General features: G+C 49.1%; 36 protein-coding genes (1 of these 36 running past the window's edge). 28 read left to right on the top strand and 8 right to left on the bottom strand.

Features of this window, described 5'->3' with window-relative positions; all coding sequences use genetic code 11:
• Positions 1–127: 127 nt before the first annotated feature.
• Positions 128–985, bottom strand: a complete 858-nt coding sequence (locus GWG06_RS27640; RefSeq protein ID WP_160717623.1) for an N-acyl homoserine lactonase family protein — start codon at positions 983–985, stop codon at positions 128–130.
• Positions 986–1,110: 125 nt separating this feature from the next.
• Between GWG06_RS27640 and GWG06_RS27635 the strand changes: the two genes are divergently transcribed.
• The 5 genes from GWG06_RS27635 to GWG06_RS27615 all read left to right on the top strand — a co-directional run bounded on the left by GWG06_RS27635 (position 1,111) and on the right by GWG06_RS27615 (position 9,233).
• Positions 1,111–1,794 (top strand): response regulator transcription factor, encoded by a 684-nt coding sequence (locus GWG06_RS27635; RefSeq protein WP_127043005.1) that lies wholly within the window; start codon positions 1,111–1,113, stop codon positions 1,792–1,794.
• Positions 1,791–3,104 (top strand): sensor histidine kinase, encoded by a 1,314-nt coding sequence (locus tag GWG06_RS27630; RefSeq protein WP_160717622.1) that lies wholly within the window; start codon positions 1,791–1,793, stop codon positions 3,102–3,104. Before GWG06_RS27635 ends, GWG06_RS27630 begins: the two co-directional genes overlap by 4 nt.
• Before the next feature lie 205 nt (positions 3,105–3,309).
• Positions 3,310–4,704, top strand: coding sequence for a TolC family protein (locus GWG06_RS27625; protein WP_127043008.1), 1,395 nt, complete (start codon positions 3,310–3,312; stop codon positions 4,702–4,704).
• 45 nt (positions 4,705–4,749) lie between these two features.
• Complete coding sequence (locus GWG06_RS27620) at positions 4,750–8,022, top strand: efflux RND transporter permease subunit (RefSeq protein WP_160717621.1); 3,273 nt, start codon at positions 4,750–4,752, stop codon at positions 8,020–8,022.
• Between the two features lie 50 nt (positions 8,023–8,072).
• A complete protein-coding gene (locus GWG06_RS27615; protein ID WP_160717620.1) occupies positions 8,073–9,233 on the top strand; it encodes an efflux RND transporter periplasmic adaptor subunit in 1,161 nt (386 codons plus the stop codon).
• Between the two features lie 75 nt (positions 9,234–9,308).
• On the opposite strand, the gene GWG06_RS27610 is transcribed toward GWG06_RS27615, so the two are convergent.
• Together GWG06_RS27610 and GWG06_RS27605 are read right to left on the bottom strand one after the other, a co-directional pair.
• Positions 9,309–11,696 carry an ABC transporter permease gene (locus GWG06_RS27610; protein ID WP_160717619.1) on the bottom strand — a complete coding sequence of 796 codons (2,388 nt, stop codon included), beginning with the start codon at positions 11,694–11,696 and terminating at the stop codon, positions 9,309–9,311.
• 483 nt (positions 11,697–12,179) lie between these two features.
• Positions 12,180–13,154, bottom strand: coding sequence for a hypothetical protein (locus GWG06_RS27605; protein ID WP_160717618.1), 975 nt, complete (start codon positions 13,152–13,154; stop codon positions 12,180–12,182).
• A gap of 361 nt (positions 13,155–13,515) precedes the next feature.
• Here GWG06_RS27605 and GWG06_RS27600 point away from each other — a divergent pair, with 361 nt between their 5' ends.
• Positions 13,516–14,202 (top strand): DUF481 domain-containing protein, encoded by a 687-nt coding sequence (locus GWG06_RS27600; protein WP_235938567.1) that lies wholly within the window; start codon positions 13,516–13,518, stop codon positions 14,200–14,202.
• A 105-nt stretch (positions 14,203–14,307) separates the two neighbouring features.
• Here GWG06_RS27600 and GWG06_RS27595 read toward each other — a convergent pair whose 3' ends face one another.
• Positions 14,308–14,652, bottom strand: coding sequence for a YegP family protein (locus GWG06_RS27595; protein WP_127043019.1), 345 nt, complete (start codon positions 14,650–14,652; stop codon positions 14,308–14,310).
• 168 nt (positions 14,653–14,820) lie between these two features.
• Between GWG06_RS27595 and GWG06_RS27590 the strand changes: the two genes are divergently transcribed.
• The 11 genes from GWG06_RS27590 (at position 14,821) to GWG06_RS27540 (ending at position 28,889) form a co-directional block, all read left to right on the top strand.
• Positions 14,821–15,357: a YceI family protein gene (locus tag GWG06_RS27590; RefSeq protein WP_160717617.1), complete on the top strand. Its 537-nt coding sequence runs from the start codon at positions 14,821–14,823 to the stop codon at positions 15,355–15,357.
• A 2-nt stretch (positions 15,358–15,359) separates the two neighbouring features.
• On the top strand, positions 15,360–15,773 hold the full coding sequence (locus GWG06_RS27585; RefSeq protein ID WP_160717616.1) for a hypothetical protein: 414 nt from the start codon (positions 15,360–15,362) through the stop codon (positions 15,771–15,773).
• 105 nt (positions 15,774–15,878) lie between these two features.
• Positions 15,879–16,304: a hypothetical protein gene (locus GWG06_RS27580; RefSeq protein WP_160717614.1), complete on the top strand. Its 426-nt coding sequence runs from the start codon at positions 15,879–15,881 to the stop codon at positions 16,302–16,304.
• Between the two features lie 227 nt (positions 16,305–16,531).
• Positions 16,532–21,562, top strand: coding sequence for a DUF4132 domain-containing protein (locus GWG06_RS27575; RefSeq protein ID WP_160717612.1), 5,031 nt, complete (start codon positions 16,532–16,534; stop codon positions 21,560–21,562).
• Positions 21,563–21,572: 10 nt separating this feature from the next.
• On the top strand, positions 21,573–22,148 hold the full coding sequence (locus tag GWG06_RS27570) for a hypothetical protein (RefSeq protein ID WP_160717610.1): 576 nt from the start codon (positions 21,573–21,575) through the stop codon (positions 22,146–22,148).
• 117 nt (positions 22,149–22,265) lie between these two features.
• The gene (locus GWG06_RS27565) at positions 22,266–22,775 is read left to right on the top strand and encodes a GNAT family N-acetyltransferase (RefSeq protein ID WP_160717608.1); all 510 of its coding nucleotides are present in this window, start codon (positions 22,266–22,268) and stop codon (positions 22,773–22,775) included.
• A 1-nt stretch (position 22,776) separates the two neighbouring features.
• Positions 22,777–23,376, top strand: a complete 600-nt coding sequence (locus GWG06_RS27560) for a pseudouridine synthase (RefSeq protein WP_127035869.1) — start codon at positions 22,777–22,779, stop codon at positions 23,374–23,376.
• Positions 23,377–23,468: 92 nt separating this feature from the next.
• Complete coding sequence (locus GWG06_RS27555; RefSeq protein ID WP_160717606.1) at positions 23,469–25,766, top strand: family 20 glycosylhydrolase; 2,298 nt, start codon at positions 23,469–23,471, stop codon at positions 25,764–25,766.
• A gap of 86 nt (positions 25,767–25,852) precedes the next feature.
• Complete coding sequence (locus GWG06_RS27550; protein ID WP_160717604.1) at positions 25,853–27,142, top strand: hypothetical protein; 1,290 nt, start codon at positions 25,853–25,855, stop codon at positions 27,140–27,142.
• A 355-nt stretch (positions 27,143–27,497) separates the two neighbouring features.
• Complete coding sequence (locus GWG06_RS27545) at positions 27,498–28,247, top strand: peptidase associated/transthyretin-like domain-containing protein (protein WP_127035863.1); 750 nt, start codon at positions 27,498–27,500, stop codon at positions 28,245–28,247.
• Between the two features lie 51 nt (positions 28,248–28,298).
• A complete protein-coding gene (locus GWG06_RS27540; protein WP_160717602.1) occupies positions 28,299–28,889 on the top strand; it encodes a hypothetical protein in 591 nt (196 codons plus the stop codon).
• Positions 28,890–28,892: 3 nt separating this feature from the next.
• On the opposite strand, the gene GWG06_RS27535 is transcribed toward GWG06_RS27540, so the two are convergent.
• Positions 28,893–29,768, bottom strand: coding sequence for an AraC family transcriptional regulator (locus GWG06_RS27535; protein WP_127035859.1), 876 nt, complete (start codon positions 29,766–29,768; stop codon positions 28,893–28,895).
• Positions 29,769–29,921: 153 nt separating this feature from the next.
• Between GWG06_RS27535 and GWG06_RS27530 the strand changes: the two genes are divergently transcribed.
• Genes GWG06_RS27530 through GWG06_RS27515 form a run of 4 tightly spaced genes read left to right on the top strand, consistent with a single transcriptional unit; the run spans position 29,922 to position 34,650 of the window.
• Positions 29,922–30,848, top strand: a complete 927-nt coding sequence (locus tag GWG06_RS27530; RefSeq protein WP_173962702.1) for a dihydrodipicolinate synthase family protein — start codon at positions 29,922–29,924, stop codon at positions 30,846–30,848.
• 9 nt (positions 30,849–30,857) lie between these two features.
• On the top strand, positions 30,858–32,324 hold the full coding sequence (locus GWG06_RS27525; protein WP_160717600.1) for an aldehyde dehydrogenase (NADP(+)): 1,467 nt from the start codon (positions 30,858–30,860) through the stop codon (positions 32,322–32,324).
• 49 nt (positions 32,325–32,373) lie between these two features.
• Positions 32,374–33,381 carry a 4-hydroxyproline epimerase gene (locus GWG06_RS27520; RefSeq protein ID WP_160717598.1) on the top strand — a complete coding sequence of 336 codons (1,008 nt, stop codon included), beginning with the start codon at positions 32,374–32,376 and terminating at the stop codon, positions 33,379–33,381.
• A 24-nt stretch (positions 33,382–33,405) separates the two neighbouring features.
• Positions 33,406–34,650 (top strand): NAD(P)/FAD-dependent oxidoreductase, encoded by a 1,245-nt coding sequence (locus GWG06_RS27515; RefSeq protein ID WP_160717596.1) that lies wholly within the window; start codon positions 33,406–33,408, stop codon positions 34,648–34,650.
• Between the two features lie 175 nt (positions 34,651–34,825).
• Here the strand turns inward: GWG06_RS27515 and GWG06_RS27510 are convergent, their stop codons facing one another.
• The 3 genes from GWG06_RS27510 to GWG06_RS27500 all read right to left on the bottom strand — a co-directional run bounded on the left by GWG06_RS27510 (position 34,826) and on the right by GWG06_RS27500 (position 37,751).
• A complete protein-coding gene (locus tag GWG06_RS27510) occupies positions 34,826–36,313 on the bottom strand; it encodes a calcineurin-like phosphoesterase C-terminal domain-containing protein (RefSeq protein ID WP_160717594.1) in 1,488 nt (495 codons plus the stop codon).
• A gap of 159 nt (positions 36,314–36,472) precedes the next feature.
• Positions 36,473–36,775, bottom strand: coding sequence for a DUF1905 domain-containing protein (locus GWG06_RS27505; protein WP_160717592.1), 303 nt, complete (start codon positions 36,773–36,775; stop codon positions 36,473–36,475).
• A 160-nt stretch (positions 36,776–36,935) separates the two neighbouring features.
• The gene (locus tag GWG06_RS27500) at positions 36,936–37,751 is read right to left on the bottom strand and encodes a CHRD domain-containing protein (RefSeq protein WP_160717590.1); all 816 of its coding nucleotides are present in this window, start codon (positions 37,749–37,751) and stop codon (positions 36,936–36,938) included.
• A 242-nt stretch (positions 37,752–37,993) separates the two neighbouring features.
• Between GWG06_RS27500 and GWG06_RS27495 the strand changes: the two genes are divergently transcribed.
• The 7 genes from GWG06_RS27495 to GWG06_RS27465 form a co-directional block, all read left to right on the top strand.
• A complete protein-coding gene (locus GWG06_RS27495; protein ID WP_160717588.1) occupies positions 37,994–39,118 on the top strand; it encodes a transglutaminase-like domain-containing protein in 1,125 nt (374 codons plus the stop codon).
• 43 nt (positions 39,119–39,161) lie between these two features.
• Positions 39,162–39,893, top strand: a complete 732-nt coding sequence (locus GWG06_RS27490; RefSeq protein ID WP_160717586.1) for a class I SAM-dependent methyltransferase — start codon at positions 39,162–39,164, stop codon at positions 39,891–39,893.
• Between the two features lie 484 nt (positions 39,894–40,377).
• Complete coding sequence (locus GWG06_RS27485; RefSeq protein ID WP_127035841.1) at positions 40,378–40,980, top strand: Pvc16 family protein; 603 nt, start codon at positions 40,378–40,380, stop codon at positions 40,978–40,980.
• 9 nt (positions 40,981–40,989) lie between these two features.
• Positions 40,990–42,225 carry a hypothetical protein gene (locus GWG06_RS27480; protein ID WP_160717584.1) on the top strand — a complete coding sequence of 412 codons (1,236 nt, stop codon included), beginning with the start codon at positions 40,990–40,992 and terminating at the stop codon, positions 42,223–42,225.
• A gap of 11 nt (positions 42,226–42,236) precedes the next feature.
• A complete protein-coding gene (locus GWG06_RS30635) occupies positions 42,237–44,765 on the top strand; it encodes a phage tail sheath family protein (RefSeq protein ID WP_235938563.1) in 2,529 nt (842 codons plus the stop codon).
• A 38-nt stretch (positions 44,766–44,803) separates the two neighbouring features.
• Positions 44,804–45,238, top strand: coding sequence for a phage tail protein (locus tag GWG06_RS27470; protein ID WP_127035836.1), 435 nt, complete (start codon positions 44,804–44,806; stop codon positions 45,236–45,238).
• A gap of 6 nt (positions 45,239–45,244) precedes the next feature.
• A protein-coding gene (locus GWG06_RS27465) for a phage tail protein (RefSeq protein ID WP_127035834.1) crosses the window boundary here: on the top strand, positions 45,245–45,436 show its beginning. The gene runs 270 nt beyond the window's last position; the window shows 192 of its 462 coding nt (coding positions 1–192); its start codon is at positions 45,245–45,247; its stop codon lies off the right edge, out of view.

Raw genomic sequence — 45,436 nt, 5'->3', positions numbered from 1 at the left:
TTGCGAATTACGAATGTAAAAGCGAAGAGCTAAACGTAGATTAAAGGTGATATACAATAGTTATCTCTTTTAATCTACGTTTAGCTCTTCGCTTTTACATTCGTAATTCGCAATTCGTAATTCGTAATTATTTTATCCTTATGGTGTTCTCCGATATCTTCTCAAATCTGTCGTACATGGCGCCGTCGTGGCCGGGTAAAATGAACCTGGGGTCTGCGACCATTGTTTTCATACGTTTGATGGCGGCTACCTGGCCGGCCTGATCGAAGGTGCCGTAGGTGGGAGCGGGGAGGTTTTTTTCCAGGCTGTTATAGATCCAGATGTTATCGGAGGCAATGATAACGGCATCTTTGCCGGAGCCTATGCGTACATATTGTGATTCGTAGGTATGTCTGGCGCCGGTGAATACTGTAATGCCGGGCAGTATGGTTTTATTGTCTCCGTCGATGAAGGCAAGCCGGTTGCTGGTTGTCAGCTGCTGCAGTGCCTGTACATCTTCGCGGGTAAAGCCGGTATGGCTGGAATCTTTGGATTGCCAGGCATCGTTGGCGAAGTAGTGATAATCTTTCTGCTGGATCCATACTTTGGCGCGGGGGAAGAAGGTAACGCCGTTGATATGATCCCAGTGCGGATGTGTGATGATGATGTCGGTAATTTCTTCCGGTCTGATGCCCAGCTGCAGCAGGGCGGAGTCGGGGCGGATGATGTAGCTGACACTCAGCTCGGCGGCTTCTTTCAGGCCGTTTCTGAAGCCGGCGTCTACCAGGTATTTCTCTCCGTTGCTGCCTTTAAGGAGCCAGAAGGAGAAAACGCCGGATACACTGTCTTTGGACGCCGGGTCCTGCGACCACATGGCTACAGGTGTTTTATAGGCCATTGCGCCTATACGAAGGGCATAAATCTGAAAGTCAGGTGCTTTTTGTGCAGGTGCTTTGCCGGAAATGGCCATCAGGGCCAGAAGGATAAGAATCAGGTTTTTTTTCATATGGGTTTTAAATTTCCTGTCGGGTTGTCATCTGTCAAAATAACTATATATTTTAATCATTTTAAGCAGATGTTTGTTATTTAACTTCAAATTTATTTCAAAATTCAGCTTTACATTAGCCCCGTATGAAAGTATTAGTAGTTGAAGATAGCAGGGAAATAGCCAGCAGCGTGCATGATTTTCTGATCCGGGAAGGTTATATCTGTGAGCTGGCTTTTACGTTTGATGAGGCACAGGAAAAATTGCTGCTGTTCTCCTATGATTGCATCCTGCTGGATATTATGCTGCCTGACGGTAACGGACTGGAGTTGCTGAAACTTATCAGGGACAAGGATATTCAGAGCGGGGTGCTGATTATCTCCGCCAAGGATGCGATGGATGATAAAATCAAGGGGCTGGAAGGTGGCGGCGATGATTATATTACCAAACCATTCCATCTGCCGGAACTGCATGCCCGTCTGCGCGCCATTTACCGCCGTAAAAAGTTATCGGGCAACAATATCATCACCTTTAATGAAATTACCCTGAATACCGATACGCTGGAGGCTTCCATTCATGATACTGTCCTGGATATCACCCGGAAGGAGTTTGATCTGCTGCTGTACCTGGTGGTGAATAAAAACAGGGTATTGTCCAGACAGTCCATCGCTACACATTTGTGGGGCGACTATACTGATAATTTAGCTAATTTTGACTTTGTATATCAGCATATCAAGAATCTGCGTAAAAAAATCAGTGCGGCCAACGGGGCGGATTATATTGATACGGTGTACGGACTTGGCTATAAATTCAATTCTTCCAAAGTATGAAGCTGGTTGACAAATTCACCTTGTGGTTTATTGGTGTGGTATTGATTACAACGCCTATCACTTCTTATATCTGTTTTTATAACATGGAAAAGAAGATTGATGAGGCCGAAATAGCGCGGCTGAAGGGAATCAACACCATGGCAGCTACCCGCCTGCAGAACGGGCAGCCGGCCGGCGTGCCCACGGCTGAACAACCGACAACGGTAACAGAGCTGGCAGTCATGCCGGCAGACAGCCTGCTGATTACCAAAGTGGGACTCCGCGATGGCAATAAAAAACTGGATGAATGCCGCATCACGGTTTCTTCTTTCTATACTATTCATAATAAGCACTACCAGGTATCCACCATCAGCCACGTGCCTGCTTCCTCGCAGGTGCTGAGTGCCATCATGGATACGGTTATCTGGAAACTGCTGCTCATCGCCGTTTTTGTGGCGCTTACTGCCAGACTGCTATCCAGGCGCATACTTTATTGCCTGCGGCTCACCATGGAGCAGATCCATCATTTTAACCTGAAGGAAAAAATAGCATTTCCCAAAACCAATACCCAGGAGTTCAAAGAGCTGAATAATTTTTTACAGAAGATGACCGACCGGGCAGTTGATGAATATACTGCCGTGAAAGAATTCAGTGAAAACGCTTCTCACGAGCTGCAGACACCACTGGCCATCCTGCGTAACAAGCTGGAACTGCTCAGTGAAACCAATATTGAAGAAAATCAGGCCGCCCTCATCAGCGATATGCAGAATGCCGTTGAAAAACTTTCCAAAATAAACAGGTCGCTCACCCTGTTGTCGAAACTGGAGAACAACGAATTTACCGTTTCGGAAGACATCCGTTTCTGTAAAGTGGCGAAAGATGTGCTGGCAGCCTATGAAGACAGAATTGACATGAAACAGATATCTGTAAAAACAGATATAGATAAGAATATCCGGCTCAGAATTCACCCTGCGCTGGCAGACATGCTGATGAATAACCTGCTGGGCAATGCCATCCGGCACAATGTACAGAACGGTCGCATTGAAGTAGTGCTGACCCATAAAAAGCTGGTGGTGATGAATACCGGTCTTGCTCCGGAAATACCTACAGAAGAGCTTTTTGAACGCTTTAAGAAAAGTAATCAATGCAGTGAAAGCGTAGGACTGGGCCTCTCCATCGTCAAGCAGATCTGCGAAGTATGCGATTTCAACGTCTCCTACGTATACCATTCTCCCATGCACATCCTGCAGGTAGATTTCCAGCCCTCCAAAGTCAGACAGGAACCTCCTGCCAGGGCACAGGATAATTTGACACCCTCGCTTGCTATTTAATTATTTGAGATTTGGTTATTTGAGATTTGTATCTCATCAAAGCTGCCATCAGACCGACTGGAGGATGTAATGATGAGATACAAATCTTAAATAACCAAATCTCAAATAACCAAATAGTCCCTTCTTCAAATTTGCTTCAAAAAGATGAATTCATTTTGTAGGTGGAATTACAACTTTAGTGACCATGCTGCAAAATTATCCTTTCATGTCCGGATGTAAATACTGGTTTATCCTTTTACTTATTATCTGTGCTGACATACACGGTGCTCAGGCACAACAGACCCTTACGCTGAAGGAGGCCATCCGTACGGCGGTTAACAACTATGGTACTATCCGGGCGAAATCCAGCTATGCAGAAGCTGCTAAAAACAGTGTGGTGCAGGCTAAGCGGGATTATCTGCCTAATCTGAATATTTCAGCCCAGCAGGATTATGGGACTATCAACGGACAGAATGGTCCGCTGTATGGTTTCGGTGGACTGGCGGCAGCCTCTTCCGGGGCACCGTTACCGGATCAGAACTGGAACGCGGCATTCGGCGGATTGTACCTCACCAATATTAACTGGGATTTTTTCGCTTTCGGGCGCGCGAAGGAGAAAATAAAAACGGCTCAGGCAGTTGCTGCCAGGGATACAAAAGACTGGCAACAGGAAATCTTTCAGCAGGAAGTAAAGGTAGCAGCTGCTTATCTTAATCTGGTGGCCGCGCAGAAACTGACGCTGTCTTATCAGAAAAACCTGAACCGGGCGGATACTTTCCGCAAAGTGGTAGTAACGCGGGTAAAGAATGGCCTCAGCGCCGGTGTAGACTCTGCACAGGCCAATGCAGAAGTCTCCGGTGCAAGAATTGCACTCACCCGCGCCGTTGACTTTGAACAGCAGCAATCCAACCTGCTGGCGCAGCTGATGGGCATTCCGGCGCAGCCCTTTTCGCTTGACACCTTCTTTGTTTCCCGCGTGCCGGCATTGTTCAGCGATACGATCCCACTGGATAATCATCCGGTGCTGCAGTGGTATAAAAGCCGTATAGCCGTCAGCGATGAACAGGCAAAATATGCCAGAACCCTGATGTATCCTGCCTTTTCATTGGTAGGGGTACTGCAGGCAAGAGGTTCCGGATTTGAGCCGTCCTACGGGCCTGGTAATCTCAATGCCTTCTCCCATGATTACTGGAATGGCATCAAACCTACGCGTACCAACTATCTGATAGGGGTCGGCGTTACCTGGAATCTGGCGCAGCCGTTGCGTATCTCCCGGCAGGTGAAGTCGCAGCAACAGATCAGCAAAGGATTACAGGCGGAATATGAACTGGCTGACCAGCAGCTGAAAGCGCAACTGCAGCTGTCTGACACCAAAATTACCAATGCACTCAGCAATTACAACGAAGTGCCCTTCCAGGTGAAAGCTGCTTCCGATGCGTTTCTGCAGAAATCAGTATTGTACCGCAACGGTCTTACCAACCTGGTAGATGTAACGCAGGCGTTGTATACGCTTATCAGAGCGGAAACAGACCGCGATATCGCCTATAGCAACGTATGGCAGGCACTGCTGCTGAAAGCCTCTGCTACCGGCGATTTCTCCCTCTTTGAAAAAGAATTGTAGCCCGGTGAATAACAACAGACTAATTGACATTATTAAATACATGGTATGAATCTTATCCGTTTCGCGCTTCGTAAACCTATCACCATCCTGGTAATTGTTGCCGGATTATTCTTCTTTGGTATCAAAGCCGTTACTACCATCAAGATAGACATCTTCCCCAAGCTGGATATGCCGGTGATCTATCTTTCCCATCCGTTTGGCGGATATACTTCCACTCAGATGGAATCTTTTTTCGGTAAGCAGTATATCAACATATTACTGTTTGTGAATGGCGTGAAAAGTGTGGAAACGAAAAATATACAGGGGCTTACGCTGATTAAGATCAACTTTTACCCCGGTACCAATATGGCGCAGGCAGCCGCTGAAGTGAGCGCCTTCTCCAACCGTATCCAGGCGATATTTCCACCCGGTTCCAACCCGCCGTTTATCATACGCTTCGATGCATCTACGCTGCCCGTGGGGCAACTGGTGCTGAGCAGTGATAAGCGCAGCAATAACGAACTGCTGGATATGGCCAACGTATATGTACGTTCTTCCTTTACCTCTATTCCCGGCCTGGTAGGCTCCACGCCGTTTGGCGGTAATATCCGTACCGTAGTGGTTAAGGCGGATCCTGAGCTGCTGCGCTCCCATAACCTGACGCCGGATCAGCTGGTAGAAGCCCTGCGTTTCAATAACCAGACAGCGCCTTCCGGTAACGTGCGTATCGGGAATAAGAACTATATCACGCCGGCTAACACTACTATCAAGGGAATTAAGGATTTTGAAGATATTCCGTTGTTCAAGAACGGGGTACAGAACCTTTACCTCCGCGACGTAGCTACGGTAGAAGATGCGGCTGATGTTACCACCAGCTATGCCCTCATCAACGGCAAACGTTCTGTATATATTGATATTGCGAAAGCGGCAGATGCTTCTACCTGGGAGGTAGTGCAGAACCTGAAAAAAGCGCTGCCCAGGATACAGGCGCAGCTGCCGGATGATGTAAAGCTGAGCTATGAGTTTGACCAGTCTACCTATGTGATTAACTCTGTAAAAAGCCTGCTTACGGAAGGCGCTATCGGCGCTATTCTTACGGGGCTGATGGTACTGCTGTTCCTCGGCGATGCGCGTGGTGCGCTGATCGTGATTCTCACCATTCCTGCTTCTATCATCTCCGGTATCCTGTTCCTGAGTTTATTCGGACAAACGATCAACATCATGACGCTGAGCGGACTGGCGCTGGCTATCGGTATTCTGGTGGATGAAAGTACAGTGACGATTGAAAATATACATCAGCACCTGGATCTCGGCAAACCTAAAGCCCTGGCTATCTGGGATGCGTGTAAGGAAATAGCCTTCCCTAAATTGCTGATCCTGTTCTGTATCCTGGCGGTATTTGCGCCGGCATTCACCATGGGCGGCATTCCTGGCTCCCTGTTCCTGCCGCTGGCACTGGCAATAGGTTTCAGCATGATTGTATCCTACTTCCTGGCACAGACATTTGTACCGGTTATGGCCAACTGGATCATGAAAGTGAAACACCACAAAACAAAAGATGGTAAAAACCTGAGCGATGCAGAAGAATTTGAACTTGCCGGCCTGAATGCCTCCGGAGAAGGCGATACCTGGGAACAGAAGAAGGCGCTGGTAGAGCGTGCGGACAGTAACCGGGACGGAAAAATCAGCCGCTTCGAAAGGGTGAGGGGCCGCTACCTGCGCTTCATCGACAGGATGATGCCTTACCGTAAAGTAATCGTATCCGTTTATCTCATCGCAGTATGCGCTATTGTGGCATGGCAGATGAACCTCATCGGGCGCGACGTACTGCCCAAAGTAAACGGCAGCCAGTTCCAGCTACGCCTGCGTGAACCGGATGGCACCCGCATTGAAGTAACGGAAAAGAAAACCATCGAGCTGATAAATGCAGTGAACGATATCGTCGGAAAAGAAAATGTATCTATTACCTCCGCCTTTGTGGGGCTGCACCCGCAACTGTTCTCCACAGCGCCGATCTTCCTCTGGATGGCCGGCCCGCATGAAGCTGTACTGCAGGTAGCCCTGAAAGAAGAGTACCATACCAACCTCGATGAACTGAAAGATAAAATCAGGGAACGCGCACAGCGGATCGATACCAGTATGACGCTCTCCTTTGAACCAATTGAGCTGACAGATAAGATCCTGAGCCAGGGTTCCCCGACACCGATAGAGGTAAGATTTTCTGGCAGAAATAAAAAAATCAATGAAGAATATGCACTGAAGATGATAGCGCAGCTGAAGAAGATTCCTTATCTGAGAGATGTGCAGCTGGGACAATCTATCAAATATCCTGCGCTGAACATTAATATCGACAGGGTGCGCGCTGCACAGCTCGGCGTGGATGTGGGCGATATATCCCGCTCGCTGATTGCCAGTACATCTTCCTCCCGTCTGACGGAAAAAAATATCTGGGTGGATGAAAAAGCCGGGCTGAGCTATAACGTACAGGTACAGGTACCGGAGAATAAAATCACTTCCCAGAACGACATTGGTGAAATACCTTTGCTGAAGAATGCTACCAGGCCTATTCTCAGTGATGTGGCCACCATTACGCCGGAAACTACTTACGGAGAGAATGACAACCTCGGTGCACTGCCCATACTAACGGTAACGGCTAACCTGAATAATAAAGATCTCGGAGAAGCCTCCAAAGATGTGCAGGCAGCGATTAACTCGCTGGGAGAACTGCCCCGTGGGCTGAACGTGGACCTGATAGGGCTGAGCAGCACACTGATTGATACGCTGGGCAGTTTGCAGAGCGGGCTGCTGGTAGCGGTTGTAGTGATCTTCCTGATGCTGGCGGCTAACTTCCAGTCATTTAAAGTATCCGCTATTGTACTGGCTACTGTACCGGCGGTATTGCTGGGGTCCTTGTCTCTGCTGATGATGACAGGTTCCACCCTGAACCTGCAGTCCTATATGGGTATGATTATGTCGGTAGGCGTATCTATCTCGAATGCGGTATTACTGATTACCAATGCCGAGCAGATCAGGAAACATAACGGTAATGCGCTGGTGTCTGCAAAAGAGGCTTCCGCGCTGCGTATGCGCCCTATCGCGATGACGGCGTTAGCCATGGTGGTAGGTATGATTCCGATGGCCAGCGGGCTGGGAGAGGCAGGAGATCAGTCTTCGCCGCTGGGCCGCGCCGTAATCGGCGGACTGGTAGCTTCCACTTTTGCTGCACTGTTTATATTACCGCTGGCATTTGCATGGGGACAGGGAAAAGCTACTACACAGAGTGTTTCACTGGATCCGGAAGATGAAGAAAGTACACATTATTTTCCCCTGAAAGCGTAAAAGAAAGTCTGACAATTACCATGAGAATAACAGGAAATAAAAATCATTTTATGAAACCAGCATCCAACATCGCGCGCTTGTTTTTATCAGTGGCTGCTTCTGCAGTGCTGTTACAGAGCTGTGGCACCTCCAATGCAAAAGCAGAGAAGGAGAAAAAAGAAGGCGCTGCCGAGGCCGCCCCGCCTGCGCTGGAAGCCTTTGCCATTCAAAAAGGACAGCTGTCCTCCTCGATTAAAATACCTGGTGAACTGGTGGCCTTTCAGCGGGTAGACCTGTACGCCAAAGTCAGCAGCTTCGTGAGAAAGTTATATGTGGATGTCGGCAGCGAAGTGACCGCCGGCCAGCTGCTGGTAACCATGGAAGCACCTGAACTGAACTCGCAGTTGTCAGGTGCGGAATCACGGCTCAAATCACAGGAAGCGGTATATCTTTCCAGTAAGGCAACATATGACCGCCTGCTGGAAACCAGCAAAACGCCGGGTACTGTTTCGCAGAATGACCTGGACATCGCTTTCGCCAAACAGAAATCTGATCTCGCCCAGCTGGATGCAGCCAAAGCGGCTTACCGGGAGATTGGAGATACCCGCAACTACCTGGAAATACGCGCTCCTTTCAGTGGTGTTATCAGCCGGAGAAATGTGAGCGCCGGCGCCTATGTAGGCCCCGCCGGTAAAGGTTCTGATATGCCTATCTTCACCCTGCAGGAACAGAAGAAATTACGTCTGGTAGTAAGTATTCCGGAAGCATATAACAGCTACCTGCATCAGAACAGCGAGGTGAACTTTACCACGAAATCCATGCTCAACCAGGTTTTTACTGCTAGGGTTAGCAGGCTGTCGGGCGCGCTGGACGAGCGTTTACGATCCCAGAGCATTGAGATGGATGTACTTAATAATGATAAAAAATTATTGCCTGGTATGGTGGCAGAAGTATCCATTCCGCTCACCGGCAGCAATGTCAGTACTTTCGTGGTGCCATCCAAAGCTATCCTGAATTCCACCACCGGCGTATTCCTTCTCAGGATTAAGGATAAGAAGGTAGAGTGGATACCGGTGAAAACAGGCCGTAAGGTGGAAGATCAGACCGAAGTATTCGGTGACCTGAACCCGGATGATCTCATCGTGAAAACAGCCAGTGAAGAAGTGAGAGACGGGTCGGCCGCAGCACATGTGAAAACAGTACCGGCTACTGCTGCGGTGGTATCGAAATAATCATGCATACAATAAATAGAAAAAGGGACAAGGTCGTCTGGCCTGTCCCTTTATTTGTTTATAAACGTACTTATATTAATCTGCTTTGAGGCTGGTAACCGGATTCATCAGGGCGGCGCGCAGGCTCTGGTAGCCTACCGTGATAACCGCTACGGCGGCGATAATTATAATAGAGAGTGCAAATATGGCCGGTCCCAGCTGAATATGATACTTGAAGTCCTGCAGCCACGTATGCATCAGCCACCAGGCCAGCGGAGCCGCCAGCAGGAAGGCGATGAGGATCAGCTGCGCAAATTCCTTCCCGAATATCCAGAGAATACCACTGATACTGCTGCCCAGTACTTTTCTTATACCGATCTCTTTTGTTTTTTGCGCTACCATGTAGGATACCAGTCCGTACAGTCCCAGGCATCCGATAAAAATGGCAATGAATGAACAGGTCATAATGAACTTCAGCATAGTGGATTCTGTATCATAGAATTCGGCGATGGATTCATCGAGGAACTGGTATTCAAACAATTGCTCCGGGTACATGGCGCTCCATTTTTTTTCCAGCTCCGGTACTACTTTTACCAGGTTCTTCATATTTATTTTAACGGCATAATCGGTGTACTGATCTGCCTGATTGGTAATCATCACGGAGCTGATGGCTTCATGAAAGGAACGGTCATAGAAATCTTTCACCACGCCAACAATCATGACCTTGTTCACATCATAGGTAATTTGCCTGCCGATAGCTTCTTCCGGGGATGACAACTGCAGGCGGCGCAGCATGGTTTCGTTAATCAGCGCCTGGTTATTGCTGTCAGCCGCAAACATATTGCGTCCTGCAAGCAGCTGCAGGCCAAAGGTCGGCGCAAAGGATTCATCTGCGGATTTAACGCTTACCTTGAAGATCTCTTCCTCGCTGCGGGTATCAAATTTTACGGTGGTATTCCATATCTGCGGTGCGGCAGGTGCGGCATAGCACATGGACACATTTTTCACGCCGGGGAGGGCAGCCAGTTCTTTCCGGAGCGTCTGTGCCTTGCTGTTATCATAAAAATTGGAGCCCATCCCTATCATCACCACAGCGTCTTTATCAAAACCAAGATCAGAGTGGCTGGCGTATTTAATCTGCCGGGTGATAACGATCATCGCAATAATCAGTACCAGGGAAACCGAGAACTGCAATACGATGAGTGTGCGACGGGGAGCAAAGCTGCTGTGGCTGGCGGACAGCTTCCCTTTAAGCGCTGTAACCGGCTTGAACCCGGACAGGATAAGACCAGGCCAGGAGCCCGACAGGAAAGTGACGAGAAGCGTGAGCAATGGGATGAAAGCCCATAGCATCCAGTCATGCATAAAGGAGAGGACAATTTTTGTATGGAACCAGTTGTTGATGACGGGGAGCATGCCCGTGGCGATGATAATGGCCAGCAGCATGGCTACCAGGGCTATCAGCCCGGTTTCAGCTATGAATTGCCAGAACAGTTGTCCGCGCAGACTTCCCAGTGCTTTTCGTATACCGATTTCCCGCGAGCGGCTGAGCGCCTGTGCAGTAGCCAGGTTCACGAAGTTAACACAGGCAGTTACCAGCAGAAATACACCGATCATACTGAGTACCCAGAGGTTTCTTTTTTCCATAGCACCGCCATAGCGTGCTTCAAAGTGTACTTGGGAAAGGGGTTGCAGTTTATAGTGGTGAACATTTTTGCTTTTAGGACGGTAGCGGGTAACATAGGCAGGGAGTACTTTCTCTACTTCCGCAACGGTTACGCCGGGCCGCAGCCTGGTAAAGCATTGCAGGGGAGAAGACATGCCGCCCCAGGAATCGCTGGCAGCAAAAAACTCGTTATAGGATTTCATGGATGCCCAGGAAACAAAGATGCCGGCATGATGATCGCTGTTCGCCGGCAGGTCTTTCAGAATACCGGTGATGCGGCAGTCTATCTTGTTATTGATCCGTAACATTTTACCGTCGGCATTGACAGTGCCAAAGTATTTCAATGCCAGGCTTTCGGTGATGACGGCGGTATTGGGAGCAGACAACATATCGGCTTTGTTGCCCTGCAACAGCGGAAAGTTGAAGATGTCAAAATACTCCGGTTCCACAAAGGCTACGCCTGCAGCTTCTTTAAACTTCCTCACTTCATGGCCGCTAACGACCGATACCAGCTCTTTGTCGAAGGTAACAATACGCGCCACCTTTTCACTAAAGGAGTAATCATTGCGGAAGGCCTGTCCGAATGCCGGCGGAACCGTAGCTACATAGGAAATCTGATCCCGGTGCTGTTCTGTAACAAACCGGTATATGCGTTCCCGTTGCGGATGGAAATTGTCAAAGCTGAGGTGGTATTGTACCACCAGGAATATGAGTATGCAGCAGGCCATACTCAGTGCCAGCCCGGTTACATTCAGCAAGGTATATACTTTGTTTTTCTGCAGGCTTCGCAGCGCTATCTTGACATAATTCTTAAACATGAATACTTTGTTTTAAGCGTGTATCACGGCTGTCCTGCCAATAAAAATGCCATGGAGGTGCATGTTTGTTGTTAGTTTATTACGTATTTTATTTTAATTAAATATGTTCGTTACTGATCTATGCCTGTTCATTTTAGGACAAGTTTGGGCGCTGCGCGCAATTGCGAATTACAAATTACGAATTACGAATGTAAAGCGGAGAGTTAAGCGGATGGGGAGCAATTACGAATTGCAGGTTAGGCATTATGGATATAAAGGCGCAGATAGGAGTGTACAGAGCTGAGAGAGATTGCCGGCTTTTGAAGCGGGGATTTCAGATTGTAAAACAAAAAAACGGGAATTACCAATTACGCTGGCAAACGCTTCCTGTACAAACAAGAAACCAAACAGATAATATTCCTTATCCGCTCAGCTCTCCGCTTTACATTCGTAATTCGCAATTCGCAATTCGTAATTCCCACTTAACCTATGCCACCACGCAGACTATAAATTTACATCTTCATACCACATCCAGGAGATCTCCGTGAGGATAGGACGTAGCCAGGTACTGCCATTGCTGCCAGGTGCAGGCAGCGATATGCGTACTGTAGTGAGTATGTTACGTTTGAAGCTCAATGGGCGGGAACCTATGGTAATATTGCTGCCATCAGGTTTTTCCCATTTAACAGTCAGGATCGGAGCATTGTATACAGAATCCCTGTTTTTGAGTTCATCCGCCGTGTAGGTATATTGATTACTGGGACTGCCCGGAGTAAGGTAACGAGGTGCCAGCCTGTTATTACTGTACTCTATTTTTATTCTGCCGGCAGTGAAGTTATCAACGACATATTTTACGCCAAATACCACTCTTTTCAGTTGAATGGTAAGGGCACTTGGGGTAGAGGAACCTGAGAAAGTAACTCTTCCATAGTGTGTTTCCAGCTCAGAATATTCGTTTATGGTGTAGGCCGGAGATGATGAATCAGCAAATACAGACAGGTAATTAAGTGAATCCGGTGAGCTGTAGGGTGACACCAGCGTGTCCATTCTGTTTCGGAGTGCCGCATAAAAAGGATAAGGGAAATTCTGGTTACCGGTACTGTCAAAAGAGTAGTACAAACCATTGCCTGAACTTTTTTTGAAGGCCACCGCACTAACGCTGATAGTGCCTGTTGTAGGTACTTTCAACGGAATGGAATCAACGATGCGATTGAAAAGACCCATTGCCAGCAGGCGATGATCCTGTCTTACGGCAACGGCGTAAATCACGCTGTCACGTACTGTTTTGTTTTGTGTGGACAGGGCAGCTTTTCTTCCCATCGGAGTTTCTCCGGTGATGATGTCGCCTTTTAAATTCAGTTTAACTTCTACTGTTGGTTGATTGGACAGTGAAGGTACAGGTTCCGTTTTCTGGTCGCTTTGTTTACATGCAACCATTGCCAGCAGCGCGCACGCAGCTACAAGAGTTAATTTGTTCATAGGTTACTTTTGTGTGATTTAAAGTTGTATTGTATAAGGGGGCTATAGGTTTCCAGGTATAAAAAAGATTTCCGTTTCGTTATCTGATATCAACTAAATTATAATTTTTTCAGACATCAATGAATCATCCCCTGATATTTATTTTAAAGATGATAAGATGACGGCAGCCGGACAAGGCTCTTCTCCGCACTGCTTTTCATCTTCAGCCCGGTAAAATTTCTGATGATGTCTCTGCACCATGCTGCTGTCAGTTGCGCTCCCGATTTTATGTTCAGGCACGTTAATTGTGCGGCATGTTTTTTCAGACAAATAACTGATTATGAGGAGAATATTACTATTATTGATAATATTGATGAGTAGCATGGCAGGCTTCGCCCAATTTTCTGATTCTGTTCATTACTTTATAAAGTACGCATCTACCGGTTCCATCAACCGGACCAACACCGGCAATTCCTACCTGCTGAATAATGCCATGGGCTTTAAGATCAGCAAACGGCGTATATCCCTGAATACAGGCGCCAGCTATGTATATGGCAAACAGGATACCAGGCAGACGAACAACGATGTTTCTGCAGCAGTGGATTTTAACTATAATGTGGACAGTGTCTGGTATTACTGGGGCCTGGCCAGCTACGACAAAAGTTTTTCCCTGAAAATCAACAACCGCTTTCAGGCAGGCGTTGGTATAGCCATGGACGTTATACACCGCCCCAATGCCACACTGAATCTCAGCGAAGGCATACTGTTCGAGAACTCCGACCTCTTTCTGAAAGACACCATCCCCGATATTTACCATACCTTCAGAAATTCATTCCGCCTTTACTACAAATGGACGGTAATGAAAATAATTGTGCTGGAAGGCTCCAACTTCCTGCAGAATTCCCTCTCTCACGGAGACGACTATATTCTGAAATGTAATAACAGCCTGTCGGTAAAACTACGCTCCTGGCTTAGCTTAACAGCAGCCATGACCTACAATAAGTTAAACCGCACAGACAGGGAGAATCTTTTACTCAACTACGGAATAACGGTAGAGAAATTTTTTTAGATTTAGGGATTTTGGAATTTTGAGATTTATAATGCAGCGAAGACTTTCGCGGATTTATCCGCTGCATTGTAAATCTCAAAATCAAAAAATTCCCAAATCCGTAAATTATTCCACCCAGTATCTGGACTGATCGTCCACCGGCGCTTCCGGTGCATTGGCTCTAACGGATGCGATGCCGTTATCACGGGCGGCTTCTGTTTCGTACATTTCACTGGTACCAATTACCTTGCCGTTGGAGCCTTTGAGATTGAAATAGAACTGTCCGTTTTGTGCAGTGAGTTTATCGTATCGTTCCTTGTGGATGGAGTTGGCTTTAACGGAAGCGATTCCATTGTCGCAGTTGATTCTGACGGAGTATCCTTCGCTGGCAAGGATAGTCTGACCGTTATCGGCTTTTAGTTTGAAGAAGAAATTTCCGTTTGGCTTTTTGGTGATAACAAATTTTCCCATGTTTCATGGTTTTGGTTTGATATTAAGTTAAGAAATTAACCTGATAATTGTGCTGCCTGCGGCTTTGAAGGATGCCTGCAGGATAATTGTTTTTGATGTCCCTGAAAGATTTATTAATTTTCTGGCAGTATTATTCCTGAATGCTATCCGGTTTTAAAAGAATTTATTATGAGAAAGATGATTTATCCTGCGGCCACCGCGCTGGTTTTGCTGTTAGCTGCGTTCACCTGGTTTTCGGTGCAGCAGTGGCAGATTGATAATAATTATTCCATTAAGTTCACCGGCAAATATGCGGATGGAACCTTTAAAACGATGAAGGGCACCATCATTTTTGATGAGCAGAACCCTGCAGCGGCAAAGTTTGATGTGACCATTGACGTGGCTTCCATCAATACCGGTAATGGCCTTAAAAACCGCCATGCGCGCAGCGACAAATGGTTCGATGCGGAAAAGTACCCCGTGATTCACTTTGTATCTTCGTCTGTGGTAAAAACAGCCGGTGGTTATGAAGTGAAGGGGATCCTGGAAATGCATGGTATTTCCAAACCGTTTACTATTCCTTTTACCTTCTCCCGGAATGGCGCTAATGGCGTATTTACAGGGAATTTTAAAGTAAACCGCGCTGATTACGGTATTACTACCGCCCGCGGTGATGAATCAGATTTTACCAGCCTAGCTGTTACCGTTCCGGTAACTTCCAGATAACGATGATCAGCAGATTCTTCTGGTGCGGCCTCGTTACAGGTATGGTGTCCGGTGCGCTGGGCGCCGGTTATACCCACTTTTACCAGTCTGCCCTGCATGTTGACTTTGGCAGTATCTCCTCTCCGCAAAGCTTAATCAGCGCCTGTATCATTGCAGGCATGCTGATAGCGCTTGCCCGCTATTTTATTGGCCGCCGGCTGAAGGGCAGGAGGGAAGCACTCTTCCTGCTGCCGCTATTATTCCTTTCCTGCTGCAGTATCGCTGTGCCCTTGCTGGCAGATCTGCCGCTGCACTTTACTTCTCCCGAATTATTCCCTGCTATGATGGCACCCGTTCACCTGCTGCCGGCATTGGTTTGGATGGTGGTGTATCCCATCTTTAACCCCTTTGCTGTAAAGGGTTCTGGCGGCCGGTAAATATTTTTCCATACGCCGGAAACTGTAGTATTATTGCAGCAAAAATGCGTATTTTATAGTATATTCGTAGCTGAATATTCTGTTTGTACCAGCAAAGATTATTGAATGAACCTGATCATAAATGCCAGACAAGCAGGGAGGAAACATGCCCTGATAGAGAAACAGACGATAGCCATTGATGATCTGCCCGGCAACCCTTCACTCCGTGCATTATTAACCGCAGTTGTCAAACAACAGGTAACAGCTTACAACGATAAACCAGCAGAAAAACAACTGCTCCCGTTCCTGTCCGACCAGCAGATAACCGGTCAGGCAGACCAGGGAAAAGTAGGTTTCGGTACTATATACAACGAAAACAAGGCTAACCTGCTGAAAGCGCAGGAAACAGCCCTGCAGGCCTATGAAGACGGCTTGTTTGCCGTGTTTGCCGACGAAGAAGAGTTACAGCACCTGGATGCCACTTTTAAACTGACACCTCAGACTGTCATCACCTTTATAAGGCTAACCTTTCTTGCCGGAAGCCACTGGTAGGATTTGGTTATTTGAGATTTGATTATTTGATTTACGGATTTTGGAATTTTTTGATTTTGAGATTTATAATGCAGCGGATAAATCCGCGAAAATCTTCGCTGCATTATAAATCTCAAAATCAAAAAATTCCAAAATCCGTAAATCAAATAATCAAATAACCAAATCTTAAATAACCAAATCTCAAATAGTTGCATTTTTTCTTAACCCCATATTAATACATTTTGACCATGGATGTAAATGAGTTCCTGCAAAGCAGGGAAAAACCGCAGTATGTTGAGCAGATGACCGCTACGATGATGGCTGTTTTTAAAGGAGGGAGCGCTCATGACCAGCTGACTGCCGCTACTGCTGAAATTGTGCTGCTGTTGCTGGACGCACTGCAGCAGCAGCCGGGAAATGAACACCGGTTTATGGCTGCCATTTCGTATAAGGATGAGCGTTATACCCGTCTTGAAACGCTGCTCGGTGGAAAATCGTGGGACGAGCCGGAGTATCATCGGCTGCTGATATTCATTTTTGGAGAAACTGTTATGCCTTATGTAAAGTATGCCTGGGAAAAAGTACGTTACCGGATGTACCTGCACGGCTATATGCGCCGCTCCTTCTGCGCACCGCATGATCCGGAAGTTTACTTTGTAAATCAGCTGAACTTCCTGCGGATAGCTATACTGCAATCCTTCGTCAGCCGTTACTATCCGGATAAGAAGATAACACAGTACGATCTGACGTTTACGGAACAGCTCCGTTATCATCACTCCTTTCAGAGCGATGGCCTGTATCCGGTATGGGCTGCCGCCATCGATATGGATAATGAAGAAGTATTTACCGCAGCGGAGAATATCATCTTTAATAAAGACCCGGAAGGTAAAGTTACCCGTAACCTTATCAAGGCGTTGCTCACCAGTGAAAAACCTGCCGCATGGCAGCTGGTGGAAAAGCTGCTGCTGGCAGCACAGCGCCAGGAAGGACTGCGGCAGACTATCCTGGAGTCGCTCGACGAAACATCCACCGGTGCGCTGAAATACATGATCCGCGTAATACTGGAACATAAGCTGACCCGGTTTTCTTCTGTGATACGCGCCGTAGATGTATGGGCCGGCCTGGGCTGGGAAGCAGAGAAGGAAAATACTATCCGCCAGCTGCTGGAAAAAGCGGCTGAATACCTGGAAGCACCGGAAAAAATTCAGGCGGCTGTCAGCAGTAAGCATAATGCAGAAGTATACATGGCTCTCTGGGCGCAGGGGGTGTATGATGTGGCGGCAACACGCCCGCTGCTGCTGGAACTGCAGCAGAAGGGCAATGCGGAGAAACGCTGCCTGGCGCTGAAATTCGCGGCTGAAACACAATACTACAATGTTGATATGCCTCTGGCGGTTAACGCCCTCCATGATGAAGACCTGGCTGTAAATGCACTGGCCCTGGGCATTGTAAACAGGCAGCTGACATCTGCTGCTGCACAGCATAACCAATGGTTTCCGGAACTGTTCCCGACACTGCACACCCTGGTGCAACGCGCTCCCGAAAAGGAAAAAGTGTTTGAAGGCGTAGTCTTCTCCTGGATGCATGTCACCTTCGACCGCAATCACGCACTCAGCGCCATGATGCAGCTGATCCTGGATCAGCAGGACCGGCTGGATATCCTGCTGGGATACTTTGATGAGATGAGCCTGCCGCTGCGCGAACAGCTTGCACGGCAGCTGCTGCCCGGTTACTCTCCCTACAGCTGGCAACAGCAATCTGCACCGGAACCACTCAGCGCTTTTCAACGTAATTTCGCCTTACGCCTGTTGAAAGACCGCGGAGAATATGTGGTGAACACCGCCTTCAATGCTCTGGGCAAAGAACAGTTCACCATCGGAGAACTGGATATTTTTACAGATATGCTGAAACGGAAAGGCGCCGGTGTCAGAAGTAAAAGCATTGACCTCATATTAAAACAACAGGATGAAGTGGTGTTGTCTGCCACGGAAAAACTGCTGAATGGCGATACGGAACAGCGCCTGGCCGGACTGGACATCGCATTGCGGCTCCGCAAAGCCAACCGCCTCACCGCCACGCTGCAAACATTTATCACTACTTTTTCAGAAAGAAAAAATATCTCTCAGAAAGAAGAAATTTTATTATCACAGCTGGTAGGAGAAAACAGCCAGTTGCAGACATATACCGCCGAAAACGGCTACGGATGCTATGATCCGGCTGCTGTGCCGCAGGCAGTATTACCTGCTGTGCAGGAAGGCGATTATTACGGAACATGCCTGGCTGCAGGGCCATATGGCTGCTCCCGGTCACTGCCGGAGATACAGGAAGCGCTGATGGCACTGTATCGTCTGTTCGAAGAAAATTGCTCATATGAGTATGAAGTAGAAAATTACAACAACAGCAAGGAAGCCATCCTGCTGGGCAGTAGCTTCCGCAACAAAAAAGCCTATGGCTATAAATTTGCATCCGTACTGGAAGAATATGCGAACTACCCGCTGCCGGAGGTCTGGGAGAAATGGTACCAGGAATCAGGATTAACACCGCGTGATCTGTTTATACTGAACACACTGCTGAAAGATAAGTCGGAAAGATCAGACGAACGCTTTACCGCACTGGCAACAGATTACCTGCCGGTGATGCAGGAGGTGATACCGAAGGAGGTAATGGCAAAATACCCAAACAAATGGTATAACCCGTTATTGAAAATTATTCAGGCGCTGGTGCCTGTGCATACATTTGACAGGCGCAATGAATTTCTGCTGGGCGCCTGCACCCGCGTATACCAGGCACTTCCGCCGGAGGTACTGGGCTATAACGGTAAAGGGGGAACGTATTATAATAATGAAATAGGCTGGCAGGCCCTTAGCTGGCACAATACTTTCCTTCACCTGCTGGTAATACAGGAGCTGGAAGGAGATGCGCTGGCACTGGCCTGGAATCTGTACCACTGGCGGCAGTTCAGCGGGCTGCCACAATATGCCCACCTGTATAACCCTCCGCTGCTGCTTTGCTGCAAGGCATTCCAGGCTGGCCTGATCGGAGAAGGAGAGATGTATCGCTGCCTTATCAGCATCGAAAATATGCGCACCTTGTCTGGCAGCATCAAAAGAAAGAAAGACCAGTTCGACTACTTCACTGCTTTCCCTTTCCTGGAGCTGATGTTCAGCCGCGTCAGAGAACACTTCCTGGATATAGAACTGAAACGCGGAGACTCTGCTACTGCTGTCACACATTTTGTGCAGGTACTGCAGACCGTTTACGGTATCAGCCGCTTCGGGGAAATATGGGCAGGGTTGGGCAAGACAACATTGCATCGCGGTTATATTTACAGCTACAGCGATACCGCTTTCAGTAAACAGCAGCTGCTGAGCACCTTGCTGAAACGATGTTTCCCGCTGCCTGACGATACGCAGGAGCAGTTCAATGCTGCCGTAAAAAAAATCAGGATGACAGAACCGCAGTTGATTGAAGCGGCGGTGTATGCACCGCAATGGCAGCCATTCATCAGCCAGTACCTCGGCTGGAAGGGGCTGGACGCAGCTATCTGGTGGATGCACGCACATACAAAATCTTCCGGTACAGAGCAGAATGCAGAAGCAGAAAGTGAGATCGCACGTTATTCTGCCGTTGATCTGCAGGATTTCAAGGATGGTGCGGTAGACAAGGAATGGTTCAACACAGCCATGAAGGAGCTGGGAAAAGCCCGCTGGCAGATTGTTTACGACGCGGCCAAATATATCAGTGATGGCAACGCACACCGGCGCGCACGTTTATACGCGGACGTTATGACGGGCATCCTGAAGATAAAGGAAGTCACCCAGAAAGTAAAGGAGAAGCGGGACCAGGACTACCTGCGCCTGTATGGCCTGATTCCGTTAAGTAAAGCTAACGCAGACAAGGATGTGCTGTCAAGGTACGAATACCTGCAGCAGTTTAAAAAGGAAAGTAAACAGTTTGGCGCGCAGAAGCAGTCGAGCGAGTCACTGGCGCTGCGTATCGCCATGGAAAACCTGGCCAGGAATGCTGGCTATGCGGATCCTGTCCGCCTTACCTGGGCTATGGAAACCCGGCAGGTGCAGTCTATCCTGTCGAAAGAAACACAGGTGCAGTTTGATGATACCATTATCGGGCTGATTATTGATGAAGAAGGACAGGCAGATGTAGTGGCTTTTAAAGGAGATAAGCAACTGAAATCTATTCCGCCTAAATATAAGAACGATAAAAAAGTGCTGGAGCTGGCGGAATACCGGAAAACATTGCGTGAACAGTTCCGCCGTTCGCGTAAAGCCCTGGAAGACGCTATGGTGCGGGGAGATGTATTTTCTTTCGCTGAAATGACCACCCTGTTTTCTCACCCGGTCATAGCAAAACACCTGCAGCACCTGGTGTTTATCACGGAGAAAGGACATGGCTTTTATAGTGCAGAAAGTCTCTGCGATGCAAATGGTAACCTGACGCCAGCCTCGCCGCAGGATACTTTCCGTATTGCCCATTGCAGCGACCTGCATCGCAATCAATCCTGGAGCGCCTATCAGCGTTATTGCTTTGAAAAGAAAATACAGCAGCCTTTCCGGCAGGTATTCCGTGAACTGTATGTACCGCTGGCAGAGGAGCTGAAAGAAAAATCCGTTTCCCGCAGGTATGCCGGTCACCAGGTACAGCCGGCACAGACGGTAGCGCTGCTCAGGGGCCGCGGCTGGAAGGTGGATTATGAAGAAGGACTGCAGAAGGTGTTTCACAGAGACGGCTTTGTCGCCAAAATCTATGCACAGGCCAACTGGTTCTCTCCGGGTGAAATCGAAAGCCCGACCCTCGAAACCATCATCTTCCATGATCTGAAGAACTATAAACAGGTAGCCTTTAGCAGTATCTCCCCGTTGATCTTCAGCGAGGTGATGCGGGATCTTGACCTGGTGGTAAGTGTAGCGCATGTTGGCGGCGTTGATCCGGAAGCCAGTCATTCTTCTGTGGAAATGAGACAGGTGCTGCTGGAAGAAACCTGCCGCCTCTTCAGGCTGAAGAACGTAAGGGTGGAAGGCACACATGCCCTGATAAACGGGAAATACGGCGAATACAGCGTACATCTGGGGAGTGCAGTGGTACACCAGCTCCCGGGGAAATACCTGTCCGTTTTACCGGTGCATTCGCAGCACAGGGGCAGAATATTTCTGCCTTTTGCAGACGATGATCCAAAATCAGCAGAACTGATCTCTAAAGTACTGATGCTGGCCCGCGATCATGAGATTCAGGATCCTACCATATTACAGCAATTGTCATAATGATACAGCCATGAGCTGCTGCCCGAAATGGCGGCAGCTCATGCTGCATTTTGTCGGTTATATTCAGTATGTTTGGTGTACACCGGCTCCCGGTATTGACAGGCAAAAATTCCGCTATACAATGAAAGGACTCCAGGACGCATCGAACGAACTGATGGAGCACATGATTTTCATGCTGAAGCATGCGATGGGCCTGAAGAAGGATAAGGTTCATCCAATGTCGCCGGTGGCCTTGCTGATTACCGGTGAAAAACAGATCATGAAAACTTTTTCCGGTTCTCTGCCGGAAGAAGGAAATAAAATGTTTGATCAGTGTATCCGGGAGATGCAGCCCGATTACGCCATCTATGCCAAAGATGGTTTCTTTACAGATGAAAGGGGGGAACATGCCATCGATGCAGTTATCCTGGTCGGATATGACAGGAAGGATGCAGACAGATATATCTTCGCGCAGAAATTTATTCCCGCACTGAATGGTGTTTCTTTTCAGGAAGTAGGTCATCCTGTATTCGCCGGTATTGCTTCCGGGAATGATGCCGTTATTACCATGAATACTCCGGAGAAGCCGTGGTGGCGTTTCTGGTGATATCTTTCCATTCGTTTAACAAGCTGCGCAGCACAATTGTCACCAGACGCATTTGTTTATATCTCTGCTTTTCACTAACCTTGCCGCCCCGGATACCATCCTGCAAAAATTAATATTATGGAATTTACCACCAGTACGGCGGCAGACATGGACGAAATATTCCGTCTTTATGATGAAGCCATTGCATTTCAGAAAACAAGATTTCACAAGCACTGGAAGGCTTTTGACCGGGACCTGGTTGCCAGGGAAATTGCTGCCGGTCATCAGTGGAAGATTGTACAGGATGGTAAAATTGCCTGTGTATTTGTAACGGCTTTCAGCGACCCGTTTATCTGGGGAGAAAAAAACAACGATCCTGCCGTTTACCTTCACAGGATTGTTACCAACCCGGCTTTCAGAGGAGGCAGTTATGTAAGGGAAATTGTAAAATGGGCAAAGGAATACGGCCGTGAACAGGGCTTGAAATTTATCCGGATGGATACCTGGGGAGATAACCAGGAGCTGATCAGCTACTATGTAAAATGTGGTTTTACTTTCCTGGGGCTGGTGACGCCGGGAGACACCGCTCAGCTGCCGGCGCACTATTCTGCCGCTCAGCTCAGCCTTTTTGAAATTTCTATTGATTAGCATGGAGGCGCATCGTTATTTCGTTATCTATAAACCATTTGATATGGTTTCGCAGTTTGTCAGCCCCGATAAGGTGAACCTGCTGTGCGACCTGGATTATCCGTTTCCGGAAGGCACCCATGCGGTAGGCCGGCTGGATAACCATTCTGAAGGATTGCTGCTGCTGACCACCAACAAAAAAGTAACCCGGCTGCTTTTCCAAAGCGAGGTGCCGCACCGGCGTACCTACCTGGTAAAAGTAAAAGGGGCGATGAGCGGAGAAACCCTGCAGCGGTTGCGTCACGGTGTGCCCATTCGTATAGACGGCGGAGAAGAATACGTCACCACTCCCTGTCATATTGAAATAACACAGAAGCCCGTTACTATTGCTGAACGCAGCTTTGAGCTCCCCGCCAACGCTCCGCATACCTGGCTGCTCATCACCCTGACAGAAGGAAAATATCACCAGGTACGCAAAATGGTAGGCGCCGTAAAACACCGGTGTCAGCGGCTGATACGTGTTTCCATCGAAGATATGACCCTCGGAAACCTGCAGCCGGGAGAAGTCCGCGAAGTACCGGAGCAGGAATTTTTTGAGCTACTGAAGATTACGGGTTATTAATATACCCCCATAAAAAGACAATATCGCATTAGGTTACGCCTGCTTTTCCCGTTAGATTTGCCTGTTGGAAATCATGCTATAACGAGAATTTTATGAGGAAACTATGGACGATGGCGCTGCTATTGGCGCTTGGCACGCGGCTGCATGCACAGGAGCAGCGTTTCCCTGTAATCCCGTACCCGCAGCAGCTGGTACCCGGTACAGGCGAATTTGTGATCACAAAAGATACCAGGCTGGTACTTCCCGCCCACGCAGGACGTTACAGCAACGAAACCGCACAACTGCAATCACTGATCCGGCAGGGGCTGGGCTATAGCCTGAAAGTAGCGGCCAAAGCGCCCGCTGCCAATGTGATCATCCTGCGTCTGAATGATGCACTGGCAGGAGAGGAGGCTTATACCATGCAGGTAAATCCGCAGCAGCTGGTCATCAGCGCCAAAGGTGCGGCAGGCTTTTTCCGCGCGGTGGAGACACTGCGTCAGCTGATGCCGCCTTTTACAGAAGGCAGCGCAGGCGGGCATGTTACGGCGGTCAATATTCCGGCGATGGATCTGAAAGATCAGCCGGCGTACGCCTGGCGGGGTATGCACCTGGATGTTTCCCGGCACTTCTTCTCCATAGACTATCTGAAGAAATTTATTGACCTGCTGGCCCTCTACAAGATGAATAAATTGCACCTGCATCTGACTGATGACCAGGGCTGGCGTATTGAAATCAAAAAATATCCGCTGCTTACCCAACAGGGAGCATGGCGTACGTTTAATAACCAGGATTCTGTCTGCATGCAGCAGGCAAAAAATAATCCTGATATGGCAATTGATACGGCGCACATCATTCATAAAAACGGGAAGACCCTGTACGGAGGCTTCTATACCCAGGCGCAGATGCGCGACCTGATTGCGTTTGCTGCAGCCAGACATGTGGAAATTATTCCGGAGATAGATATGCCAGGGCATATGATGGCGGCGATCCGCGCTTATCCTTATCTGTCCTGCAGCGGTGAAAGCGGCTGGGGAAAGGATTTCTCCACACCCATATGCCCCTGCAATGAGGCCACTTACAAATTTGCAGAAGATGTGTTTTCAGAAATAGCCGCGCTGTTTCCGTCCGAATATATACACCTGGGCGCCGATGAGGTCGAGAAGACCAGCTGGGCAAAGTCTCCGCTCTGTGCCACCGTGATGCAGCAAAACAACCTGAAAAGCGTAGAGGAACTGCAGAGTTACTTTGTAAAACGTATGGAGAAGTTCTTCCATTCCAAAGGCAAACGCCTGATTGGCTGGGATGAAATTCTGGAAGGCGGTATCAGCGAAACCGCTTTGCTGATGTACTGGCGCTCCTGGGTGCCTGATGCCCCGGTGAAAGCTGCCAGACACGGTAATAAAGTGATTATGACGCCTGGCAACCCGCTGTACTTTGACGGTGTTCCAGACCGCAATTCACTATCCAATGTATATCATTTCAATCCCATCCCGAAAGGGCTTACCGCGGACGAAGCCGCGCATATCATGGGAGCGCAGGCCAATATCTGGACAGAATGGATACCTTCTGAAAAGCGGGCCGACTACATGTTTATGCCCCGCATGACTGCCCTCTCGGAGGTATTATGGACCAACCGCCAGGATTATGGTGGCTACCTGCAACGCCTGAACGAACATTATGCCCGCCTGGACCAGCTGGGCGTTCATTACCGCCTGCCCGACCTGGACGGTTTTACGGAAGATAATGTTTTCGTAGAGCCGGTAACGTTACGGGTACGCAAACCCCTGGACAATCTGAGTATCCGCTATACAACGGACGGCACTATACCGGTGGCTGCTTCTCCGGTACTCCCGGCAGACTACCGCATCAGTGAGCCGCAAACCATTAAGCTGGCGGCTTTCAGCCCGGCCGGCAACCGCGGTGATATTTATACGCTGCATTACCGCAAACAGTCCTATGCAAAACCTGCTGGCATAACACCGGCTGTAAATGGCCTGCAGCTGGACTATTTCAAGGGCAGCTTTAAAACCACCCGCGTCATTAAACCTGCACCGGATACTACTGTTCGTGTAGCCAATATAGTGATACCCGAAGGCCTGGGGCCTGCCGGCGCGGCATTTGGTGCGCGGCTGCAGGGATACATTCAAGCGCCGGAAACCGGTATCTACAGCTTCTTCCTGACCTGTGATGATGGTGGTATGCTGTATATCGGCGGCCACGAAACCGTGAATAATGACGGCTGGCATGCACCTTTACAGAAGAGCGGCCAGGTTGCCCTGGAAAAAGGATGGCACCCCTTCCGCGTGGATTTTGTGGAAGGTGGCGGCGGGTATACGCTCAAACTCGAATACAGCGTGAACGGAAGTCCGCTGCAACCCGTACCCGATACGTGGCTGAAAACGAAATAATCAATATTGCTACCGATAGGAAAAGGGTTCCGGGAATATTTCCGGAACCCTTTGTTGTTACCGGAAGATCTGTATTTTTGACAGCTATGCGTATTATCCATATCCTGCTATGCCTGTTATGTTGGAGACATGTTGCAGCCGCCACTGAAAAAGATCTTGCCAGAACCTTGTCTGTATTGACTTCCCGTCAGCAGGCCATATTATACCAGTATGCCACCTTACAGCGTTATTCCAGTGTAGCCGTTGCCGATAGTTTCTGGCAGCAGTACCGTGCGGAGCTGCCACCGGTATCCAGGGAAGACGCCGGTACGCTGGCGCAGGAGCTGCTGGCCAATACGGAAATACGCTACCGGGCGAAGCAGCCTTCCCGGCTGCAGGCGCTGAGAGGCGTATTCACTGCATCGCGGCTGCTGATAGGTTTATCCGGACTGATAGCTGCCTGGGCACTGCTGCAGCTGCTGGGGCGCTACTGGACAAATATCCGCAACTGGCTGATCAGGCATCTGGCACCCTTGTTTTATCGTCTCTTTTCTCCCCGCATGTTAACCTGGGAGTTGCTGCTGCTGGGCCTTGCAGCAGTATATACCGGAGTATGGATACAGGACACCGCATTGCGTACGGTGGTCATACATTGCGGATTATTTGTGGTATGGGCGCAACTAACGGCCATCGCTACACGCAGATATCTGGTGAAGCAATACCTGGACGCTGTCATGGAATGCCTCGATGGCCGGGTACCGCCCGCAGCGGCTTTCCGGGAAATCTGCCTGCCCGCCGCCGCAGCTGCGGGGTGTATGGCCTGGGTCATATACCGTTGTCAGGATGAGTGGTACGCTTATGAAATTGCAGTGCCGCTGCTGATAGCGCTGTTTGCGATGCCTCCTGTAACCTGGCGTCAGGGGTTGCTCAGCCGCCTGTTACTGCCTTTCGGAGGGAATATACGGGCATCGGGCCGCCGGCTGGCCACTTACACAGCCGCCGCTTTGGCGGCCTGGGGGGTGCTGATATGTTTTGCGGCGGTATTCCCGCAACCGCTGGCCACCGTGGGCATCCTGGTGGCTGCCATGCTACTGTACCTGTCTGTGGAAGAAGTGACCCGCTGCGGCCGCCGCAACTACATCTGGCTGCAGCTGGTAACGGTGATATGGTGCTGCGCCATGTTGCTGGCCGGTACCCGGTTCAGTATACCGTTGATGGCCTGGACTGCCCTGGGCGCTTTACTCTGCTATGTGATGATTAAATACTGGGAAATACCGGTACTGCTGGGCTACAGCTGGAAACGCCGCAAAGCCTGGGGAATGTTGGGCATGGCGCTGATCATCTGGGGTATCGCCTCCCTGATCCGTTGGCAACCACAATGGTTTATCTGGTTTTAAATTGAAAATTTCAGTTAATTGTTTATTTTTGCGCTCCCCGGTAACAACTGTTACTAAAGATATTTAAGATACGCGCAGATCCGAAAACGTACTGACAAGGCTTCTCAGGGCCTCCAAGGCGGAAGTAGGGTCTGCGTTTTTTTTCAATTACAAATTACGAATTACGAATTGCGAATGATGAGCGAAGACATAAGCGGATAAGAAGTTTATTATCCGCTTATGTCTTCGCTCATCATTCGCAATTCGTAATTCGTAATTCGTAATTGAAAATTAAAACCTATTCATAAACGCAACGAATTGTTAATATTTTCCATATTCTTGTCTTTTAATTGATCCTGTGTTAGATTGGGTTAAAATGAGTATTGCTATTCAGGTAAGATATACAGTTATATTGGTGGTGCTGCTGTTATGTAGTGTAGTGGCGGCTGCGCAGGTGCGTATTTATGGAACGGTATATGACCGCTCTGCGCGCTTCGGGATGTCCGGTGTGAGTGTGAGGGGGAATACTGGAGCGGGAACGGTGACGGATTCGCTGGGGCGTTACAGTATTATGCTGCACAGGGGAGATTCGGTCAGCTTCTCTTACCAGGGAAAGTCAACACAATGGTTTCCGGTTAATGAAATACAGTCACACCGCGCGTTTGATATGAGTATTCATGTGGACATACAGACGTTGCCAACGGTAGTGGTAGCAGCCAAACCGCGTACATTCCGTTTTGATTCGCTGGAAAGACGTAATGAATACAGGAAGGTATTTGAGTTTGCGCCGGAATACCTGACTACCGGCAGTGGTTTCGGTGCGGGCGCCGGAGTTAACCTGGATGCATTGTTCAGTATGCGGAAGATCAAACGCATGGAGGCTTTCCGGGAATTTCTGATTCAGGATGAACAGGATAAATATGTAGACTACCGCTTTAATAAAGAGCTGGTAAGTAAAATTACCGGGCTGGAATCGCCGGCACTGGAATTTTTCATGAAGGAATATCGCCCCAATTACTGGATGATACAGAGTTTCCGTAACGAGTACGAATTCTATAAATATATCAAAGATGCCGCCAGGTCATTCGGCGCAGAATGGAAGCGGGAACACCCCTATAAATTTTAGATAGCTGATACATGATAAAATTGATTAATTTTATTGCATAATCAGCAAAAAATGAGCATCAGCAAAATTCTCTCCCGGTTGGCTTTTTTATTATTGTTATGCACGGCCCTGCAGGTATCTGCGCAGTCTGAAAAGCCCGTCATTACCGATGTTACATCAGATATACTGGCCTGGGTAAAGCGGCTGGATAACGGATTCGACAAGTACTGCACCCGGGAAAAGGCTGCTGATCTCAAACAGGGTTTCGAGTTTTTCAAACAGGACCTGGGCGTATATATGAAAACCCGCAAAACCTTATCTGATAGTCTTTTCCGCCATAATATCTCTCCCGGAAAAAAAGATCCCGATAACCTGGAAACGCTGAAAGTAAGGATGAGTGCCGTGATGGAACGGATGCGCAACGTCTCTGATTTTGTCAGCAACGACCTGCGTCAGCAGGGCGATCAGCTCAGCGAGCATATTTATGATGTGCTGTACGGACAGGAAAATAATTATATCTCCGCCCTGGATGCGTTTCTGGCAGGCCAGGATGTAACAAAGAAAGACCTGGCGGTAGATGGCAGCACACGCACGGCCCGCCTGGAGGAATGCGTACGCATCCTCGCTTCCATGCAGGAGAAGGCAGAAAGAAAGCAGCGATAACAGCTATTCTACCTGCTCATATTCCTTCAGAAAACTACGGGGTGATTTACCGGTAACGGTCTTGAATACACGATTAAAGTTGGCAATGCTGTTGAATCCGCAGTTATACGCTACGGTAGCAATACTGTCATAGGACCTGTCTGCCAGTTTCTTGCATGCCTCGTTTACGCGTACCTCATTGAGGAAAGACACGAACGTCAGCCGTGTATGCTTCTTGAAATAGCGGCAGAAGGCTTCCGGCGTCATGTGGGCCTCGCGCGCAATATCTTCCAGCATGATGTCTGCATCATAATGCTTCATGATGTAATCATAAATATAACCGATACGGATCCCTTCCTGTTCGTTGACGGCAGATAACCGGGCACCGGAAATCAGCGGCTGCGGCGTTTTCCGGGTGGAGAAGAAATCGAGCAGCTCAATGAACCGGATCATCTGCGCCACACCTTTGGACTGATGTATGCGGAGTATGCTGTTGGATACTTCTGCCATATCTTCTTCCGCCACCTTAAAGCCATTACTGAATTGCTGGATAAAGGCGCTGATCTTTTTGAACTCCTGCAGATCCAGCATAGGCGCCAGCTTGCCCATAGGGTTGAAGAATAACGTTAACGCCTGTACGTTCTTTTTGCTCTTGGCAGCAAAATAAGACTGGTCGCTTTTAAAAACATGGGGCTGGTTACCTCCCAGCCAGAATATTTCGCCGGAGCGGAATGGGTGCATGCTGTTTTCGGCCAGCAATGTACCATTACCCTGCTGAATCCAGGTAAGCTGTATTTCTTCGTGGCGGTGCAGATATGGATAAAAATGCGGCAGCTGATCTTTCTGCGTGATAATGGTTTTGTCGTGCGCCACAGGTATGGTAAACTGTAAAACTTTCATGTATGCCTCCGTTATTACGAATACTAATTTCCAGAATTTTAATCAATAAATAATAATCATCTCCCTATATTGGTTAAAATATGAGCAAAAGTCGTCAATTCCTACTCAAACGAAAAAGGGGAGTCATACTACTTTTGAAAAAAAGAACGACGTATGAGTATTCAATGGAAAGGCGTATTTCCTGCGCTGACGACAAAATTTACCGCAGCAGACACGCTCGATATCCCTTTGTTTGAAAAGAATCTGCAGGCGCAGCTGGACGCCGGCGTTTCCGGAATCATCCTGGGTGGTACACTGGGAGAAGCCAGTGTGCTGACAGTAGAAGAGAAGGAAACCCTGGTAAAATTCGCTGTGGAAAGAGTGGAAGGCAGGGTGCCTGTAGTACTGAATATCGCTGAAGGGGCTACCCGCGAAGCGGTGAAACAGGCTGCACTGGCGAAACAGTGGGGTGCAAAGGGGCTGATGCTGTTACCGCCGATGCGCTATAAGAGCGACCACCGCGAAACGGTAACCTATTTTAAGACAGTGGCTGCTTCCACTGATCTGCCCATCATGTTGTATAACAATCCGGTGGATTATAAAATAGAAATTACCCTTGCCATGTTCGATGAACTGACTGCAGTGGATAATATCTGCGCAGTGAAGGAATCTACCAGAGATGTAACCAATGTAACCCGTATGCTCAACCGCTTCGGCGAGCGTTTCCGCATCCTGTGCGGTGTGGATACGCTGACTTTTGAAGAGCTGGCAGCAGGCGCCCATGGCCTGGTAGCCGGACTTGTATGTGCCTTCCCTGCAGAAACCGTTGCACTCTACCGCCTGGTGAAAGCCGGCCGCTATGAAGAAGCATTGGCCATTTACCGCTGGTTTATGCCATTGCTTGAACTGGACATTCATCCTAAACTGGTGCAGTACATCAAACTGGCAGAGTCGCAGGTAGGACTGGGCAGCGAGGCGGTACGTGCACCCAGACTCACGATCGTTGGACAGGAGAGAGAAGAAGTACTGTCCATGATTCAGCAACAGCTGGCAGTACGCCCGGCATTACCTGATTATAAGGCTATTGCAGCCCTTGTTTAAAAAATAGTTATGCAGGAAATCAATACTATAATGGAACAGTCCCAGGCTGCATTCCGTACCTACAGCCAGTTACCGGCTGCTGTACGGGCGCAGTTCCTGGAAACGGTGGCCGCAGAAATTGAGGCACGCCGGGAACAGCTGGTGACGATTGCCGGCGCAGAAACCAATCTGCCCGCCGCACGGCTGAATAATGAAATCAACCGCACCAATAACCAGCTGAAAATGTTTGCCGCCTACATCCGGGAAGGCAGCTGGGTGGAAGCCGCCATAGATACGGCTGATGCAGCAAGGGTACCGGCAAAGCCTGATACCCGCAAAATGCTGCTGCCCGCCGGCCCGGTAGTGGTTTTCGGTGCAAGCAATTTTCCTTTCGCCTTCTCCACTGCCGGCGGAGACACAGCCAGCGCGCTGGCAGCCGGCTGCACCGTAGTAGTGAAAGCGCATTCCGCACACTCCGGTACTTCCAGGGAAGTTTTTACTGCTATACTGAAAGCGATAGCTGCCTGCGGTATGCCTGAGCATACGGTGCAGCATGTTGAAATTCCGGGACATGCTACCGGTAAGGCGCTCGTGGCCCATCCGCTGACTACCGGCGTTGGTTTCACCGGCTCCCTGCAGGGAGGTAAGGCTTTGCTGGAATATGCTGCCGGCAGAGAAAACCCTATCCCCGTATTTGCAGAAATGAGCAGTATCAATCCGGTAGTTTTCTACCCGGATACTCTGTCGCAGAACGCGGCCACACTGGCTAAAAGCTATGCTGCCTCCATCACGCTGGGCATGGGACAATTCTGTACCAACCCTGGCTTGCTGCTGGCAATCGGCAGCGAAGCCACGGATAACTTTCTCCGCCTGCTGGCCGATGAAATAGAAAAAACTATTCCGCAGAAGATGCTGCACAGCGGTATTCATGCGTCATATGTGCGTACAATGGAAACGGTATTGTCGCAGGACGGTACCGTACTGCTGAAAACAGCCGCACAGCCGGCGCAGGAACTGGAAGCTACACCGGCAGTTGCCCGTGTAAATGCTGCACAGTTCCTGCAGAACCCGCACCTGCAGGAAGAAGTATTTGGTCCGTTCTCCCTGGCTGTTATCTGTGAAGATAAAACAGCGCTGAAACAGGTGCTGGCAACATTGAAAGGCCAGCTGACCACTACGGCGATGGCAACACCTGCGGATCTGGAAACGCATGCAGATATTCTCGCGTTGCAGACCACACTGGCAGGACGTATTATCCTGAACGACGTGCCTACCGGCGTGGAAGTGAATGCCAGCATGGTGCACGGCGGCCCGTTCCCGGCCACTACCGATGCCCGCTTTACTTCTGTCGGTACCACCGCTGCCCGCCGCTGGGTACGGCCTGCATGCTTTCAGGGCTTCACAGATGCACTGCTGCCGGAAGCACTGCGTAACAGCAACCCGCTGGGTATATTACGTATCGTCAATAACGAATGGACTAAGTCACCGGTTGTATAACGTATATACTTTACCGTTATATTTACCTGTTTTGAAAAATGAATCCACGATGAACAACCGTAAAACTTTTTTCTGTATAGATGCCCATACCTGTGGGAACCCCGTACGGCTGGTAGCCGGCGGCGGACCTGTATTACAGGGCAATGACATGAGCAGCAAGCGTCAGCATTTCCTGCAGTCGTACGACTGGATACGGAAAGGGCTCATGTTTGAACCCAGAGGCCATGATATGATGAGTGGCAGCATTCTCTATCCGCCGCATGATCCGCAGAACGATGTGGCCGTATTATTTATCGAAACCAGCGGGTGCCTCCCCATGTGTGGCCATGGTACAATAGGCACCATCACCATTGCGCTGGAAGAAGGACTGATTGCGCCACAAACGCCGGGAGTGATCCGCATGGAAGCACCGGCCGGACTGGTAAACATCACCTATCGGCAGGAAGGAAAGAAAGTGAAATCAGTAAAGCTGACAAACGTACCCTCCTTCCTGGCCGCTACAGACCTGGAAGTGGAATGCCCCGGCCTCGGACCTATCCGGGTAGACGTTTCCTATGGCGGTAACTTCTATGCCATTGTAGATGTACAGGAGAACTTCAGGGGACTGGAACATTATCCGGCAGATCAGCTGATATCAATGGCGAGAGAGCTGCGCAACCGTATCAATGCACAGTATACCTTTGTACATCCGGATAATCCTACCATCAACGGCTGCTCTCATATCCTATGGACAGGCGCTGTCATCAGCCAGGCTGCAACCGCGAGAAACGCAGTGTTTTACGGAGATAAAGCCATTGACCGCTCTCCCTGCGGTACCGGCACCTCCGCCCGCATGGCCCAGTGGTACGCTAAAGGGAAACTGAAAAAAGGACAGGAGTTCATTCATGAAAGTATTATCGGTTCCACCTTCACCGGACGTATCGAAGAAGAAACAATGGTAGCCGGCAAACCTGCGATCAGACCCAGCATTGAAGGATGGGCCAGAATATACGGATACAATACCATTACAATAGATCCGGAAGATGATCCCTATGCCTATGGTTTCCAGGTATTGTAGACCGCTCACAAAAAACAGCAGTACATGAAATGTATGATTATTGGCGGCGGCATCATTGGCCTGAGCGCTGCCTGGTTCCTGCAGCAGGATGGCTGGGATGTAACCATCCTCGAACGTAATGATTTCAGCGATAGCTGCTCCTACGGCAACGCAGGCTATGTATGTCCCAGTCACTTTGTACCGATGGCCACGCCAGGTATTGTGAAACTGGGGCTGAAATGGATGTTGCAGCCGGACAGCCCGTTTTACATACAGCCACGGCTAAACGCAGATCTGATTGACTGGGGCTGGAAATTTATCCGCAGCGCCAACAACCGGCGTGTACAGGCCGCCTATACGCCGTTACGCGATATTGCACTGCTCAGCCAGTACTGGTACGAGCAGTGGGCACAGCACCCGGATCTGGCATTTGCCTATGAAAAAAGAGGTATGCTGGAGATGTTCAAAACCAGTGCTAATGAAGAGCACGCCTACCATGCCGTGCAGGATGCCGTCAAACTCGGACTGGACGCCGCACTGCTGGATGCAAAAGCAGTGAGGGCGCTGGAACCAGACACGGATATAGATATCCGCGGAGCTATCCATTACCGCTGTGATGCGCAGCTGTATCCGGATAAGCTGATGCACAGCCTGCAGGCATGGCTAAAGGCGAAAGACGTGAAGATGATCAGCAACGCGGAAGTGACCGGTTTTGAAACCACTGGCGGAAAAATCACCAAAGTGCTGACAGCCACGCAGGCTTACGATACGGACATGGCCGTTATCGCCACCGGCTCCTGGAGCCGCGGCGTAGCTGCAAAAGTAGGGGTGAAACTCCCTATGGTCGGTGGCCGCGGTTATTCGGTTACCTACGAAGACTCGCCGTATCACCTGCGTCACCCCGCCATACTGACGGAAGGCCGCGTAGCAGTAAGCCCGATGGATGGCAACAAAATCCGCTTCGGCGGCACCATGGAAATTACGGGACTGGACGCACCACCCAGCTACAAAAGGGTGAAAGGTATTCTTAAAACGGTAAAGGAATTTTTCCCTGCTTTTGATATACCCATGCCGGCGGCCGAAAAAATATGGTATGGCTACAGACCCTGTTCGGCAGATGGTCTGCCATACATCGGTAAGCCAGGACATCTGCAGAACTGCATCATTGCTACCGGGCACTCCATGCTGGGAATCAGCCTGGGAGCCGGTACCGGCAAGCTGGTAGCGGAACTTGCCAAAGGCGGCCCTACAAGCATGTCTACTACACCATTTAATCCTGAACGGTTTTAACCGTTATGGTTATACGTAAATGTGAAAGGTGCCTCCTTTATACAGGGGCACCTTTTTATTTAGTTATTTAGTTATTTTTTTATTTGAGATTTTGACATCCATTCCTTGTTTCCCCTGAACCTTCAGACCAAAGGAAAACAAGGAATGGATGTCAAAATCTCAAATAAAAAAATAACTAAATAACCCTGCTCTCGTATTCATTCCCAAAGCGGTCTGTGGCTTTTATGGTAATATTTCTGGCATCAGCGGAAGGTTTCGCGAAGAACATATGGTCTGTCAGGTAAGGTTCTACCCAGGTATGTTTTTTAGGAAGCTGCGGACCGGTGTAGAGTTCCTGTGCAAGCGGATCGTAGGCTACGCGCTGTTCCATGGCGCCTTTCAGTATACCGTCTTCATACCATTCCACTTTCCATTTGCTATCCCAGTTCCATACGTTGGCAGCTATTTCTTCGGGGGCATCTTTTGCTTTCCCTTTGGCGTAGGTACGTATTTGCACGTCTTTTGCCAGGCCAGTGGATTTATAATACCATTTAATATCCGATCCGTTGACCTCATAAACACCATATCCGCCGGGAGTGCCGTCGCCGCATATAGGGCCTGTCCACCATGCGCCGCAAACGGTGCCATGGTTGTGTTCCATGATATTACCTTCTTCCCAGTTGTCATTGAAGTGCGTATGACCGCTCATGATATGTGTTTTGAAGGGCGCGAGCAGTTTATACAGCTGTTTTCTGTTGGAGACAACGCCACTCAGTTCTTCGGCTTTACGCTCTCTGCGTGCCGCGCCGGTGTTGGTAGGGATATGCAGGCTTACTACCACGGTGCTGCCGGGTTTTACCAGGGCCAGGTCCTGCTCCAGCCACTGAAGCTGGTTTTCTGTCAGATAGCCGATGTACTTCTTGGCGGTGCCTATAAAAAATACATCATCCAGTACTATGTAGTGAATCTCTCCGCGGTTGTAGGAGTAATAGGTGGGGCCGAACTGCTGTTTGTATGTCTGTGCAGAGTAATCATCTGTACGGGCATCCACATCCATATCATGATTACCGATAACATTGTAGAACGGAATACCACACATGTCTATAGCCTGCTTGTAATCTTCAAACAGTTCAAAGTGATCCCATACCAGGTCGCCGCAGCCGATGCCGTGAAATAATGTGCCGGCAGGATAAGACTTCACCAGCGCCTGTAAGTCGGGTACAGACTGTGTTTTCAGCTGTTCCGCATCTTGTTTGGAGATGATCTGGGTATCAGCCCATACCACGAAATTATGCTGACGATCGTCTGTCACAAGTTTCTCCAGTGAGAAATCATGGCGTTGCACCGCGCTGTTTTTCAACAGCGGTCTGTAAAAGGCGGCGATGTGTTTCTCTGCCGGAATAGCATATCCGGCCGGAACGCTGATATATACAAATGATGCCGTGGCATTGCTCTGCAACGTATATTGCCCGTTTTTATCTGTCTGCGTGATATTGATACCATCTGTCACGGCAACACCGGCGATGCCTTTACCCTGGCTCTGCACCTTGCCTTTCAGCGTAATGACGGTAAGGTCGATGTTACCGGAGCGGATTTCCGGCTGTGCCTGTAATAAAGCGGAAGGCATGGCGGCGAGCGGCCCTGCCAGGCTCAGGTTCTTCAGGAAGTTTCTTCTGTTTAACATAGTATCTGTTGGTTTATAGCGGTTTTTCGGTGGCATTGTAAAATACAAATTAGCGCCTGCTGCTGGTAGCAGGGCGCTAATGTATAGGACCCGGATGAAGATAATGTTAAGGGAGTATTAATTTAAGGATAATTGGGGGATAACGGGAAAGGGTATACGCTAATCCAGGATGCGTTCCTGCAGCCGGATGGTGACTTCTTCGCCGGCTTCTTTACCGATAGCTTTACGTACATCCGCTTTTACAGGGAGTTTGTGGGTGCCGTCGCCCAGCGCCATAAAAGAACTTTGAAAAGCGTGTCCGTCAATTGTACCACGCACTTTCACCAGGCCGCGGGTGCCGAAGAAGGCAACGGAACCGGGCCAGATAATGTATGTCCAGCCGCCTTTAGCCGGACTTTTCTGCAGGGTGGCCCGGAATTGCTTGTTGAGGGCCGCACTGCCGGCAGATACTGACTTTGTCATTGTATGTTTTTTTATAGTGAGATAATACCGGTAACCATACAAAGCTAACGGCCGGCGGCCGCTTTCATACTGTGTAAAGACGACTTTTACAGGGGCTGAACACGACAAAAAAAGGCCACTCCGCTGTGGGAATGGCCAATGTAACAGCAGGGATATGTAATTAACGTATCTGCCCGCGGATAAGGCCGGCAGGGAAAGCGTTGGAATGCACATTCGTGTAAACCGGATCTGTTACCAGTGAGGTGCTGGTGGCTGCATCCAGCTGCGTCATTTTTGATATGCCAAAATCTGCCGCAGAGGCGCAGAGCGGAATCAGTACCGCTCCGTTTGTTCCGGCAGCGCCTTTATGCACATGCGCCATAGTGAGGGCATCACCTACCGGAGGATTGGTGACAGTTACCCTGGAATACAGTTTACGGGTGGTGGTAAGGCGCAGCAAAGCCAGTCCGGTAGCCAGTGTAGGTACCGGTGGCACTTCATTGGAGCCTTTCATGGCAACATCTGCTGCAAAGGCTATATCACTGTTAACCGTACCTCTTACCAGGCCCGTGGGCACTTTGGTAGAATGTACGTTGAAGTATATATCGTTTTGCTGATTCTTGAGACTGTCTGACAGCGATTGCCGCAGCACCAGCTCACCGCTGGCTCCTGCGCCGGTGAAGGCGGGGAAGGGCAGTATTACAGGTCCGTTGGTAACCGGATCCCCGGCATGGAAGTGCGCCATGGTCAGCTGGTCATCAGCAGCCAGACTGTTCACCTTGAAGGAATAGGTGAGCCGGTTGTTCGCATACAGCTGCATTGTTAGTAACCCGGTTTCGGTTCTGCCGGCAGGGGCCGGATTTTCCAGCTTCGGACTGAGCGGAACACTCCACACTACCTGTGGAAATTCATTGTTGTCGTCATTGTTGCTACAGGAGGAAAAAGAAAGGCAGCCGGCTGCCAATACAGAGAAGGCGGCGAAGTATCTGTTTTTCATAACCTAAGATTTGGTCTGTTAGGTATACAATCCTGCAGCGAAAAGGTTTAAGCAGGCACTTGTTTTATATGGGCAGGCCAGATGGCCGTCCCGGAAAAAACAGAAAATTTAACGCTCCATGCAACTTTTTACGATCGTGGTCGTCTTTAACTCAGTATTCCACTGCGAAATATACCTATCCCTGTATCATTCCAGGCGGAGGAAATGTTTATTATTCAGTCAACTGTAAAAATCGATCGTGTATGAAAGCAGGTATCTGCCTATTATTATTCTTTATCCCGGTAGCCGTGTTTTCCCAGTCAAAGCTACCTGTAATCAAAGCCTCCTCCAATCTGGCCAGCGTAAGGGACGGTAAGGTATTCCAGGACAAAACATGGACCATCACGCCGGCAGCAAAGCCGGATGTATTTGTCGCACTCAGTAAGAACGTTACTTTCTACACTGACCAGGACTCTATCTCTTTCCGGATGAAACCAGGTGTATACCATGACTTCTATGTGCTGCTGAATGGAAAGGATACGGCATGGACCCGTATTCAGGCGATGCCGCCCTACCTGGATACGCTGAAGGCTGCACGAAAATATAATTACTCGGATAAAAGAGAAATACCGGCATTTACTTATCAGTCTCCCGATGACCCGCGCCTGAAAAAAATACGGGCAGACCTGCAGCTGGATTCCATTGCAGGTAACGGCAACGATGCGTCCAAGATGATAAACCTGATGCAATGGGTGCATAATATCATCCGCCATGATGGTAACAGCAATAATCCTGCTGTAAAAAATGCCCTGGCTATCATCGATGTATGCCGGAAAGAGGACAGGGGCGTCAACTGCCGGATGATGGCTACCGTACTGAATGAGTGTTATCTGGCCATCGGATTTAAATCCCGCTTCGTTACCTGTATGCCCCGTCCGCTGAAATTTGATGATTGCCATGTTATCAATATGGTTTATTCCGATGATCTGGACAGATGGGTATGGATGGATCCTACCTTTAGTGCATATGTAATGGATGAAAAAGGGGAGCTGCTTGGACCGAAAGAAGTACGGGAGCGTCTGATAAACGGGCAGCCGCTTATCGTGAACCCTGATGCCAACTGGAACAGGAAGGTATCCTACAATAAGGAAAACTATCTCAATTCCTATATGGCTAAAAACCTGTACAGGATTGAATGCACAGCAAACAGTGAGGCGGATACGGAAACCTACACTTCCGGTAAACAGTTAACCTACATAGAGCTGTTGCCGATGAATGCTGTAAAACAGCTGCCACAGAAAGAAGAAAAAGTTACATCAAAAGGCACCACAATCAAAAATTACAAAACCAACAATCCTGACCTGTTCTGGGCAAAACCAACCCGTTAAGCAGACAGCTGTTTTTAGGGAGAGATCATTTATTTTTGTTGTTATGAAACAGAATAAATACGATGATCCCGGTTTCTTTGCCAGCTACAGCCAGATGCTCCGGTCTGTGGAAGGTTTACAGGCAGCAGGAGAGTGGGAGGTATTCCGGAACATGCTGCCTGCCCTGGAAGGTAAGCGTGTACTGGATCTGGGCTGTGGCTTCGGATGGCATTGCCGCTATGCACGCGAACAGCGTGCGGCCGCTGTTACAGGTGTGGACCTTTCAGCCAGAATGCTGGAACGTGCCGCAGCGCTCACTAACGACCCCGCCATTGTTTACCGGCTGGAACCGATAGAAGCGTTCACCTATACACGGGAAGAATATGATGTGGTCATCAGCTCACTGGCATTTCATTATATAGCAGATATCACCACGCTTTTCAGGCGGATATATGATTGCCTGAAACCTGGAGGCTCATTGATTTTTTCCGCAGAACATCCGGTATTCACCGCATTGCCTGCACAGGACTGGTACTATGACCAGCACGGCAAACGGCTGCACTGGCCTCTGGACAACTACCAGGACCAGGGAATCCGTCATACCAGCTTCCTGGACAATGAGGTCATCAAATACCACCGTACCGTAGCCGCATGGCTGAACGCCCTGATAGATGCCGGTTTCAGCATCCGTGAAGTAGCTGAACCCACACCGTCAGCAGCAGTACTTGAAAAATACCCGGAGATGAAAGATGAAAAGAGAAGACCGATATTTTTGATGCTGGCAGTTTGTACGTAATTACGAATTACGAATTACGAATTACGAATGTAGCTCGAAGATAAAAGCGAAGACCGAAGCGATATACTTTTAAGTATTTGCTTCGGTCTTCGCTTTTATCTTCGAGCTACATTCGTAATTCATAATTCGCAATTCGTAATTCAAAGTATTATATATAAGTTTAAAATTCATGTTGTATAATCCAAAATTATTTTATACTTTTAATTTCATCTGACAGATAATTAACGACACGTTAAGCAGGATAACTCCAAAAGAATTCAAAATAACTTCAGCAGCAAGTCTTTAAAAAAAATACCTCTGAGAGTTTGTATCGTGTGCCCTAAACCAATGACCAGACTGCGTTACGCGTACTGATGTATGCTGTTTGTGCGCATTGGAAAATGTAATGTTTGTAAGATTTAATGCCCCGTTTTTTTCATTACCAGTTTTCGGCTGTCACAACGCGTGAATGGTAACCCTGAGAAAAACCTAAATTTCATTTGTTATGATATTCCAGGCAATGGAATTAATCAGGCAGAACCTGAATGCATTCATTGCATCTGTTATTGTGCTGCCTAACCCCGAACCTGTGGTGCTTGGCAATATTGCTTTTGCAACCCCTGATAACCCGGCTACTCCGCCGGATGAATCAGCGCAGGTATATATGACCATGGTTAATGTGGAAGAAGAAGCTACCTACAGAAATCTTCCGGCAGTCAGGCAAAATGATATCAGGCCGCTGGCATATGTGAATCCGCCGATGCACCTGAATCTGTACCTGCTGTTTTCCGCCAACCATAAGGATTACAATATGGGGCTGCAGCTATTGGGGCTGATCCTGTCATTCTTTCAGGGTAACAGAATTTTTTCACTGTCACGCACACCTGTTCCTGCCACCGGCATATTTGCCACTCCCGGCGAGGCGGAGAACAATATTAAAATTACCATCGACCTGATGAGCCTCACCTTCGAACAAATCAATTACCTGTGGGGATCACTGGGCGGAAAACAGCAGCCATTCCTGCTCTTCAAGGCACGGCAGATTGAAATCGACGCAGCACGGATGACAGACAGCGGCGGATTAATTACCGAAGTAACTATCAATTAGTACAGTACTATGCAGGCGGTTTACCGTAAATTATTCGAGGTGCGCATCCTCCATGACTACTTCCTGGTGCCAGGTTTGATAGTTAGGTATCCTGACGGATTTGACATCCGCCGTGTGCTGAATATACAACCTGATGAGGCAACCTCCCGGCTGATGCGTAACCAGCACCTGCTGTTCCGCAGTACTGCCACCGGATTCAACGTGCTGGCCAGGTCAGAAGACATCAGCGGAGCCGGGCAGTATGCCACACTGGTAGATGCAACTGCAGCTATGCGCCTGTCTTTCCGTTGGCAACTGCTGGATCCTTTCTTTGAAAATTATACCAACCACAGGTTGCTGGAACCAGGCAAACAACTATATTATTTTTCTAACCGCAACGCCTCCGTGGTGGCCGGCACGGGTTTCCTGTATCCTGCCATGGCTGCTTTCGGTAGTACATATCATGGTGAGGCTAACTACAGCCTCGGCGATCTGGTGACAGAAGGCGGTGAAACATATGAGATGATTGATCAGCAGGCGCCTCCCATCAACTTCGCGGCTAACGCCGCTAAATGGCAGAAGGTCAGCACAGCTGTGATCAATTATGTAAATCCGCTGGCAAGGATAACGGTACAGGGTACACGATTTATACATACCCGTCCCAATACTACGCCAGGTGAATGGATCAGGGCTACCCTCCATGATGCGGACAATAATGTCGTAGACCTGGGGCTGACACCCGGTACAGGTAATCCGCAGCAGGAATATTTTTCCTCTGCCGATCCTGCCGACGATGTGAATTTTGTCCTTGATTTCAGCCGTATCAGCAACGGCCAGTACAGGCTTGAAATACAGGAGGCTTCGGGTTTAACCGTCAAAACATTTTATTATATCAATCCTTTATTACAACCTGATGTTTTCGGTGTGTCCGACTTCTTCGTGTCCGGTGCTGCAGCGCCTTTCACCTTTTTGAAGGAGGATCCGGTTACACACCGATGGCTACTGGACAACCCCAACAAAACATTTATGATACGTTTCCGAAACCGGCTCACCCGCTGGAAATACCTGAAACAGGACCAGACGGTATTCAACGAGCCTCCCGCTCCACGGCCGCTTACACAGTTCTATTCGGGATACAATATTCCGGGCCCTATGGGCACCACCATCAATCTGCCGGATCCTTCGCCGCATACCATCGTGCCGGAGGTGGACGCTGTTACGCATCTCGTTAAAAACATTTATTCAAAAATATATCTCCCCAAATAAATAGCTATTTTATGCCAAGTACGTATAAAACACCAGGTGTTTATGTAGAGGAAATTACCAAGTTTCCCCCCTCCGTAGCTGCTGTAGATACAGCCATCCCGGCGTTTATCGGGTATACCGGAACAGCGGAGAAAAACGGAGAATCATTGCTCAATACGCCTACCCGTATTGCTTCCTTTCTGGAATTTGAACAGTACTTCGGAGGGCCGCCGGCAAGAGATGTGATTGTTCGCCTCAATGCTGCGGGACAGTATCTGAAAACAGAAACCAAAAATACCAGGTATCTGCTCTATGATTCCATACGCCTGTTCTATGATAACGGCGGCGGCATATGCTATATCGTGTCCGTTGGTAATTACACCGCGCCACCGGCTATCGGCGATGATACCAAAGGTATCCTCGGCGGACTCAAAGCCCTGGAAAAATATGATGAGCCTACCTTACTGCTGAGCCCTGATGCTACCAGCCTGGGTACCGACCTTTACACCTTCCAGGTACAGGCCATCAATCAATGTAATAAACTGCAGGACCGTTTCCTCATCTGCGATCTGCTGAAGAGTGATGAGAAAACAGCCGGCCAGACGCACGACGACCGTGTAGCCGCTTTCCGTGATAACATCGGTATCAACTACCTGAAGTATGCTGCTGCCTATACGCCCTGGTTACGGGCTTCGTTGTCTGCCGGACTGCGCTTCCGTGATATTACCTTTGCGCTCGACAGTGAAGTGTCGCCTACACCGGCTACCTCGCTGGCTTTGCTGACATCGCTCACCAATAACCCGGCCCTGCTGCAGCTTATTTATGACCTCAGCAACGCCGTAGCCGCTGTCAATGCACTGCAACAGAACCTGATTCCCGGCGCGGCAGGCGGTTTCGTAGACAGCGGTATAGCTGACGCGGATGCGCAGATGAAGAAACTACTGAAAGATTATATGGTAGTGTATAACGACGTATCAAAAACCGCCTACGCCGATTTCACCGCCACGCTCAGCAAAATGTATGACCGCATACGCGACGTGATCCGCGCTGTTAAAGTGATCAGCGATGCGCTACCCGCAGTGGTAAGCAGCATATCTGTACCTTCAGCAGCCCAGAGCGTTGAATTCAAACTGAAAAGCGATATCGCCAAACTGATTGGCCAGGTGAAAGATATCCTCAGTACAACCGTTACGCATCACCGGGAAGTATTCCAGAAAGGCGCTATCAATATCATCAACACGGCCGACTCCAAATTCACAGACATTCTCACTTTCGCAGGATTTGCCGCCGTAGCCAATGTCCCCAACAATGCAGGCGTACAGGCGCTGTACCGGGGCTATACGCTGAAACGCGCTGTCATGGATCAGCTGAAAGCCATTGCCGGAGCAGTGGCCGGCACTTCTGCCGCCAATGCGCTCGCTGCGGTAACAGCTGCCATCCCGTTGCCCGGTGACGTTAAAACAAAAGTGGACGCAGAAATCACTATCGCCAAAACTGCCGGCCCACCCGCCAATCCGGCTGCGGTGATCACGGCGCTGACCAACAAACTGGCTGCCGCAGTGGTGGATATGGACAAGGTAGTACTTACCATCGCCAAAACATACGCCGATGAAGATAATAAGCTGAATGCACCGGCTACGGTACCGGACCTGGTGCCCGATCCACCCGGATTTCCGGTGGGCATCACTACCGTTATCAACCAGGTATTGCTGGAAGCCAGACAGAAAGCTACCCAGGCTGCTGCCGCACCGGGAGCCACCAAAGCCACTGTGGTAGCAGCGCTGACATTTGCCCCGGTAGATGCCAAGGAGTATACCCTGCTTGCCGCCGGCGCCAGCGTAAGCGCTGCAGTGCCCGTAGTAAACTATTACAGCAGTATTGTAAATGCGGCAGCCACCTATGAATCTGTATTTGATCAAAGCCTGGCACAGAGCTTCGGTCAGTATAAAACATACATCACCAAAGCCGGACAGGAACTGATGGTACTGCCTCCGGGACCGGCAGTGGCAGGTGTGTACGCCAGTGTTGACGCTAACCGTGGCGTGTGGAAAGCGCCCGCAAATACCAGCCTGGCCTCCGTACTGGGACCATTGGTATTGCTCAATGCGCAGGACCAGGAAACACTGAACGTAGATGCTAATGCAGGAAAATCTATCAACGCAATCCGTGCCTTCACCGGAAAAGGCACGCTGGTATGGGGCTCCCGCACACTCGCCGGAAATGATAACGAATGGCGTTATGTGCCGGTGAGAAGATTTTTCAACTATGCGGAAGAATCTATCCGGAAAGCCTCCGAAAGTTTTGTATTCGAGCCGAATGATATCAACACCTGGATACGCGTAAAAGCTATGATTGAGAACTTCCTGACGCTGGAATGGAGGAGGGGCGCACTTGCCGGCGCAAAACCCATTGATGCGTTTTATGTGAAGATCGGTCTGGGTGAAACCATGACAGCCCTTGATATCCTCGAAGGCCGCATGATCGTGGAAGTAGGTATGGCTGTGGTTCGCCCGGCTGAATTTATCATCCTGCGTTTTGCGCACAAAATGCAGGAATCCTGATCTGCGCTGAATTTTATCACTGATCTAAAACAAGCAATATGGCTAATTATCCAATGCCTAAATTCCACTTTAGTGTGGAGTGGGGCCCCGGAACAAAAATAGGATTTACCGAAATCACCGGACTGACAATGGAATCCGATGTTATTGAATACCGCGAAGGCAGCAGCCCTGAGTTCCATAAGGTGAAAATGCCCGGTCTGCAGAAACTCAGCAACATCACGCTGAAACGTGGCACCTTCCAGGGAGATATCGGCTTCCACGAATGGATGGAAACCATCTCTATGAATACCGTTTCCAGGAGAGATGTAACGATTAAACTGCTGAATGAGAACCACGAACCGGTCATTACCTGGCAGGTACTCAACGCGTGGCCGGTGAAGGTGCAGTCTTCCGACCTGAAGGCTGATGGTAATGAAGTGGCTATAGAAACGATGGAGATCGCGCACGAAGGTATCAAAGTATCAAAGCAATAAGCAATTATGGCTACTACCTACTATCCGCCGGTATCGTTTCATTTCAAGGTGGAGTTCGGATTTAAGGAAGAGCTGCACGGTGTAGCCTCCAATAAAAGCGATATCATGTTTCAGTCCGTAGCCGGACTCTCCACAGAAATAGTCACGGAAATGATCAAGGAAGGGGGCGAAAACAGGTTTGAACATGAGCTGCCTGTT

This window comes from Chitinophaga solisilvae (assembly GCF_009928525.1).
GTDB classification, from domain to species: domain Bacteria; phylum Bacteroidota; class Bacteroidia; order Chitinophagales; family Chitinophagaceae; genus Chitinophaga; species Chitinophaga solisilvae.
The sequence above is the reverse complement of the archived record's forward strand: the minus strand, read 5'-3'. Positions and strand labels throughout refer to the sequence as shown.

Bases quoted from the DNA above. Each gene is read 5' to 3' on its own strand.
- GWG06_RS27585 (WP_160717616.1), top strand. From the start codon at position 15,360: ATGATCAGCAGATTCTTCTGGTGCGGCCTCGTTACAGGTATGGTGTCC.
- GWG06_RS27575 (WP_160717612.1), top strand. From the start codon at position 16,532: ATGGATGTAAATGAGTTCCTGCAAAGCAGGGAAAAACCGCAGTATGTT.
- GWG06_RS27530 (WP_173962702.1), top strand. From the start codon at position 29,922: ATGAGTATTCAATGGAAAGGCGTATTTCCTGCGCTGACGACAAAATTT.
- GWG06_RS27590 (WP_160717617.1), top strand. From the start codon at position 14,821: ATGAGAAAGATGATTTATCCTGCGGCCACCGCGCTGGTTTTGCTGTTA.
- GWG06_RS27610 (WP_160717619.1), bottom strand. From the start codon at position 11,696: ATGTTTAAGAATTATGTCAAGATAGCGCTGCGAAGCCTGCAGAAAAAC.
- GWG06_RS27510 (WP_160717594.1), bottom strand. From the start codon at position 36,313: ATGTTAAACAGAAGAAACTTCCTGAAGAACCTGAGCCTGGCAGGGCCG.
- GWG06_RS27635 (WP_127043005.1), top strand. From the start codon at position 1,111: ATGAAAGTATTAGTAGTTGAAGATAGCAGGGAAATAGCCAGCAGCGTG.
- GWG06_RS27565 (WP_160717608.1), top strand. From the start codon at position 22,266: ATGGAATTTACCACCAGTACGGCGGCAGACATGGACGAAATATTCCGT.
- GWG06_RS27550 (WP_160717604.1), top strand. From the start codon at position 25,853: ATGCGTATTATCCATATCCTGCTATGCCTGTTATGTTGGAGACATGTT.
- GWG06_RS27525 (WP_160717600.1), top strand. From the start codon at position 30,858: ATGCAGGAAATCAATACTATAATGGAACAGTCCCAGGCTGCATTCCGT.
- GWG06_RS27625 (WP_127043008.1), top strand. From the start codon at position 3,310: ATGTCCGGATGTAAATACTGGTTTATCCTTTTACTTATTATCTGTGCT.
- GWG06_RS27570 (WP_160717610.1), top strand. From the start codon at position 21,573: ATGAGCTGCTGCCCGAAATGGCGGCAGCTCATGCTGCATTTTGTCGGT.
- GWG06_RS27480 (WP_160717584.1), top strand. From the start codon at position 40,990: ATGCAGGCGGTTTACCGTAAATTATTCGAGGTGCGCATCCTCCATGAC.
- GWG06_RS27555 (WP_160717606.1), top strand. From the start codon at position 23,469: ATGAGGAAACTATGGACGATGGCGCTGCTATTGGCGCTTGGCACGCGG.
- GWG06_RS27535 (WP_127035859.1), bottom strand. From the start codon at position 29,768: ATGAAAGTTTTACAGTTTACCATACCTGTGGCGCACGACAAAACCATT.
- GWG06_RS27515 (WP_160717596.1), top strand. From the start codon at position 33,406: ATGAAATGTATGATTATTGGCGGCGGCATCATTGGCCTGAGCGCTGCC.
- GWG06_RS27595 (WP_127043019.1), bottom strand. From the start codon at position 14,652: ATGGGAAAATTTGTTATCACCAAAAAGCCAAACGGAAATTTCTTCTTC.
- GWG06_RS27540 (WP_160717602.1), top strand. From the start codon at position 28,299: ATGAGCATCAGCAAAATTCTCTCCCGGTTGGCTTTTTTATTATTGTTA.
- GWG06_RS27615 (WP_160717620.1), top strand. From the start codon at position 8,073: ATGAAACCAGCATCCAACATCGCGCGCTTGTTTTTATCAGTGGCTGCT.
- GWG06_RS27620 (WP_160717621.1), top strand. From the start codon at position 4,750: ATGAATCTTATCCGTTTCGCGCTTCGTAAACCTATCACCATCCTGGTA.
- GWG06_RS30635 (WP_235938563.1), top strand. From the start codon at position 42,237: ATGCCAAGTACGTATAAAACACCAGGTGTTTATGTAGAGGAAATTACC.
- GWG06_RS27560 (WP_127035869.1), top strand. From the start codon at position 22,777: ATGGAGGCGCATCGTTATTTCGTTATCTATAAACCATTTGATATGGTT.
- GWG06_RS27520 (WP_160717598.1), top strand. From the start codon at position 32,374: ATGAACAACCGTAAAACTTTTTTCTGTATAGATGCCCATACCTGTGGG.
- GWG06_RS27640 (WP_160717623.1), bottom strand. From the start codon at position 985: ATGAAAAAAAACCTGATTCTTATCCTTCTGGCCCTGATGGCCATTTCC.
- GWG06_RS27605 (WP_160717618.1), bottom strand. From the start codon at position 13,154: ATGAACAAATTAACTCTTGTAGCTGCGTGCGCGCTGCTGGCAATGGTT.
- GWG06_RS27630 (WP_160717622.1), top strand. From the start codon at position 1,791: ATGAAGCTGGTTGACAAATTCACCTTGTGGTTTATTGGTGTGGTATTG.
- GWG06_RS27600 (WP_235938567.1), top strand. From the start codon at position 13,516: ATGGCAGGCTTCGCCCAATTTTCTGATTCTGTTCATTACTTTATAAAG.
- GWG06_RS27470 (WP_127035836.1), top strand. From the start codon at position 44,804: ATGGCTAATTATCCAATGCCTAAATTCCACTTTAGTGTGGAGTGGGGC.
- GWG06_RS27580 (WP_160717614.1), top strand. From the start codon at position 15,879: ATGAACCTGATCATAAATGCCAGACAAGCAGGGAGGAAACATGCCCTG.
- GWG06_RS27490 (WP_160717586.1), top strand. From the start codon at position 39,162: ATGAAACAGAATAAATACGATGATCCCGGTTTCTTTGCCAGCTACAGC.
- GWG06_RS27485 (WP_127035841.1), top strand. From the start codon at position 40,378: ATGATATTCCAGGCAATGGAATTAATCAGGCAGAACCTGAATGCATTC.
- GWG06_RS27505 (WP_160717592.1), bottom strand. From the start codon at position 36,775: ATGACAAAGTCAGTATCTGCCGGCAGTGCGGCCCTCAACAAGCAATTC.
- GWG06_RS27495 (WP_160717588.1), top strand. From the start codon at position 37,994: ATGAAAGCAGGTATCTGCCTATTATTATTCTTTATCCCGGTAGCCGTG.
- GWG06_RS27500 (WP_160717590.1), bottom strand. From the start codon at position 37,751: ATGAAAAACAGATACTTCGCCGCCTTCTCTGTATTGGCAGCCGGCTGC.
- GWG06_RS27545 (WP_127035863.1), top strand. From the start codon at position 27,498: ATGAGTATTGCTATTCAGGTAAGATATACAGTTATATTGGTGGTGCTG.